The sequence below is a fragment of the Desulfobacterales bacterium genome, assembly GCA_030066985.1.
Taxonomy (GTDB): domain Bacteria; phylum Desulfobacterota; class Desulfobacteria; order Desulfobacterales; family JAHEIW01; genus JAHEIW01.
On sequence record JASJAN010000024.1, the window covers coordinates 1 to 57,671 of the forward strand.

Annotated in this window: 43 protein-coding genes (1 of these 43 running past the window's edge); 29 read left to right on the forward strand and 14 right to left on the reverse strand. The window is 49.6% G+C overall.

Going from position 1 to position 57,671, the window contains the following annotated elements; all coding sequences use genetic code 11:
• The 3 genes from QNJ26_13405 to QNJ26_13415 form a co-directional block, all read right to left on the reverse strand.
• Positions 1 to 729: FAD-dependent oxidoreductase (locus tag QNJ26_13405; GenBank protein ID MDJ0986532.1), on the reverse strand; the 729-nt coding region annotated here is incomplete at its 3' end.
• Positions 726 to 986 (reverse strand): sarcosine oxidase subunit delta, encoded by a 261-nt coding sequence (locus QNJ26_13410; protein MDJ0986533.1) that lies wholly within the window; start codon positions 984 to 986, stop codon positions 726 to 728. The genes QNJ26_13410 and QNJ26_13405, both read right to left, overlap by 4 nt.
• A 200-nt stretch (positions 987 to 1,186) precedes the next feature.
• A complete protein-coding gene (locus QNJ26_13415) occupies positions 1,187 to 2,410 on the reverse strand; it encodes an FAD-dependent oxidoreductase (GenBank protein ID MDJ0986534.1) in 1,224 nt (407 codons plus the stop codon).
• Positions 2,411 to 2,705: 295 nt separating this feature from the next.
• On the opposite strand from QNJ26_13415, the gene QNJ26_13420 reads away from it, so the two are divergent.
• The 12 genes from QNJ26_13420 (at position 2,706) to QNJ26_13475 (ending at position 18,987) form a co-directional block, all read left to right on the forward strand.
• Positions 2,706 to 3,593 (forward strand): MurR/RpiR family transcriptional regulator, encoded by an 888-nt coding sequence (locus QNJ26_13420; protein ID MDJ0986535.1) that lies wholly within the window; start codon positions 2,706 to 2,708, stop codon positions 3,591 to 3,593.
• Complete coding sequence (locus QNJ26_13425) at positions 3,590 to 5,092, forward strand: sigma 54-interacting transcriptional regulator (GenBank protein MDJ0986536.1); 1,503 nt, start codon at positions 3,590 to 3,592, stop codon at positions 5,090 to 5,092. Before QNJ26_13420 ends, QNJ26_13425 begins: the two co-directional genes overlap by 4 nt.
• A gap of 289 nt (positions 5,093 to 5,381) precedes the next feature.
• The gene (locus QNJ26_13430) at positions 5,382 to 6,803 is read left to right on the forward strand and encodes a trimethylamine methyltransferase family protein (protein ID MDJ0986537.1); all 1,422 of its coding nucleotides are present in this window, start codon (positions 5,382 to 5,384) and stop codon (positions 6,801 to 6,803) included.
• A gap of 353 nt (positions 6,804 to 7,156) precedes the next feature.
• The gene (locus QNJ26_13435) at positions 7,157 to 9,574 is read left to right on the forward strand and encodes an FAD-dependent oxidoreductase (protein ID MDJ0986538.1); all 2,418 of its coding nucleotides are present in this window, start codon (positions 7,157 to 7,159) and stop codon (positions 9,572 to 9,574) included.
• Between the two features lie 38 nt (positions 9,575 to 9,612).
• The gene (locus QNJ26_13440) at positions 9,613 to 10,386 is read left to right on the forward strand and encodes an electron transfer flavoprotein subunit beta/FixA family protein (protein ID MDJ0986539.1); all 774 of its coding nucleotides are present in this window, start codon (positions 9,613 to 9,615) and stop codon (positions 10,384 to 10,386) included.
• A 52-nt stretch (positions 10,387 to 10,438) separates the two neighbouring features.
• Positions 10,439 to 11,401, forward strand: coding sequence for an electron transfer flavoprotein subunit alpha/FixB family protein (locus QNJ26_13445; GenBank protein MDJ0986540.1), 963 nt, complete (start codon positions 10,439 to 10,441; stop codon positions 11,399 to 11,401).
• A 246-nt stretch (positions 11,402 to 11,647) separates the two neighbouring features.
• Entirely contained in the window at positions 11,648 to 13,651 is a 2,004-nt protein-coding gene (locus QNJ26_13450; GenBank protein MDJ0986541.1) for a (Fe-S)-binding protein, read from the forward strand.
• A gap of 193 nt (positions 13,652 to 13,844) precedes the next feature.
• Complete coding sequence (locus QNJ26_13455; protein ID MDJ0986542.1) at positions 13,845 to 14,642, forward strand: methyltetrahydrofolate cobalamin methyltransferase; 798 nt, start codon at positions 13,845 to 13,847, stop codon at positions 14,640 to 14,642.
• A 66-nt stretch (positions 14,643 to 14,708) separates the two neighbouring features.
• Positions 14,709 to 15,347, forward strand: coding sequence for a corrinoid protein (locus QNJ26_13460; GenBank protein ID MDJ0986543.1), 639 nt, complete (start codon positions 14,709 to 14,711; stop codon positions 15,345 to 15,347).
• Between the two features lie 332 nt (positions 15,348 to 15,679).
• Positions 15,680 to 16,918: an MFS transporter gene (locus tag QNJ26_13465; GenBank protein ID MDJ0986544.1), complete on the forward strand. Its 1,239-nt coding sequence runs from the start codon at positions 15,680 to 15,682 to the stop codon at positions 16,916 to 16,918.
• Positions 16,919 to 16,932: 14 nt separating this feature from the next.
• The gene (locus QNJ26_13470) at positions 16,933 to 18,369 is read left to right on the forward strand and encodes a trimethylamine methyltransferase family protein (GenBank protein ID MDJ0986545.1); all 1,437 of its coding nucleotides are present in this window, start codon (positions 16,933 to 16,935) and stop codon (positions 18,367 to 18,369) included.
• A gap of 51 nt (positions 18,370 to 18,420) precedes the next feature.
• Positions 18,421 to 18,987 (forward strand): flavodoxin family protein, encoded by a 567-nt coding sequence (locus QNJ26_13475; protein ID MDJ0986546.1) that lies wholly within the window; start codon positions 18,421 to 18,423, stop codon positions 18,985 to 18,987.
• Between the two features lie 176 nt (positions 18,988 to 19,163).
• Here QNJ26_13475 and QNJ26_13480 read toward each other — a convergent pair whose 3' ends face one another.
• The 4 genes from QNJ26_13480 to QNJ26_13495 form a co-directional block, all read right to left on the reverse strand.
• Positions 19,164 to 21,608, reverse strand: a complete 2,445-nt coding sequence (locus QNJ26_13480; GenBank protein ID MDJ0986547.1) for an FAD-dependent oxidoreductase — start codon at positions 21,606 to 21,608, stop codon at positions 19,164 to 19,166.
• A gap of 372 nt (positions 21,609 to 21,980) precedes the next feature.
• Positions 21,981 to 23,612 (reverse strand): AMP-binding protein, encoded by a 1,632-nt coding sequence (locus tag QNJ26_13485; protein ID MDJ0986548.1) that lies wholly within the window; start codon positions 23,610 to 23,612, stop codon positions 21,981 to 21,983.
• A gap of 21 nt (positions 23,613 to 23,633) precedes the next feature.
• Positions 23,634 to 24,416: an enoyl-CoA hydratase/isomerase family protein gene (locus tag QNJ26_13490; protein ID MDJ0986549.1), complete on the reverse strand. Its 783-nt coding sequence runs from the start codon at positions 24,414 to 24,416 to the stop codon at positions 23,634 to 23,636.
• 122 nt (positions 24,417 to 24,538) lie between these two features.
• Positions 24,539 to 25,528, reverse strand: a complete 990-nt coding sequence (locus QNJ26_13495) for a dipeptidase (protein ID MDJ0986550.1) — start codon at positions 25,526 to 25,528, stop codon at positions 24,539 to 24,541.
• Between the two features lie 135 nt (positions 25,529 to 25,663).
• Between QNJ26_13495 and QNJ26_13500 the strand changes: the two genes are divergently transcribed.
• Both QNJ26_13500 and QNJ26_13505 read left to right on the forward strand, forming a co-directional pair.
• A complete protein-coding gene (locus tag QNJ26_13500; GenBank protein MDJ0986551.1) occupies positions 25,664 to 26,260 on the forward strand; it encodes a flavodoxin family protein in 597 nt (198 codons plus the stop codon).
• A 28-nt stretch (positions 26,261 to 26,288) separates the two neighbouring features.
• Positions 26,289 to 27,770 (forward strand): trimethylamine methyltransferase family protein, encoded by a 1,482-nt coding sequence (locus QNJ26_13505; GenBank protein MDJ0986552.1) that lies wholly within the window; start codon positions 26,289 to 26,291, stop codon positions 27,768 to 27,770.
• Between the two features lie 180 nt (positions 27,771 to 27,950).
• Here the strand turns inward: QNJ26_13505 and QNJ26_13510 are convergent, their stop codons facing one another.
• A complete protein-coding gene (locus tag QNJ26_13510) occupies positions 27,951 to 29,135 on the reverse strand; it encodes a Xaa-Pro peptidase family protein (GenBank protein MDJ0986553.1) in 1,185 nt (394 codons plus the stop codon).
• A 266-nt stretch (positions 29,136 to 29,401) separates the two neighbouring features.
• Here QNJ26_13510 and QNJ26_13515 point away from each other — a divergent pair, with 266 nt between their 5' ends.
• Entirely contained in the window at positions 29,402 to 32,242 is a 2,841-nt protein-coding gene (locus tag QNJ26_13515; GenBank protein MDJ0986554.1) for a DUF1638 domain-containing protein, read from the forward strand.
• Between the two features lie 253 nt (positions 32,243 to 32,495).
• Here QNJ26_13515 and QNJ26_13520 read toward each other — a convergent pair whose 3' ends face one another.
• Positions 32,496 to 33,413 (reverse strand): DMT family transporter, encoded by a 918-nt coding sequence (locus tag QNJ26_13520; protein MDJ0986555.1) that lies wholly within the window; start codon positions 33,411 to 33,413, stop codon positions 32,496 to 32,498.
• Between the two features lie 365 nt (positions 33,414 to 33,778).
• On the opposite strand from QNJ26_13520, the gene QNJ26_13525 reads away from it, so the two are divergent.
• Together QNJ26_13525 and QNJ26_13530 are read left to right on the forward strand one after the other, a co-directional pair.
• Positions 33,779 to 35,536, forward strand: coding sequence for a sigma 54-interacting transcriptional regulator (locus QNJ26_13525; GenBank protein ID MDJ0986556.1), 1,758 nt, complete (start codon positions 33,779 to 33,781; stop codon positions 35,534 to 35,536).
• A gap of 45 nt (positions 35,537 to 35,581) precedes the next feature.
• Positions 35,582 to 36,496, forward strand: a complete 915-nt coding sequence (locus QNJ26_13530) for an alpha/beta hydrolase (GenBank protein ID MDJ0986557.1) — start codon at positions 35,582 to 35,584, stop codon at positions 36,494 to 36,496.
• A 1-nt stretch (position 36,497) separates the two neighbouring features.
• On the opposite strand, the gene QNJ26_13535 is transcribed toward QNJ26_13530, so the two are convergent.
• Both QNJ26_13535 and QNJ26_13540 read right to left on the reverse strand, forming a co-directional pair.
• Positions 36,498 to 37,448, reverse strand: coding sequence for a glycyl-radical enzyme activating protein (locus QNJ26_13535; protein ID MDJ0986558.1), 951 nt, complete (start codon positions 37,446 to 37,448; stop codon positions 36,498 to 36,500).
• 274 nt (positions 37,449 to 37,722) lie between these two features.
• Positions 37,723 to 40,152 (reverse strand): pyruvate formate lyase family protein, encoded by a 2,430-nt coding sequence (locus QNJ26_13540; protein ID MDJ0986559.1) that lies wholly within the window; start codon positions 40,150 to 40,152, stop codon positions 37,723 to 37,725.
• An 876-nt stretch (positions 40,153 to 41,028) separates the two neighbouring features.
• Here QNJ26_13540 and QNJ26_13545 point away from each other — a divergent pair.
• A complete protein-coding gene (locus QNJ26_13545) occupies positions 41,029 to 41,544 on the forward strand; it encodes a prepilin-type N-terminal cleavage/methylation domain-containing protein (GenBank protein ID MDJ0986560.1) in 516 nt (171 codons plus the stop codon).
• Positions 41,545 to 42,118: 574 nt separating this feature from the next.
• On the opposite strand, the gene QNJ26_13550 is transcribed toward QNJ26_13545, so the two are convergent.
• Positions 42,119 to 42,487, reverse strand: a complete 369-nt coding sequence (locus QNJ26_13550; protein MDJ0986561.1) for a hypothetical protein — start codon at positions 42,485 to 42,487, stop codon at positions 42,119 to 42,121.
• 65 nt (positions 42,488 to 42,552) lie between these two features.
• Positions 42,553 to 42,897 carry an FHA domain-containing protein gene (locus QNJ26_13555; protein ID MDJ0986562.1) on the reverse strand — a complete coding sequence of 115 codons (345 nt, stop codon included), beginning with the start codon at positions 42,895 to 42,897 and terminating at the stop codon, positions 42,553 to 42,555.
• 630 nt (positions 42,898 to 43,527) lie between these two features.
• Here QNJ26_13555 and QNJ26_13560 point away from each other — a divergent pair.
• The 11 genes from QNJ26_13560 (at position 43,528) to QNJ26_13610 (ending at position 56,564) form a co-directional block, all read left to right on the forward strand.
• A complete protein-coding gene (locus QNJ26_13560; protein ID MDJ0986563.1) occupies positions 43,528 to 44,940 on the forward strand; it encodes a flavocytochrome c in 1,413 nt (470 codons plus the stop codon).
• Positions 44,941 to 45,047: 107 nt separating this feature from the next.
• The gene (locus tag QNJ26_13565; protein ID MDJ0986564.1) at positions 45,048 to 45,698 is read left to right on the forward strand and encodes a DUF1847 domain-containing protein; all 651 of its coding nucleotides are present in this window, start codon (positions 45,048 to 45,050) and stop codon (positions 45,696 to 45,698) included.
• A 191-nt stretch (positions 45,699 to 45,889) separates the two neighbouring features.
• Positions 45,890 to 46,624, forward strand: coding sequence for an aspartate/glutamate racemase family protein (locus tag QNJ26_13570; GenBank protein MDJ0986565.1), 735 nt, complete (start codon positions 45,890 to 45,892; stop codon positions 46,622 to 46,624).
• 70 nt (positions 46,625 to 46,694) lie between these two features.
• Positions 46,695 to 48,161, forward strand: coding sequence for an aldehyde dehydrogenase family protein (locus QNJ26_13575; GenBank protein MDJ0986566.1), 1,467 nt, complete (start codon positions 46,695 to 46,697; stop codon positions 48,159 to 48,161).
• A 69-nt stretch (positions 48,162 to 48,230) separates the two neighbouring features.
• The gene (locus tag QNJ26_13580; protein MDJ0986567.1) at positions 48,231 to 50,204 is read left to right on the forward strand and encodes an aldehyde ferredoxin oxidoreductase N-terminal domain-containing protein; all 1,974 of its coding nucleotides are present in this window, start codon (positions 48,231 to 48,233) and stop codon (positions 50,202 to 50,204) included.
• Between the two features lie 6 nt (positions 50,205 to 50,210).
• Positions 50,211 to 50,939, forward strand: coding sequence for a hypothetical protein (locus QNJ26_13585; protein MDJ0986568.1), 729 nt, complete (start codon positions 50,211 to 50,213; stop codon positions 50,937 to 50,939).
• Positions 50,940 to 51,082: 143 nt separating this feature from the next.
• Complete coding sequence (locus QNJ26_13590; GenBank protein ID MDJ0986569.1) at positions 51,083 to 51,619, forward strand: 4Fe-4S dicluster domain-containing protein; 537 nt, start codon at positions 51,083 to 51,085, stop codon at positions 51,617 to 51,619.
• A gap of 279 nt (positions 51,620 to 51,898) precedes the next feature.
• Positions 51,899 to 53,557, forward strand: a complete 1,659-nt coding sequence (locus QNJ26_13595; protein MDJ0986570.1) for an AMP-binding protein — start codon at positions 51,899 to 51,901, stop codon at positions 53,555 to 53,557.
• An 11-nt stretch (positions 53,558 to 53,568) separates the two neighbouring features.
• On the forward strand, positions 53,569 to 54,393 hold the full coding sequence (locus tag QNJ26_13600; GenBank protein MDJ0986571.1) for an enoyl-CoA hydratase/isomerase family protein: 825 nt from the start codon (positions 53,569 to 53,571) through the stop codon (positions 54,391 to 54,393).
• Between the two features lie 214 nt (positions 54,394 to 54,607).
• The gene (locus QNJ26_13605; protein MDJ0986572.1) at positions 54,608 to 55,660 is read left to right on the forward strand and encodes a 4Fe-4S dicluster domain-containing protein; all 1,053 of its coding nucleotides are present in this window, start codon (positions 54,608 to 54,610) and stop codon (positions 55,658 to 55,660) included.
• A gap of 253 nt (positions 55,661 to 55,913) precedes the next feature.
• Positions 55,914 to 56,564 carry a GntR family transcriptional regulator gene (locus QNJ26_13610; GenBank protein ID MDJ0986573.1) on the forward strand — a complete coding sequence of 217 codons (651 nt, stop codon included), beginning with the start codon at positions 55,914 to 55,916 and terminating at the stop codon, positions 56,562 to 56,564.
• Positions 56,565 to 56,573: 9 nt separating this feature from the next.
• On the opposite strand, the gene QNJ26_13615 is transcribed toward QNJ26_13610, so the two are convergent.
• Positions 56,574 to 57,671 carry the 3' portion of an aldehyde ferredoxin oxidoreductase family protein gene (locus QNJ26_13615; protein ID MDJ0986574.1) on the reverse strand. 801 nt of this gene lie beyond the right edge of the window, so the window shows 1,098 of its 1,899 coding nt (coding positions 802-1,899); its start codon lies beyond the right edge, outside the window; its stop codon occupies positions 56,574 to 56,576.

Consider the following 57,671-nt stretch of genomic DNA (forward strand, 5'->3'; position numbering starts at 1 on the left):
ACCCACCACAGTGGTATGCGTAAATACGCGGATACGATCGTTTTGTTCAACCTGTTGGGCCACCTGCCGCGCGCGTTGCGCCAGAGACGTGCCGTTGCCGCTGTCGGTGGTGCGGTAGTCAAAAAATCCGCCCAGCCACGGTCGGGTTTCCAGCAGAATCACCCGCAGTCCCTGCTCGGCCGCTGCCAGGGCTGCCGACATACCCGCCGGGCCTCCGCCAATAACACACACATCCGCTGCGGGATAAATTTCATCATAGCGACCAGGCATTTGAAAGTCGGGCGTAATTTTGCCCAGCCCGGCAGCCTTGCGAACCTGTTTGAGCGCAATCGGCCAGATACGGGCCGGTTTGTGCATGGTGCGGTAATAAAAGCCCGCCGGCATGGCCCAGTCCAAACTGTCCAAAAAGCCTTTCATATCCCATTCAGGTGAGCCCGAGACATTCTGGGGTTCAAGCTGCATACCGTCTGCCAGCAGCGTGGTCTCCGTGCAGACATTGGGGGTGCCGTCAACCTGCATGCAGGTGTTGCTGCTTTCACCATCCAGGCTGTAAAGCCCGCGCGGGCGATGATATTTTAGACTGCGCGAAAAGATGCGGATGCCGTTGGCATACAGGGCCGAGGCCACCGTATCTCCGCTCAACCCTTTAAGCTTTTTTTTGCGGTACCTAAATTCCAGGGTTTTTTCTGGATGAATTCGCAGGGTGGGCAGGTTTTCCAGCCTTTTCATGATTGCGCCTCCGGTTCGTCCACCTCAAGGTTACAGGTTGTATCACGGTAAGTGGTAAACCATACACCACAACCATCTTTATGGCACCACCACTCTTTTTGGATGCCGGCCACACATTTGTTCATGTGCACATATTCGCACCAGGCCTGCGGCGTTAGATCCGCTTCATCGGGCCGAGGTCCCTTTTCCTCTCCGCCATAGCGGAATTCATATCCGTTACGTTTGCCGCACACGGGGCAGGTCAGGGTTAATGCCATCTTGTCTTCTCCTTAAGTGAGCTAAAGTTAGAGAGCTATCTTACTACTTGAAACCTGAATTTGTATGAAAATAGATGAGAAATAAAAATGACTCTCATCCGATTTAGTATATAAACAAAAATTATCGTTCTCCATTTTAGTTTGAAGCTATCGTAATCAAATAAATAAGATTCTCATCTATTTTCATACAAATTCAGGTTTTAGTTATCTGGTGTATAGTTTACCAGCGCTGCCGTTTCCCCCATTAGCCGATTTTGTTCGAATCGGTTCAGGCTGAAAGGTTTGAGCCTCTCAGGGCAATTCCCGCTGGCCATGAATTGCGCCATATATTTCCCGGTGGCCGCACAGGATTTGAAACCGAAATATCCCCAGCCACAATCCATATAATAGCCTTCGATCAGGTTGTTGCCATCCATGATCGGCGCCATATCCGGGGTCATGTCCGCCAGCCCGCCCCAGTGGCGCATAAACTTGACCCCGCGCAGACAGGGCAGCATCTCTGAGAGGGCTTCGGCCTGATGCTTGATGTAATAGGCAGTGGTCTGGGTGGTGTAATTAGGCCAGGCGTCCATGTGGGCGCCGGTGGCGATTTCACCTTTCAGCGTTTGATTGGCGTAGCAATGATAGGTGCCGGATGACACCACATGGTCTAAAATCGGCTTCAGCGGCTGGGTGACCATGGCCTGAATGGTCAGGACACTGATCGGCAGCTTGATGCCCAGCATCTGATAGGACAGCGCCGCAGAATATCCGCCGGCGGCATTTAACACCCGCGGCGTTTTAATGCGGCCTTTGTCGGTTTCAACAGAAACTATTTTTTCGTTTTCAACGCCGATACCGGTCACTTCGGTTTGCTGGTGAATATGAACGCCGTGTTTGGCGGCCCCTTTTGCCAAGCCCCACACAATGGCATCATGGCGTAAAATGCCGCCCGGCGGATGGTACATGGCACCGAAAATTGGATAGGTGATGTCCTTTGAAATATTCAGGGCCGGTACCAGCTCCTTGCACTGTTTGGCATCGACCAGATGGCTCTCAACTCCGTGGAACTGTGCGGTGGCCACGTTCATGCGCGCCGAATTCATGGCGGCTTCGCTGTGCATAAGGTTCAGATTGCCACAGTTAAAAAACATCAAATTGTAATCAAGCTCTTTGGTGAGAATCGGCCACAGTTCAAGGGCTTCTTTGTACAGCGGGACATTTTGCTGGGTCCGTTGGTTGGCGCGCACAATGGCCGTATTGCGCCCTGAGCCGCCAAAACCCAGAAAGCGCTTTTCAATGACGGCCACATCCTTAATACCATGATCCCGGGCCAGGAAGTAAGCCGCGGCCAGGCCATGCAGCCCACCGCCGATGATCACGGCATCATAGCTTGACTTAAGCGCAGCCTGATCTCCCCAAAGGCGTTTGGATTTTCGCAACATAGCAGTTCAGTCCTCATATTAAATTTGATGAAATGGTGGTTGTCCAATGATAGTTTTGGAAGGTATGACAATGAAACAAAAGATGTCAAGTAAAAAAATGCCATCAAAACACATTTTTTACAAAAATCCTTGACAAAAGCAATGATACACTTGATATTACATGATATTTAGAGCTTCTTATTTTTTGGAGTCTTAACTTTTATAAATCCTTTGTGAAATTTTTCTTTCATTTTAAATGTTTCTTTCATCATTTAGCAAATAATGTGTGACCCTTTAAAGGGCAAGGACCAACAAAATGCCAGACCCGGCCAATCGACTGACCATGAAAAGCATTGTTGAGCAGCACCCTTCTCTGACGCCCAAAGCGCGCATTCTGGGTGAATATATTGTCAATCATCCGCGTAAGGCGGTCTTTATGACCACCAAAGAATTGGCCAATACCTGCCAGGTCAGCGAGGCCACCGTTGTTCGCTTTGTAAGCCAGCTGGGCTATGAAGGGTACGGTGCCTTTCAGCAGGCGCTGCGGGATTTTGTCGACCGGGAATTGACCATGCTCGAACGCGCTGATCTGGCAGCAACTGCCGGCGAAGGCATGGACCGCCTTCGGCAGGTCGTGTCTGAAGAAATGGATAATCTTAAGCAATTTTTCGAGACTGTTGATTTGACCACCCTACAAAAAGCGATCGATTATCTCAGCCAAAGCCCGGCCGTGTATATCATCGGCTCACGTGTCTCTTATACTTTTGCCTACTATCTGGGCTGGTCGCTGACAAAAGTCAGGTCCGGGGTCCACATTTTAAAGGGCAGCGACAGCACCGCAATTGACTGGTTGACCATTTCCGAACCCGACAGTTTGGTGGTCATTATCGCCACCTCCCGCTATCCCAACGAACTGATTCGATTGGGCCGAACGGCACGCCATCTGGATCGAAAGCTGCTGGTGATTACCGACAGCTCCCTTTGCCCGCTGACCCAATTTGCCCATCTGAGCCTTGTGGCGCCGGCTAAAAACATCCCTTTCATTGGCAGTCCGACCACCATTGCCTGTATCATCAACTATCTGGTGCTCGAAATGGCCTCCCAGGACGGCAATCGACTCAAAGAGCATCAAGGAAAACTCGAACAGGCTTACCGCGAAAATGATGTCTTGTTCAACCTTCGCCGAGATGAAATATTGCCATGACGGATCGTACTGCAAAAAACACAAGGCCACAACCGCTGCAGCTGGAGGATGTCGATTATTTAAAAGTTTTTACAGATTTCGATGAGGGCGTCATCATGGCCGATACCGCCGGTGTGATCGTTTACTACAATGACGCCATGGCTAAAATCGACGATCTGGATCCGAGCTATCCGGTGGGTAAAAAAATCACCGAGGTTTACGATTTAACCGAGGAAACCTCTGTGATCATGGAGTGCCTCAAAACCAGTCATCCGATCATCAATCGCCATTTCTTCTACCGCACCCGTATGGGAAAGGTGGCCAATACCATTCACCGTGCCTTTCCGCTTTTCAGAGAAGGACGTCTGACCGGCGCTATCTGCCTGGTAAAAGACTATAACGTGCTGGAGGAAACCCTTTCCTCGGTGGCGATTCCCGAAAAGGAATCCAATCTCAAAAATGGCACCAACTATACCTTTGGCGACATTATCGGTGAAAACCCGACTTTTCTTAGAGCAGTCAATACCGCTGTGATGGCGGCCAACTCCCCATCGCCGGTCATGCTGTATGGTGAAACCGGAACCGGCAAAGAACTACTGGCCCAATCTATCCATAACCATAGCGCCCGCAACGAACGACGGTATATTCCGGTTAATTGTGCAGCCATTCCGGAAAACCTGCTCGAAGGCATTTTGTTCGGAACATCCAAAGGTGCCTTTACCGGGGCCATGAACAAGCCAGGTCTTTTTGAGCGCGCCAGCGGCGGCACCCTTTTTCTGGATGAAGTCAATGCCATGTCCATTAACCTGCAAGCCAAAATCCTGAGGGTTCTGCAGGAAAAAAGAGTTCGTCGAGTGGGCGCATTAAAAGAAGTCGATATTGATCTGAAGATTATCAGTTCGGTCAATCAGGAGCCCCACCGCGCCATCGAAGCCGGTACTTTGCGACCAGACCTATTTTACCGGCTTGGCGTGGTCTTCATTGCCATTCCGCCCCTGCGAGAAAAGCGTGATGATATTGAAAAGCTGATTCGACATTTTTTAGATAAACACAGCCGCGCATTGGGCAAAGGCATCCCCCGTATATCTCCCGAGGTACTGGCGCTTTTCGATCGCTACCCCTGGCCCGGCAATGTGCGTGAGCTGGAGCACGTCATAGAAAGTGCGATGAACATGGTCCAACCCAATGAAGTCATATCCTTTAATCATCTCCACGGGCATTTCAGCGCTCAATTTGAAAATTGGCCTTCTGAGGGGCGTGCACCGGCAATCCCGCTAACAGAGATTTCCGGCCACCCAGCCGCAGATTCCAAAAGGATCCCTGCCCAACAACTTGCCTCCAGCGTTGCCTCAAAAAGCCTTATGGAGATCCGGTCAGAAGGCGAAAAAACTGCGATTATCAATGCGCTGATCAACGCCAATGGCAATGTTTCCAAGGCCGCCGGTAGCATTGGCATTTCCAGACAACTGCTGCATTATAAAATGAAAAAATACCATCTGAATCGAGCCGATTTCTGTTAGCCGGAAGGTCTTGGCTCGCGCGGTGATGTTTCAGATTGGTACGCTATTTGCTGTGAATACGAGTGAAGATATCCACTGCGGGCCTTTTCAATTAAAGTCCGCCTGCCTCGAGGGGGGGCAAGTTCCAGCGCATTCGTCTTTTATCAAATTTCCCGTTTGATGTTTCGTCCGAACCGCTAGCGACGATGTCGCCAAACCTGCATTTCAGCGCTTTGATGAGCCGCCATCGAACCACCCTGAGAGGTTCAATCCCAATAGTTGGATCAGCCCACAAATAGGAGGAAAGACCATGTATGATCGCATGCCGACCTTAACCCAGGAGCAAATGACCAAAATCCATGATGCTGCCATCAATATCCTTTCCAGTGTCGGGGTGGCTTTTAATGAATCAGAATCCTTAGATATCTTTGCGAAAGCCAATTTTAAAGTTGATGGTAAGACGGTCTTTTTTTCAGAAAACGATGTGGCCCGGGCGTTGGAATCGGCGCCGCAGCACTTTAGCATTACGGCCCGCAATCCGGCCAAAAGCATCGCGGTGGGAGACGATGATTTTGCTTTCGCACCCGGCTATGGGGCGCCGTTTATCATCACACCTGAAGGCCAGAAACGAGAGTCCACCATGGAAGATTATGACAATTTCTGCAAACTGGTACAGACGTCCAAATACATTGATATGAACGGGTTCATGATGGTGGAACCGTCTGATATCCCCCCAGAGACGGCTCATCTGGATATGCTATTATCCAGCATTGTTCTATGTGATAAACCGTTTATGGGTAGCCCGGTCTCCAAGAAAGGCGCCCGGGATGCCATCGAAATGGCCGGTCTGGTGTGGGGCGGTAAAGATCAGATTAAGGACACGCCGGTTATGGTTTCATTGATCAACTCCTTATCTCCGCTGCAGTTCTCGGAAGAAATGGCCGGTTCGCTGATCGAACTGGCGCGCTACGGACAGCCATGTGTTCTGGCCTCACTGGCCATGGCCGGGGCCTCCGGCCCTGTTGAGCTGGCGGGTATTCTGGCCATGCAAAATGCTGAAATCTTGGCCGGTTTGATATTGGCCCAGCTGGTCAGACCGGGTGCCCCCATCATCTACGGCTCCACCTCGTCACCCATGGATATGCGCACGGGCGGGTTATCTATTGGCGCTCCGGAACTGTCGATGCTGGTGTCCTGTACCGCGCAGATGGCACGCTTTTACAACCTGCCCAGTCGCAGCGGCGGGGGGCTGACGGATGCCAACTTTCCTGATGCCCAGGCCGGCGTTCAATCCGCAATGGCGCTGATCACCGCAGCGCGCAACGGTATCAATTTTGTCCTGCACGCCTGCGGAATTTTAAGCGCTTATGTCGCCATGAGCTATGAGAAATTTATCATCGATGAAGAACTTTGCGGAACGGTAAAAAAACTCATCCAATCCATTGACATTAATGATGAATCCATTGACCTGGAAACCATCAAAGAAGTCGGCATCGGTGGCAATTATTTGACCCAGCCCAAAACCTTTGAACTATGCCGCACGGCCTTTTTTCTGCCCGAATTGATGACCGTGCAGGATTATGACAGTTGGCAGGGCGCCGGCGGCAAACGCGCCGATGAGCGCGCCTCGGATGTGTTACATAAACGCTTGGCCAATTACGAAAAACCGGATATCGATTCGGCTATCGAGTCGGAATTATCCGAGTATGTGACGCGCCGCAAAGCCGGCTAAAGATCATTCATCGATCGGAAAAAAGAAAACTATTTTTACAAATTGACAAAAGATTTTTCTATTTGTCAAAAAATTTTAACATTTATGACAATCAATCCTGGCATGTGACGGTGTTTTAAATGTGGGCGTCAGGTGGCGGCAAAACCGATTTGGCTAGCGGATATTGTTCTGATATTATTATATAAAATTATTCTTGCCAAACATCATTATTCATGCTTTAAAAACGATCGGTAACCTATTTAAATACTAAATATAATTCATTTTTTTTGGTATGTTTGTTGCTCTTGTAACACGATGGGGGGTTCTTTAATACCTACCGGTAAGAACATTTACACCAAAGGAGATAAAATCCCATGAAAACACAGGCGAGAGTTGTTGTGATCGGTGGTGGTGCCATCGGTACCAGCGTTCTGTATCATTTGGCCAAATACGGTTGGCAGGATGTTGTACTGGTGGAGAAGCATGAATTGACTTCCGGTTCAACCTGGTTGGCCGCTGGTAATTGCTCTTTTTATCATTCCAGTTATTATTGCACCCTGGTCAACATGAAAAGCATTGAGCTTTATCAAGAGCTGGAAGAAGAGACCGGTCAAACCACCGGCTGGCACACCACTGGATCCATTCGCACCGCGGATAACCCGGATCGCATGGATGAATTGGGCTATTATTACAGCATGAACCGCTGTCTGGGGCTGGACGTGCAGAAAGTCAGTCCGCAAGAGATTGCCGAACTGCATCCGTTGATGCACGTGGAAGGTCTGCTGGGGGGGCTTTACTGGCCTGACGATGGTGACGTGGATCCCAGCGGCATGTGTCAGGCGATGGCGATCGGCGCCAAAAAGAACGGGGCTGAAATTTACACCCATACCCAGGTGACCGGTATCAGCCAAAAGCCCAACGACGAGTGGGTCGTCCATACCGACAAGGGGGATATCACCTGTGAAGCCGTGGTTAATGCCGGGGGCTTATGGGCACCGGAAGTGTCGGCCATGGTGGGTGTCGAGATTCCCTCCATTGCCATTGAGCATACCCATGTTCTTTTTGAGGCCATTGGTGCCGTCGAAGAACGGGAGCGCATGCTGCCTCTGGTGCGCGATCCGGACCGCTCGATTTACATACGCCAGGAAATGGACAGCCTGATCCTCGGTATGTATGAGAAAGTTGGAAAGCAGTGGTTTCCGGAAGGCGTTCCCTGGGATTATGCTCAAACCGAGCTGCCCGAGGATATCGAAAATGTGGCCGAAAACATTGAACACGGCATCTTTCGCTTTCCGATTTTAGGAGAAACCGGCTTTAAGCACGTCACCGTCGGCCCCATTACTTACACACCCAACGGCGACCCTTTGGTAGGGCCAGCCTATCCGTTGAAAAACTTTTTCCAGGCCTGTGGTTACAGCTTCGGCATTACACAGGCTGGCGGTATCGGTCACTACCTGGCCGGCTGGATCATGGAAGGCGAGCCCGAGATCGACATGTGGCACGTCGACAGCCGCCGTTTCGGTTCTTACGCCAACTGGGCCTATAACCATGAAAAAATCGCCGATACCTATCCGCGCCTGTACAGCATATTTTTCCCAAACGAATGGCGCGATGCCGCCCGACCCAACCGCACCAGCCCTATTTACGAATATCAGAAAGACGCCGGCGCTGTCTTTGGTGACTATTACGGCTGGGAGTGCCCCAATTATTTTACCAGCGATGAAGCCGACAACTACGAAACCCCCAGCTGGCGACGATCCAATGCCTTCAAGCATGTGGCTGAGGAGTGCCAGCATGTAATGAAACATGTCGGCCTGTTGGATCTCACCCGTTTTGCCAAAACCAAAATCAGCGGACCTGGCGCCGAAGACTGGCTCAACCGCTTGACTTGCCAGCGAGTGCCCACCCAGGATGGCCGTATCGCGCTGGCCCCGGTGCTGGACAAAAATGGCGCTTTTAAGACCGATATGACCATCACCAGAATCAAAGAAGGCCAATATTTTTGTGTGACCGCCAGCTTAGGCAAACGCCACGACCAGCACTGGTTGATATTGAATTTGCCCGAAGACGGTTCGGTCCAGATGAACGACCTCACCTACAAGCTGGGCTGTTTTGTTATCGCCGGCCCCCAGAGTCGCAACCTCCTAACAAAAATTTCTCATGGCGATATCACCAACGAGGCCATGCCCTTTGTCACCAGCAAAGAAATTTTTGTGGGTCGGGTTAAGTGCCGCGTGAATCGCATGAACTACGTCGGCGAACTGGGGTATGAAATTTTCCATCCCATCGAAAGCCAGATTGCCGTGTTCCAGACCTTGATGGAAGCCGGAGCGGAATTTGAGTTGAAAATGTTTGGCATGCATGCCATGGACTCCATGCGCCTGGAAAAAGGCTATATGGCCTGGAAATCAGAAATGAACGTTCATCACTCGCCGCTGGAAACCAACCTGGCCTGGGCGGTTAAATGGGACAAGGATTTTATCGGCAAAGCGGCGCTGGAAAAAATCAAAGCTGAAGGGGTCAAACAACAGCTAGTGTGTATGGTGGTGGATGCTGAAGATTCCGATCCATGGGGCTACAATCCCATTTTTAATGGTCAGGAGCAGGTCGGCATGACCTCATCCGGCGGCTATGGTCACCGGGTGGAAAAAAGCATTGCTTTCGGTTATGTGCCACCCGACTTAACCGCGCCCGGCACTCAGCTGACGGTTGAAATATTGGGTGATCAGCGGCCGGCCGAAGTTGTGGCCATGCCGCTATATGATCCCACCAACGAGAAAATGAAGGCCTGATACACTATTGTTAACCGCATTAACAAAAGGATGAGATAATGCAGATCTATGTGTGTGTAAAACATGTTCCGGATACCGCGGCGACCATCACTGTCGTCGATGAGGCCGGTTATAACGACACGGCCTGCAAGTTCATTATCAACCCGTATGATGAATACGCCGTGGAGGAGGCCGTTCAAAGGGTCGAAAAAGCCGGCAGCGGTGAAGTGGTTGTGGTCACCGTGGGTCCTGAAGCGGCAGTTTCAACTATGCGAGCGGCCATGGCCATGGGAGCCCATCGGGGTATCCACGTCAAGATACAAAGTCAGTTTTTAGACAGCACACTGACAAGTCTGGCGCTTAAAGCCGCTATCGAGCAGGACGGAACGCCGAATATGATCTTTACCGGTCGAAACGCCGTGGACACTGAAGGTTTCCAAACCCAGTATCGCCTGGCGGCAGCCATGAACCTGCCGGTGGTTAGCGAAGTCGTCAACCTTGATATCAATGACGGTCAGGCGACCGTCGAACGCGAGGTCGGCGGCGGAACTCGGGAAAAAATGGAGATGAAGCTGCCCTGCATTATCGGTGCCACCAAGGGTCTAAACGAACCGCGCTATCCAAAGTTTCCGGATATTATGAAAGCCAAAAAAAAAGAGATCAAAGAAGTGGAATTTGATCAACTGGGCTTGGATACATCCTTTGACCAAACCGAGCTGCTAAAGCTCGAAGCGGTCCCTGAAAGATCCAGCGCTCAGGTCATGCAGGGCTCAGTACGCGAGCAGGTGATCGAACTGGTTCGGATTCTTAAAGAGGATGACAAAGTCCTTTGAATCAGGAGAATATTTTCTGTTTAAGGGAAGTTAAATATAGGAGACAATTCAGATGGCCAAAATAGGTGTGTTCATCGAAACGGACAAAGATGAAATCAAAAAGACAAATTTCGGTCCCATCACTGCTGCGCGAGACGGCGGCAAAAATGAGGTGGTGGCATTACTATTGGGTGTCGATGCCGACTCGGTAAAAGATATCCTGGCTGAATATGGCGCCCAGAAAATTGTGCAGGTAACCGTCGACGGAGCGGACCTCTCATCCAGCCCGGATTTGCAGGCACGTGCCCTGGCGGATGTCATTCAGCATTTTGCCCTGGACGGACTGATCGGTTTGGCCAGCGCTAAGGGACGCGACGTGTTTGCGCGCTTAAGCGCCCTGTTAAACGTTACTCTGGCATCAGATTGTGTGGGCATCAATTTTGAGGACAAGACCGTCCGCAAGTCCCACTTCTCGGGCAAAACCATCGCCACCATTAAACTCAAATCGGATCTGTTGCTATGCGCCCTGCGGCCAAATGTAATTGAAGCCGAAAAAGCCCCCACAGATGCGCAAGTCGAAAACTACGCCGCCAACGCGCAGGATCCGGGTTTGGTCAATTTATTGGAGGTCACAAAAGGGGACACTTCCAAAATGGACCTCACCGAGGCCGACGTCATCATCACCGGCGGCCGTCCTATCGATGCGGCCGAGAACTACAAAATGCTTGAAGAATGTGCCGAACTGTTGGGTGCTGCCGTGGGCGCCTCCCGCGCGGCCGTGGATGCTGGGTTTGCACCGCACTCCATGCAGGTGGGCCAGACAGGAAAAACTGTCAGCCCGAGACTGTATATCGGCTGCGGCCTGTCGGGCTCAGTTCAGCATTTTGCCGGCATGAAAACGTCAAAAGTTATTGTGGCGATCAATACCGACAAAGATGCCCCTATTTTTCAAAAATGTGATTACGGTATTATTGCAGACATGTTCGAAGTGGTGCCGGTGCTCACGGAAGTTTTACGGGAGCAAGGCGGCAAATAAAAAAGGTTTCAGGTGTCAGGTTTCGGGTGTCAGGGAACATACGACTGAAATCAGAAAGCAAAGCAAGCATGTGGTCATTATGGCCACTAAGTAACAAAAGCGCGAAACGGGACACCGAAGACCTGACACCTGACACCTGAAACCCGCTTTTGAGGGACACCCGACACCTGTGTTCCTTAAAAAGAAGAAATGAAAGACGCAAATCCAGTAAAACTTTCGGTCTGAAGAATTATCGAGGAACAATAGATGCAAACATATGTGACCATTAAATCCATTGTCATCGCGCTGGCCCTGATCGGCGCATTTGGCTATTTCTTTGTACTTGCAGCACGTTTGTATCGCCTGATGCGATCGGTTGAGGGACAAACGGACTTTACGATTGATCGGATCGGTGAGCGGGTTAAGGTTTTTTTTACCGATGTACTGGGTCAATCCAACGTTCGCCGCAAGCCGCTGATCGGCACAGCGCATATGCTGATATTTTTTGGGTTTTTAGCTATCCAACCCCATTCACTGATGCTCATGATCCAGGGGGTCTTTCCCGCTTTTGAGCCGGGCCATGCCATCCCGACCATTTACCGCGTGTATTTGTTTGTGGCCGATATCCTGGCCGCTCTGGTTCTGGTGGGATTTGCCTATGCCCTCTATCGGCGGGTAGTCGTGCGTCCCAGCTATCTATCCATGGGCTCGGATGCCAATCTGATCATCCTGTTTACCTGCGTTATCGTGATCACATTTCATTTGATTAATGCTTTTTTAAGCCTTATGCCGGCAGCGGGATCCTTCAGTTATGCTGGCGCGTTTCCGGTATCTGAAAGGCTGGTGCCGCTGTTTAATCTGCAAAGCCTCTCACCGGCAGGTCTTCAAACCGGTTATGAGATCAGTTACTGGATCCACATCGCCACGATTCTGGGCTTTCTGATTTACATCCCCGGTTCCAAACATCTGCATTTGCTGGCAGCCGTCCCCAATGTCTTTTTAAAACGCCTGGATCTGCCCAAAGCAATGGTTAAAACAGATATTGAAGATGAGGAGGCGGAAACCTTTGGGCTGGGTAAAGTGAGCGAACTGAATTGGAAAAACGTCCTCAATCTTTACGCCTGCACTGAATGCGGACGCTGTGAAGAGCAATGTCCTGCCAGCTGCACCGACAAACCGCTTTCGCCCAAAAATGTGATCCATGATTTTAAAGTTGATTTATTGGCCCAGGCAGATGCCATCATGGCCCAAAACTTCGAAAAAATTGAACCGATTGTGCGGGAGGGGTCCCCTATTACCGGAGACGTCATCTGGTCGTGCACCACCTGTCGCGGCTGTGAAGATATCTGTCCGGTAAACATCGAACAGCTTGATTTTATCCTTGAAACGCGCAAGCACCGCGTGCTCATGGAGGCGGATTTCCCACCGGAAATGCAGGAAACCTTCACCAACCTTGAAAACCAATTCAACCCGTGGGGCTTCAGCAGCGACAGCCGCGCCGATTGGTCTAAAGGCATGGATGTACCCCTGATGGCGGACAAGCCGGACGCCGAATTGCTTTGGTTTGTCGGCTGTTCCGGATCCTTTGACGACCGTGGCAAAAAAATTGCCCAGGCCATGGCCCGGGTGCTGCAAAAAGCCGGTGTCAACTTTGCCATTCTGGGGCCGGAGGAGGCCTGCAACGGGGATGTGGCCCGCCGGGCCGGCAATGAATATATCGCTCAGATGCTGATGATGCAGAATGTCGAGGTGCTTAATCAGTACAAACCGAAAAAGATTCTGACCGGCTGCCCTCACTGTTACAACATGATTAAAAACGAATACCCCCAATTCGATGCCAACTATGCCGTGGTACACCATACCGAGTTGCTGCTGGAACTGTTTCAACAGGACCGTTTAAAGGTATCCAACGGTCACCTGGCGGAGCTGGCCTATCACGACTCGTGTTATCTGGGACGCTGGAATGGCATTTATCAGGCGCCCCGGGATTTACTGTCTTCCATAAACGGCGGTGCAAAACCAATAGAAATGCCTCGATCCGGGTCTAAAGGATTTTGCTGTGGCGCCGGCGGCGCTCGAATGTTTATGGAAGAAACCATCGGCAAACGCATCAATGAAGAGCGGGCCGAAGAAATAATCGCCACCGGCGCAAAAACCGTTGCAGTGGCCTGTCCGTTTTGTACCACCATGCTCAGAGACGGCATCCTGGAAAAAGAATCGGAGGTGCAGGTCAAGGACGTCGTCGAAATGATTGACGAGGCTACTTCCTGAGTAGAAATGACATTGTAAATAGGTCAAAAGTTTTGTACAAGCCACTAATGTTGCGTCCCGGAAATCGTTAATAAATTAAGCGCGCGTTGCCGGTCATGTAGTTTTCTGAGAAACCACGCTAACCGCCATCACATTGGTGCTAAATCAATAAGGTAGAGATTAAATCCCGTTCGCCGGGAGCAAAGGGGGACACATGATTATCGTGGGGGAGTTGATAAACGCCAGCCGTAAGCAAATTGCCGCGGCCATCGAGAACCAGGATACGGCCACCATTCAAACCATTGCCAAAGATCAGCATGAAAATGGAGCAGATTACATAGATGTCAATGCAGGTGTTTTTGTTGGCAAGGAATCCGAATATTTACAATGGCTCACTGAAACCGTGCAGGCGGCTATAGAGACACCATGCTGCATCGACAGCCCTGACCCCAAGGCAATTGAGGCCGCACTGACTGTCCACAAAGGCACCCCCATGATCAATTCTATCTCACTGGAAAAGGAGCGATATGAAGCGCTGTTGCCGATTGTCGCCGGTACGGATTTTAAGGTTGTGGCGCTTTGTATGAGCGATAAAGGCATGCCACAAACGACCGATGAGCGTATGGAGATCGCAAACGAGTTGGTCAATAACCTGGTTAAAAATAATGTGCCTGTGGAAAATATCTACGTTGATCCCCTGGTCCAACCGCTTTCCACGAATAACACCTTTGGGGTTGAATTTTTAAATTCGATTGAAAGCATTATAAAAACATTTCCCGGGATTCACACGGTTTGTGGACTTTCGAATATCTCTTTCGGATTGCCCGAACGCAAATTTTTAAACCAGACGTTTATGGTAATGGCCATTACCAAGGGATTAGACGGGGCCATCGTCAATCCTTTGGACCAAAAAATGATGGCCAACATCATTGCAGCTGAGGCATTGGCCGGCAACGACGAATGGTGTTCCGCTTACCTGGAGGCATACCGAGCCCAAAAGTTTGAATATTAGGATTCACGTTATCTATTTCTGCTGTTAATTAAATAAAAGCGCTTTCAAAAAAAGGAGGCACAAATCATGAGTGAACTGCTTGGGAAAATGGCTGAGTCTTTGATTGCCGGTAACATCGATGACGTGGTGAACATGACCAAAGAAGCCCTGGATGCGGGAACAGCACCGGCAGATATATTGGATCAGGGGCTTTTGGCAGGCATGGATGTTGTGGGACAGCGCTTTAAGGCCGAAGAAATGTTCATTCCCGAAGTATTGCGGTGTGCCAAGTGCATGCACGGTGCCATGGAAATTTTGCGCCCCTTACTGGCAGAGACCGGGGCAGAGTCCATTGGTACGCTGATCATCGGCACGGTAAAAGGCGACCTGCATGACATCGGCAAGAATCTGGTGGGGATGATGTTTGAGGGAGCCGGCTTTAATGTTGTGGACCTGGGCATCGATAAAGAACCACAGGTGTTTGTGGATGCCATCAAAGAACACGATGCCAGACTCATCGGGATGTCGGCCCTGTTGACCACCACCATGCCGAAGATGGGCGAAACCATCAATGCGATCAAAGAAGCGGGGGTGCGTGATCAAGTCAAAATCTTAATCGGCGGCGCTCCGATAACTGCTGCATTTGCCGAAGAAATTGGTGCCGATGGCTATGCGTCAAACGCAGCCAGCGCAGTTGAAAAGGGAAAAGAGTTGATCGGTCTATAGTTTGCCGCCGGTTATCGAGATCCAAATAAAAGAGTTTTCGGTCGAATTTCTACCGGCAATCAAGATGAGCGGTGCAATTCAGAACGAGAACAAACAGATCACGTGTCTCATCAGACCAACGGATCTGTGCAATCCGATGTCGACGAGCCGGCCGGATCAAAACACTGATCTGGTCGGCTCTCATTTTAGGTTGAGCCCGTTTGTCCGGTTGGGCCCGTTGAGTCCGCCCCCGGCGGATTAGGCCCGTTAACAAGGGATATCTATCTTACTTTGATTGCCGGCTAACGGGACAACGGGCAAACGGGCTTAACCGATGACGGAGGACGTCTGGCTTGAAAAAAAAGGGATGGTGGTCACCAGCCGGTTTGGTACTTTTTCTGACATGGCTTTTCTTCGGATTGTACTATATGAACCGGTTCAATTTCTCCCCCATGATTCCCCTCCTGAAAGCGGATCTCAATATATCAAATGCCCAAGCCGGCTGGTTAATGGCGCTATTTTTTATCACCTATACCATTTTTCAACTGCCGGCAGGCTATCTGGCTGATCGTTTCGGTCCACGCAAAATTATATCAGGTGGTGCGCTGATCTCGATCATCGGCAACCTGATTTTCAGCCAAGGGTCGACTTTCCTGGTCCTTTCCATAGGGCAGTGTGTCAACGGCTTTGGTCAGGCTATGGGTTGGACGTCGGCTCTTAAATTGATTGTCAGCTGGTTCCCACGGTCAAAACGCGGCACCGCCATCGGGTTATTTGCCACCTGTGTTACTGGAGGCAGCAGTGCCGGCATTCGGCTTTCCGGATACCTGGGTGATCATTTCGGCTGGCAGAGCGCTTTTATCGTGCCACCGGCATTGATGGCCGCGGCTCTTCTGGTCTTTTGGATATTCGTCAGAGACCATCCCGCTGAAAAAGGGTTAGCTGGTTTTGATGACGAGATTGAGCTCGAGCAAAGGATTGATAATGACCCCAGGTCGCGCTTGATGGTGGTTTTAAGCAATCGTATGCTCTGGGTGATTGCTCTGGTTTATTTTTGTTTTGTCTATGTGCAGTTCGGCTGCCTGGTCTGGATTCCGGCTTTTTTGCAGGAAAGCTACGCCATGACGGTTGACCGCGCGAGCACAATTGCCGCTCTGGTTCTGCTACCAGGCGTTTTTGCTTCGCCGCTCGCCGGTTTTCTATCAGACCATTATTTTGGGGGAAGGCGCAAACCGCTGCTCCTTTTGGGCATGGCGCTGTTAACAGGCGCGACATTTTTGCTGTCTCTGGGGGTTAGTCTCATTTTGGCGACAAGTCTGCTGGCAGTGGTCGGGTTAATGATTATCATGCCGGACATTCTGTTGGCCGCCTTTCCTTCGGATATTTTGTCGCGTAAATTAGCGGCCACGGGTATGGGTTTTTTGACAACCTTCACGAGCATGGCGGGGATCATCACCACCCCGCTTTCCGGTAAGATCGTGGATGTCTTTCAATCGTACGGAGCGGTTTTTCTCTCATTTGCCATTGCCGCTCTGGCGGGAACCATTTTGACCTTATTTATTCGGGAGAAAAAATTTCACCCCAACACATAAAAGGAGGCAAGCAAATGCATCTCCAGCGACCCGAGTTATATTTTAAACCCAAAATGCAGGTAATCAATGATGCTCAAATCAAACAAATTCACATGGCCACCCTCGAGGTCTTGGAACGCACCGGTATTAAAATGACCCATCCCCGCGGCCTGGAACTGCTGGACGGCGCCGGGGCCAAGGTGGACGGCGACCGCGTGCGGATCCCCGCCTGGCTGGTCGAAGATGCCATCCGCAAGGCGCCCTCCCGGGTGGTGCTCGGCAAACGCAATGGGGAACGTTCCGTCATTCTGGAAGGCGATAAATCCTGGTTTGGACCCAGCCTCGATTGCCTGGACTACCTGGACCCCCTGACCGATGAACGCACGCAATTTACCAGCGAGCATTGCCGCATCACCGCTACTTTAGCCGACGCCCTGCCGAATTTTCAGTGGTCCATGACCATCGGCATGGCCGCCGATCAGCCGGCCGAGATCGCCGATAAGGTCATTGCACGGCAAGCGCTGACCTATTGTGAAAAACCGCTGGTGTTTTGCTGCAATGATGCCGAAAGCGAGCGTGCCATTTATGAAATGGCCCTTCTGATTTGCGGCGGAAAAGAAAATTTTGACAAAGCGCCGACCATTGTTCAATACTCCGAGCCCATTTCACCGCTGGAGTATTATGATCCTGCGGTTGAAAAGATGCTTTTTACGGTTGAGAACGGCATCCCGTTGATCAATTTCCCGGCGCCTCAGGCCTGCGGTTCAGGTCCGGCGACCTTCGCCGGTACGGTGGTTCAGGGCAGTGCCGAATCCCTGAGCGGACTGGTTCTGGCGCAAGCTGCCCGCCCTGGCGCCCCTTTTATTTACGGTGCGTTTGCCACCATCATGGACATGCAAACAACGATTTTTTCCTATGGCGCCCCGGAATTGAGCATAATGGTCGGTGCGCTGGCGCAGATGGCACAGTATTACGAGCTGCCCTTCTTCGGCACCGCCGGTTGTTCAGATGCTAAATTCCCTGACGCCCAGGCCGCCACCGAAGCTGCACTGCAGATTTTCAGCTCCGCGGCCATCGGATCCAGCCTGGTCCATGACTGCAGCAGCTGGCTGGACCACGGATCACTCGTATCGCCCGCCTTTATGGTACTGGTCAACGAAATATTGCATAATGTCAATCAGTTCATGAAGGGGCTGCCGGTCACCGACGAAACCCTGGCCCTGGATGTGATTGATCGGGTGGGCCCCGGTGGCCACTACCTGCAAGATGACCATACCTTAAGCCATTTCAAGGATGTGCGCTACTCGAAGCTCTTTGAGCGCATGGTCTATGACCAGTGGAAAGAGGCAGGTGCGAAACGCTTTGAAGACCGGCTGCGCGAATTGACCCAAAAAGCCATGGAGCACCAGCCGGCACCGTTGGCGCCGGAAGTGGTCAAAGAGATCGATCAAATGCAAAAATCCTGGAAGTAGATAGGTGTAAAACTCAGATTGTAAAAGTTTTGCATGAAAGGAGAACCGGCAATGCAAATCAACGCGCTTTTAGGCAGCGCCAGGAAGAAAGGGAATACCGCAACTGTTCTGGGATGGGTAGAGGAAGAACTCAAATCACTGGGCCACGAGGTGGAACGAATCTACCTCAATAACAAGTCTATCGGGGGCTGTTTGGGATGTAACAAATGTCTGGAGAAACCCGATGGGATTGGTTGTGTGCAAAAGGACGATGCGATCGACATTATGGAACGAATGATCACTTCCGAAGCAGTCCTGTATGCTTCTCCGATCTATTTTTGGGGCTTTTCGGCCCAAATGAAAGCGCTTATCGACCGGGGCTACGCTATGGTTACCAACTACCGCAAACCGGGATGGACTTCTTTATTGAAAGGGAAACGCATCGGCCTACTGGTTACAGGGGAGGTCCAATACGAGCAGAACGCCGAAGGTATGTTTATGGCTTTCGATCGGCTTGTGGGCTATTATTTAGCCAAAAAATCGGGTGAATTGTATGTCGGTGGGTGCGGCATACACCCAGGGTTACCGGAAGGGGTCAAGGATAAAGCCATAGAACTGGCTCGATCTCTGGTAAGCTGAACCATTCCATCAGATTTCTTAAAAGAAAGCGTGGATTTCTGGCTTCCACGCTTTTTATTTATATGATTAGAAAACATGTTGTGGAGATGGAATGATGCATGGGTTGGCATCCGCCTGCGGCAGACTAATAATTTATTTAGCTGTCGTCCAATTCAATTTGATCGATCACCGCCAGGCTACATTCGCACCCGTTCGCTTTTGGGGTCATAGGGGGGCTCCAGATGAATTTTAATGGGATACATCTGGCCTTCGATATTGATTTCATACTTGCCGGAGGTTATCCATTCATCCGAAATGCCACCTGTTTTTTTTAGGTAGCACATGCCGATGGCACCATTGAGCACGTGCGAATATGATCCGTGGGTGTTTTCACTGACCAGCTCTCCGTTGCGGTAAATCGGCTCATCATGATAAATCAGCGGCTCGGGGTCTTCCAGCGTAAATATGACCAGCTTGCGCTCCAGCGGGGCTTTAAGCTGCTTTGCCAGTGCATCACGGCCGATGAAATTTTCTTTGTCCATTTTGACGCAAAATCCCAACCCCGCTTCAAAAGGGCTGTCGTCCGATGTAATGTCGGCGCCCCAGTGCTTGTAGCCCTTCTCCAGGCGCAGCGAGTCGAGCGCATGCAGTCCCACCAGTTTCAGGTCGAATTTCTCGCCGGCTTCTACCAAGGCATCAAACACATTGGTTGAAAATTCGGTCGGGATGTAAAGCTCCCATCCCAACTCACCAACAAATGACATTCGCACCGCCAGCGGTCGCGCATCAGCCAAGTCGATTTCCCGGGCGGTGGCAAAAGGAAAGGCCTCGTTGGATAGATCGGCATCGGTCAACTCTGCCAACAAGTCTCTGGCTTTCGGCCCCATAACCGCCAGCATGGTGAAACCGGAGGTCACATCGGTCAAAACCGCGTGAGTATCCTCATGGATGTGGCGCTGGATCCGGTCAAAATCCCGCGGCCCGGTTGCCCCCGGTGAGACGATAAAATATTTATCCGGCGCCAGACGGGTCAACGTGATATCGGCTTCGATGCCGCCCCTTTCATTTAGCATCTGGGTATAGACGACTTTGCCGACCGGCACATCCACCTCATTGGCACACAGGGTCTGCACCACCTGCATCGCATCGCGACCCTGAAGCAAAAAGTTGGCCATCGACGACAGGTCGTAAACACCGACATTTTCACGGATGGCCATGTGCTCGGCAGCCGAATATTCGAACCAGTTCTGTCGTCCCCAGGCATATTCATATTCAGCTTTGACGCCTTCAGGTGCAAACCAGTTGGCCCGCTCCCAGCCGGCCACAACCCCAAAGCAGGCGCCACGGGCTGCCAGGCGGTCGTGAAACGGTGTACAGCGAACATTGCGAGAGGTTTTGGGCTGTTTATACGGCCAGTGATCGGCATAAAGATTGCCGACCGCCTCGATGGTGCGGTTATACAGATAGCGGTGATTGGACTGCCAGGAATAAAAGCGCCGAATATCAACCGACGACAAATCTTCCTCCGGATAGCCCTGAACGATCCACTGCGCCAACGCGCGTCCGGCACCGCCGGCACTGGTGATTCCCACTGAATTCATTCCGGCGGCCACAAAAAAGTTTTTCACCCCGGGGGCCTCTCCGAGCATATAGGCGGTATCGGGTGTAAAGCTTTCGGGAACGGTGGTTAAGCTGATGATTTCGGCATCTTCAAAGGCGGGCACGCGCTTGATGGCATTGTTCATAAAAATCTCGCACTGGTCCCAGTCCTCCTGCAGCTGGGTATAGGCAAAATCTTCCGGTATTCCCTCCATGCCCCAGGGTTTGGCCACTGGCTCGAATCCGCCCATGAGCAAACCGCCCATTTCTTCTTTGATATAGATATAGCCGTCCATATCCCGCAAATAGGGCATGCCTTTGTAAGTGCCTTCAATCGGATTGGTGGCAAGGTGCATATGCTCAGCCGCAAGTAGTGGAATGCTGACACCCACTATCTTGCCGACCTCTCGCGCCCACATACCTGCACAATTGACCAGATATTCACAGGCGATGTCCCCCTGATCGGTGCTGACACCGGCAATGGCACCTTTTTTAAGATGGATGTCGGTTACCTTGACCTGTTCAATCAGCTTGGCCCCACCCATGCGGGCACCCTTGGCCAGTGCCTGGGTTGTGTCTTCCGGATTGGCGAAGCCGTCATTGGGCTGAAACCAGGCCGCCACAAGATCATCAGTGTGGAGAAGCGGAAACAGTTTTTTAGTCTCTTCCAGACTGATTTCTTCCATCTCGATGCCAAATGCGTGCGCCATGGCCATCGAACGCGAAAATTCACTTTTACGTGCTTCGGTCTGCGCCACACGAATGGATCCTGGACGCTGGTAGCCGGTGGGCTGCCCCGTCTCTTCTTCCAGACTCGAATATAGATCCGCTCCGTAAACCGCCAGCTTGGTCAAGGCGCTGGTCGACCACAGCTGCCCCATAAGACCGGCTGCCGCCCAGGAGGTACCGGATGCAATCGTTTTACGCTCTAGCAGCACCACGTCTTTCCAGCCAAGTTTACAGAGATGGTAGGCAACACTGCAGCCAACAATACCGCCACCGATGATAACGACTTGAGCTTGGGTGGGTATTTTTGCGGGCATATTTTCCTCCACGTTGTTGTTTGTCTAGTAAGGTGTTCTCTATATAATTATAAAATCCGGATCAACATTATTCGCCGTCTTATTTAAAACACCAACAAATTAAATTCCAAATTCCAAGCACCAAATTGCAAATAAAACTCAAATCTCAATTATTAAATGACCAAAACAGGTTTGAAATTTTGAATTTCGGTCATTGGGATTTGTTTGATATTTGGGTTTTTGGGATTTGGGTTTTAAGAATTTTGGCGTTTAGAACTTCCTCAATCATGAAAACCCTTCAGCTTAGAGATCGATTAACTCCATTAATGCGACAGAATAGTAGAATATGATTAACATCCAAAATTAATCTTGCCAACATCTAATGATGTGGCCTCAGATTTTCTTTTTTGTGTGCATTTTGCGCAGCTCGTTTTTGAGGATCTTGCCGGTTTTGGTCATCGGCATCTGCCGGATGAACTCAACCTCGCGGGGATATGCATGGGCCTCCAGTTGAGATTTGACATGCTGCTGAATGCTTTCCTGTAGGACCGTATCCGGCTCGAACCCCTTTTTAAGAACGATATAGGCTTTAACGATCTCTCCTCTGATGTCATCGGGAACGCCGATGACACCCACCAGTTTTACAGCCGCATGTTTCATCAGGCAATCTTCGACCTCACCGGGCCCAATGCGGTAGCCGCCACTTTCAATCAGTTCATCCTGCCGGCCCGTAAACCAGAAATGCCCGTTTTCATCCCTGACGCCGTAATCACCGGTGCGCATCCATTCACCACTAAATTTTTTGCGGGTGGCCTGGGGGTCGCCCCAATATTCGAGAAACATGACCGGATCCGGACATCGAACGGCAATTTCACCGAGTTCGCCTGCTTTGGCGACATCACCGTTAGCGGTTAAAATGTCAACCTGATGCCCGGGGACTGCTTTGCCGATGGCCCCCGGAACGACCTCCATCACTTCTGAACAAAACCCGATGACATAATCGCATTCGGTTTGACCATATTGCTCGTTTAATTCAACTCCCAGCGCCCTGCGGCTCCATTGATAAAGCTCCGCCCCTAAGGTTTCCCCACCGGCGGTGATGGATCGCAAACGAAGATCATATTTTTCTCTGGGATTTTCAACAGCGTGCATCATGAGTCGCAGAACCGTGGGAACTGCCATCATATTTCTGACACCGTATTTCGCCATCAGGGAAAAGGCTTCGTCAGGATCAAATTTCCGGGCTCTAAATGCCAGGACCGGATAACCGTGGTGCAGGGTCGGAAACAGGGTATCGTATGAGCCACCGATATAAGCCCAATCGAGCGGCGTCCATACCAGATCGCCTTTTTGAGGAAAAAGATTATGATAGAATTCAAAACCGGGAAGAATCCCCAACAGAATACGATGTGCATGCAGCGTGCCCTTGGGAGGACCTGTCGTACCGGAAGTGTAAATGATCAGGGCCGGATCATCAGCGCGCGTTTGAACAGGCTTGAAATGCGGGCGGCCTTTTTGGACACACTCCCAGAAATCCAAAATCCCGGGCAGTCCGGCAGAATCGACCACCAGAATGAGCATCAGCGCAGGCAAGCGCTCCTTGATTTCCAGAATCTTTGCTAAATTGGCGCTATCTGTGATCACTGCTTTGGCAGCACTGTTATCCAATCGATATTCGATTGCCAGGGATCCGAAAAGGGTTAGCAACGGTAAGGCGATGCCGCCAAGTTTATAAATGGCGATATGAGAGATTAACGTTTCCGGACATTGCGGCAACAGGATGCCGACCCGATCCCCTTTTTCAATGCCATGAGCCCTGAGTGCATTCGCCAATTGATTCGAGCGCGTTTTCAAATCCCTAAACGAGTACCGCTGCTCTTTTCCGCCCGGTGCTAAATAGATAAGGGCCAAACGGTCCTTTTTATCTGCCCATTTATCGCAGACATCCACTCCCACATTATAGAACTCGGGAATGTGCCAGGAAAACTGATCATAAATTTGAGCATAGGTCTTGCCCGTCAGCATCGCTACCTCTCCAATCTATCATTATCGCGTGTCTGACTTCTTTTTCATTTTGGCCAATTTCTGGGCCACAAATTTTTCTTGGTTGCCAGATGTGACACAGGTCAACAAATGCTGTGCCTCAAGCGCCAAAATTTGCTCGAAACTGGCATGCAGTCCCTCATCTAGGGCGATACGCGAAAGTTTAAGGGACATCGGTGAGTTCTGGCCGATGCGTTCACACATGTTCATGGCTGTTTCCTGAAGTTGGGTGTCGGTAACAACCTGGTTGACCAGACCGATCTGCAAGGCCTGTTGCGCATCGATAATGTCACCGGTAAAGACCAACTCCTTTGCTTTGCCCAATCCCACCAGTTGCGAAATGAGTTTTGTGCCGGCACCGGTAATCGTAAGCCCCACACCGGTTTCAGGGAAGCCAAATTTGGCATCTTGGGCGGCGATCCGAATGTCGCAGCTCAAAGCAAACTCCAGCCCACCGCCAACCGCGTATCCCCTGATGGCCGCGATCAACGGTTTGCCCAACTGCAGGATGACCCGTTGGACTTCCTGGAGAGCATTTATTTCTTTTTCCCATTGGGATGGGCTTTTGCCTGCCTTTGTTTCTTTGAGGTCTTCACCAGCACAAAAGGACTTGCCGGCACCGCCTAAAATGACTGCGACAACGTTTTCATCTTCGCGGGCCACATGCAACTGGCGGATCAAACGCTTCAGCAAATCCGGGTTGATGGCATTCAGCCGCTCGGGCCGGTTAAGGGTTATAATGCCAACGTTTTGTTCTCGGCGAAATAGTACCGCTTCTTCTTTCACTTTTCATTCTCCTTTTAATCTAAACTGAGCACCTGCCCTTAGTATCTGGTAGAACTGGTCCATATGGCTAACGGCGCCATATATAAGTAAAGCCTGCGGTTATCGACCAGGCAATGGTAATGTCATTCATTCCAGGCCGCCTTAAAAAGGCGAACCAAATTCTCACCTAAGATCTTTTGGGTGTCTGATTCAGTAAATCTCCTGGCCAGCAGGGCCTCGGTCAGGTTGGGAAAGTCAGACGAGTTTTGAATGCCTTGCGGGTTGCGAATGGGAAAATCCAATTCCATGGCTGGACCCCGTTTGGATTTGCCCGACAAAAGCCAGTCAAAGAATTCCCTCGGTTGGCCTTCGGTGAAGTCGGTTCCAATGGCAACATGGTCGATGCCCACCATTTCAACCAGGTACTCAATGACATCGATAAAATCCGCAATAGTGGAAGCGTTGCCAGCCGGAAGAAACGGTGGAAACACCGTTGTACCGATAACACCGCCCTTTTTAGCAAGGGCTTTTATGGCATCATCAGGCTTGTTGCGCGGGTGAGGGCGCAGGCTGTAAGGATTGGCATGCGTGAATACCACTGGTTTAGCAGATGCGTCGATGGCATCCATAGTGGTTCGATAACCCACATGCGACAGATCTATAAGGATGCCCAAGCGATTCATCTCCTCGATGACTTCCAATCCGAATCGGGTCAACCCGGCGTCAATACGCTCCAGACAGCCTTGGCCGACAAGATTGGCCTCCATATAGGTTAACTGAATAACCTTAACACCCAGTGTGTGAAAAATGGTTAGCAGACCGATGTCGTCTTCAATCGCCGTTGTATTTTGAAATCCGTAGATAATACCCGTTTTGCTGGCTTTTTTGGCCGCCTGGATATCCGCAGTGTTACCGACCGGCATAATGAGGTCGGCATATTGGCTTAACAGTCGATCCCATTCGATGATATTGGCAATGGTCTGGCGGAAGTTCTCTAGAATCGACACCGTACAGTTAACGGCGGTCAACCCGCCCTGCCGCATGTTCTGAAAAACAGCTTCACACCAGTTGCTGATTTGCAGCGCATCGATAATAATGGCTGCATCATGGACTGTTCGACTTCCGCTGTGCATACCAATTGACTCCTTTACTTAAATAGCTTACAAAAACGTACCCGGTTGTATGTTTAAAATAGGATAAACAGTTATGCAACGTTTTTTGACGGATGGGTGATGTTCAAAAGACAAAGTAGAGGGGTAATCCTTTAAATGAAGAAGATCCGAATCACTGGCATCGTCGGCAGCCCGCGGCTTAAGAAAAACACGGACGCTCTTGTTCGACAGACATTGGAGGGATGCCGCAGCGAAGGCGCCTCGGTTGATACGATCTATCTCAACCGGCTAGATATCAAACCTTGCCAGGCCCACAAAGTCCAGGATGGTAAGGGCTGTATTGTAAGAGATGATATGGATGCTGTCTATGAGATCTTCGAAGCCTCAGACGGACTCGTCTTGGGTACACCTGTTTACTACAATTCGGTTTCGAGCCAGATGAAATTGATGATCGATCGATCCTATTGCCTCGCCAAGGCGGTGCCGCTGGGCCCGGGTAAGCGCACATATGTCACGGCGGTTAAAAAGGCCAAAAAAGGGGTCGTCATCTCAGTGGGCGGTAGTGGAACTAAACCAGACTGCGTTCTGCCGATATTCGATATCTGGTCAAAAGAAGTCAATTTGGATATCATTGATACGCTGTGTGTGAGCGAAGCTCAACTGGGAAGACTGCCGATGGACAGCGACCAAACGGCAAAGGCGGCATTTGAAAAAGGCAAAAACCTGATGAGCCTTTTGCTGAATAATCCGTAGGCAATCATATAAGGAAAGGAATCCTACCATGCCAAGACAATTTAAAGCCGGTTTTCATAACATCTCAGGTTTTAGATTAAAGTCGCTGACTGACAGCGAAGTGGATTTCATTCATCAGGCAACACTGCAGGTATTTCAGCATACCGGCCTCAAGGTTTATAGCGACGAGGCCATAGATATATTTCATGGTTCCGGAGCTGCCGTGGAAAAATTTGAGGACCATGCGGTCGTAAAAATTCCGCCGGTTATTGTCGAAGACTGTATCCGACAGGCGCCCCGCACGTTCGGGTGCTATGGAAGGGATCGCGAGGACGACTTTATCCTCGAACCGTCACTGGTCAGTTTAAGTTGTGCCGGGGGCTGTGTCAACGTTATCGATCCATATACGCTGGAGCACCGGCCGGCCATGAAAAAGGACTGTGGTAACATTGCCCGGATTTGTGATTCCCTGGATGAAATCGGTGTGCTGCTGAGGCCCTGTATTCCCAATGATGTGCCCGCAGATATATATCCGCTCCATGCTCTGGAAGCGATTCTGACGAATACTTCGAAACACACCTTGATCGGTCCGGATAATGTTAAAAATCTACGTAGAATGATGCAACTCGGAGCGGCCTGTGCCGGTGACATGAAAACATTTAAAGAGCGGCCCATTTTTAGTGCTACCGTCTGCCCCACGAGTCCGCTTGTGCTGACGAAAAATGCTTGTGAAATGATTGTAGAGGCTGCCCGACAGGGAGTCGGGCTTTTGGTCGTTCCAATGGCTCTGGCCGGTGCAATTTCTCCGGCAACCGTTGCAGGCACTCTGGTAACAACGAATGCTGAGATATTGGGCAGTATCATTCTGGCTCAGCTGACGGCCAGGGGAGCGTCATGCATCTATGGAAATCTGAGCACAATTATGGACATGAAAACGGGGAATGCTGCGGTGGGTGCGCCTGAATTAGCACGGGTGGCTGCGGGGACAACCCGATTGGCCAAATATTACGGTCTTCCCTGCTTGGCAGGTGCAGCCATGTCCGACAGCAAAATCCCGGATGCCCAGGCCGCCTATGAATCTGCTCTTAGTATAATGCTAACCAGTTTGGCCGGCGCAAACATTATATTCGGTATGGGCGCACTTGATCATTTATTGACGATTGATTGTGCTAAATTGATTATGGACGCTGAATTGGAAAGAATGGTGATGAATATCCTTGGCGGCATTGATGTCTCGGAAGATTCGGTCGCCCTGGATGTCATTCACCGGGTCGGGCCGGCCGGAGAATTCATGACCCAAGAGCATACCTATGATCACATGCGCGATTTTTCTCAAAATAAATTATATGACCGGCGCTCACGCGATGTCTGGCTCGAGAAGGGCGCCAGAGACCTGACCGAATGCGCATACGAAAAAGCCCGCTATGTCATTGAAAACCACAATCCCAAACCACTTCCCGAGGGGGCTTCCGCAGCCATGCAGGCAATTACGGCGGAACATGAGGCCGAGCTTGGTATCCGCCAGGTTTAATCAGGTTGAGCCCGTTAGCCCGTATAATTAAAATTAGACATTTTCCTTTTTTAACCGGCTCAACGGGCTAACCTGAAAAGGTGATCTACTGATTTGAAAATGGCTTCAAGTTTTATAAATTTTATATGTTCACAAAAGAATGAGATGACAAAAACCTGCGTTGATATAGATGTGCTGTTTTTATATGATGATGAGCTCAGTTGTTGCAGTGGACAGCACTTCAGGGCCGGCTTCCGTCACCAGAACATTGGATTCAATATTAAAATGCCCGTAGTGTGTGGCAACGGTGGGCTCAATCGTCACAACCATACCGGCCTGCAGCTCGGTATCATCAAAGAGCGCAATATGGGGAGGCTCGGTGGTGGCCATTCCGATTCCATGGCCAACCCGCCCGGCCTGGTTTGACTGGGCCGAAGAGCAGTCGCCCTCACCCCAGAAATCCTTCAATCCGGCTTTTTCAAATTCCTGATTGCATAATCGGGAAAGATCGGAGGCCCTGATACCGGGGCGGATGGCCGCCACCACGGTATTGCTGATGCCATTTACACTGTCATACATCTTCTTTTGCTCGGATGAAGGCTCACCAATGGCGGCAATCCGCGAGAAATCGGAAGAATATCCATTAACTTTGCAACCGGTGTCAATCCAGAGCAAGTTACCGGCTTCCAGAATATGCTCGCTGGGATTGGGTAAAAATCCACTTTCATAATTATGCGGCCCGGAATTGCTCAGGGTCCATACGGCCGTGCCACCCAATTCGACGGCGGTGTCATATACAAGCGTAGCGGCATCTTTTTCCGTCATTCCCGGTTTGACGCTACGAAAACATTTCTCAAAGGCCTGGCTGCTGATCGAACAGGCTTTACGCATGCATTCCACTTCCGCCTCTGATTTGACCATCCGCACGCCCCATAAAAGATCGGATGCATCGAGAAAATCGGCTCCGGGGAGCTCTTGGGTAATTCTGACAAAATCATTGTAAGGCAACCCCAGGCGCTGTTCGTTCCCCAGTTCGGCACCAATTCGTCCGGCATTCAAGCCCAGCCCCTCAAAGACATCCTTTAGTATGTCAAACGGTATGGCGCCAAAAGATGCATACGTCCGTATATCATCCACCCAGGACTCGCGCCGCTGAGAGTGTTCGAAAAAATCGTGCACGATCAATACCGGATCACCTTTTTGCGGCAGCACCATAATCGTCGGTCTGGAAAAAGAAAAATCTCCGTGACCGCCGCTAAAATAGGTAAAGTTGCTGGCTTCAGTGATGAACAGAGCATCCAGACCTTCCGCCGCCATTATATTTCGGGCCCTTTCCCACCGGTTATCATACTCTGTTTTGGCAAAACGCTTATATTCTAAACTCATGAGCAAAGCCTCCTTTGCTGAATGTCACCATTTCGTTAATTGAAAAATATTGTATAAAACAAGATCAATACACCACCTGTCTTATCGAAATGCAAGATGTTTTGATCTTGCGTTTTTATCTCGCTGAATCAGACATTCAGCTCAATGGCGCCAACCAGCAATGCCACGGGATTTGCGGTTGAAATACGTGCAAAAGTTCATTAGTATACACCTGATTATTGCATGAAAATGAATAAGTAATCCAGCTTACAGCAAAGGCGCAATCCTTGAAAGATAAAACCCCATTCGTCATCGCGTGCGCTGTCCTGGCACTTGATATCAAATACGCAGCTGAGCAATTGGGCACGAACATCGGCACCAAGTTTCTGCAAGGCGGCCTTCACAATCGTCCCAACCGGTTGCGTGAAAAACTGCAGGCCGCAATCGACGAAATTTCAGCCAGTGACCGGTGTGACCGTATCATCATCGGATACGGTATCTGCGGCCGCGGAACCGTCGGCATCCAGAGCCGGGATATCCCCCTGGTGCTGCCGAAGGTCCATGACTGCATTGCACTTTTCTTAGGAGGGGATGCGGCCTATCGACAAGAATTCAAAAAATACCCGGGCACCTATTATATATCAGCCGGCTGGCATGAAGAAAAAACCGAGCCCATTTCCCAACAAAAACAGTCGGCCTATTATGGCAGCGAAAAACTGAATTATAAAGAATTGGCTGAAAAATATGGTGCGCACGATGCTGAGGAAACCATCAGATTTCTGAGCACCTGGCAAAAAAATTATCAAAGAGCCGCTTTCATCGAAACCGGGGCAAAGCTTTCACCCAAGTATGAAAAGTACGCCCGGGAAATGGCAAAAGAATACGGCTGGAGATACGAAAAACTCGTCGGTGACCAGATGCTGATCAAAGCGCTTTTGACCGCCGATGAGACCACCGAAGAAATCTTGTTGGTGCCCCCCAACCACGTCATCGACTTCGATGCCATGCAATCCACCCTTGCCGCCAACCCGATATGGCTACCGGATGAAAGTCGGCCGGCGCAAACCGAAGTTACGGTAATGGATAAAGGTCACCATCATGCCGACGAACCACCGTATCTGGAAATCGGGTTGGGAATCGATGCTGGCGGCACTTATACCGATACGGTTATCTACGACTTTCACCGGGATCGGACCGTTAGCAAAAGCAAGGCACTGACCACCAAATGGGATTTCACCGTGGGTATTAACAATGCCCTGGCAACCCTGGATCAAGAAAAGCTGCAGAATGTGGAAATGGTGTCCTTATCCACCACCCTGGCAACCAATGCGATTGTTGAAGACGAAGGTCAAAGAGTCGGTATGATTATCATGCCGGCCTATGGCCGTTTCGATCCCGACGATATCCCGTATAAGCCCAAGGCCGTAATTTCGGGACAGCTGGAAATCACGGGAAAGGAAATCTGTCCGGTGGATGAAAAAGAGGTCCAACAGGTTGTGCGCCGCATGGTGGCAAAAGACAGGGTCAAAGCCTTTGCGGTCTCCGGCTACGCGGGCGCCATCAATCCGGCCCATGAACTGAAGGTCAAACAAATCATCCGACAGGAGACCGGGCTGTTTGTCACCTGTGGCCATGAACTATCACAGATTCTGAACTTTCAGACGCGCGCACATACAGCGATGCTGAACGCCCGCATCATCCCCAAACTGACCCAATTACTGCTGGATTTGGAGAAGGTGCTCGCAGAGCAAAACATTGCAGCGCCCATTGTGGTTGTGAAAGGGGATGGCACCCTGATGAGCGCAGCCATGGCCAAAGAACGACCCGTTGAGACGATTCTGTCAGGTCCAGCGGCAAGTGTGGCCGGCGCCCGGCATTTAACGGGCTTAAAAAACGCATTGGTGGTGGATATGGGTGGCACCACAACAGATACGGCAGCCCTGGTGGATGACGCCGTCAGTATCTGTGAAACCGGATCCAACGTCGGCGGCCACAAGACCCATGTAAAAGCGCTGGAGATCCGTACGGTCGGTCTGGGCGGTGACAGCCTGATTCAATACGAAAGAGGAGAGTTTCACCTCGGACCCCGTCGGGTAGCGCCCATCGCCTGGCTGGGGGCCATGTACCCCGGAACGGAAAAGGCACTGGATTTTCTTAACCTGCACCTGGATCGCTACACCCTGTCCACCCAGGACATGCAAATTCTGGCCCTGACCGGCTCGGCAGACCATCTGGACCTGACACCTTTAGAGCAAAAAATCCTGACGCTCGTTCAATCAAGACCGTATTCGATTGACGAGCTTCTCAAACGAACCGACTCATTGGTGGAAATGAGCTTAAATCTCGACCGTCTGGAAAAGCTCTTTATTGTTCAACGCTGTGGTTTAACCCTCACTGATCTTTTACATGTGACCGACAGGTTTAAGCGCTGGGATAAAAAGGCAGCCGAACGTTTCTGTCAGATGTTCTCCCGGCTGACCAAAATGGACATCCCCCAAATGGCAGACCACCTTGTGAACATGGGCGTTACACGTCTTACGCTGGAATTGTTAAAACGACAGCTGGATGATGAGGTCAATCCTGATGCCCTTCACACCTGCCCGGTCTGCCAGACCCTGGTAAAACATTTACTCATGGGCGGAAGCCATCCGTATAAGGTTCGAATTGATCTGAATCGGCCGGTGGTCGGTATTGGCGCTCCGATCCACTTTTTTTTACCCCTGGCCGCAAAAGCCCTGGGCACTGAAGCGGTGTTACCTCAAGACGCAGATGTCGCCAATGCCATCGGCGCAATCACCAGCAATGTAGTGGTCAAACGCCAGCTGCGTGTCATTCCGGATGAAGAAGGGGGGTTCTTGATCGAGGGCTTGGCCGGCAAGCGACATTTTAAAAAATTCGAAGATGCCGATGCTTTTGCGCGCGAAAAGTTGCTGCAGAGGGTCCGGGAACTGGCGCGCGCCGCCGGCACCAGCGCTCAGGCAGTCACACTCAAAATCGAAGACAAGATTCCTAAGACCGCGGACGGAAAACAAATCTTTTTGGGCCGAACCATTCATGCGAATCTGACCGGCCGCCCGGATATTGTTGTTAAGGCGAATCTGCAGGGTAAAACAGTCCCCGCCAATTAGTTTCATGTTCCTCAAAGATGTTACCCGCGTAAGGGGGAATATTTGAGTCCATTTTTTTCTTGAATTGAGAAAATCCCAAGCACCAATTTACAAAAAACAAATAAATCACAATGACCAAAATTCAAAATCGCAAAAGTTTTGATCATTGCAAAATTGAGATTTGGGATTTGTTTGTAATTTGGTGCTCGGAGCTTGGAATTTTATTTTCTGAAATTTGGGGTGGTCAGCTATAATAAAAAAGCACATTTCGATATTAATTACTTCCTTTTGTAGTCTCACGGGTAATTAAGATGATGCCCGTAATGACAAGTGCGGCACCTATCAATTGGGTAAGTGAAAGCCGTTCGCCCAATAATATGGCAGCCAGGAAGATTGTTAAAATTGGCTCTGTGTTTAGCAACATTGATGTTTTGACCGGCCCAATAATTTCAAGACCAATCAGTAATGTGATGTAGCCAACGGTCAACGCCAAGCTAGCGACACCCAGCTTGAGCCAACCCACCGCGGCAATCGATGCTCCCGTTCCGCCGCTGATGAGCATGAAAGCCACAAATAGGATTGTGCCGATCGTCAGGCAATGCACATTGACTGCCTGTGGATCGACGTTGCGTATCGTCAGGCTGCTGACGGCAACAAATGAGGCCGCACCTAGCGCTGCTAAAAAAGCAAACGCAAAGCCGCGCCAGTTGTGGCCCGCCAAAGACTGAATTTCCAGAGCAAAGGCAAGACCGATGAATGCGATCGTGATCGCTATCATTCGAAGAGCAGTGATGGGTTCTTTTTCAGTAAATCGAGCGATTAACGCAACCAGGAACGGAGAGGTATAAAAAATCAGAACGGCCAAACTAACCGGGATATACTGGGTTGCGCTCAGATATCCAAAGCCCATCATAAATACCGATATACCCAGGGCCAGGCCGGCATAGCGTTCCCGCGGCGGCAATACTAATTTTTTGCCACGGATCTTAAGAAACAGAATCAGAAGAGTGATTGTCACCGAATGGCGCACGGCATTAATTGTTGGCACATCGATGCCATCCCGATAGGCCATATTGGAGATTACAATATTAATCGTAAACCCGGTGGCGGATAATAAAATCAGGCCGACACCGATCCACTTTGCGGCGCCGCTCGGGATTGTCTCAAATGAATTCGCTGGTCTGGGTCTCATATGGGCTTATGATCTTAATCGTTTCAAATTACCTTATTAAGTAAAATATTCTCATCTCATGTAAAATAGTAATCAGTCAAGGATGCCATCACGTATAAAAAAATATCAATAGCTTGAATTTTGACATGAATGATCGCAGTTGAAATCATCGCTTGTTTTAAAATCGAAACATTAGCGATTCCGTCACATAAACCGATACGCTCATCGGTTGCAAAAAATTCTAAAATTCCATATGTTGACGCAGTGACCCGTACATCAATACATTATGCTGGCACCGAAGAGCAGATTGATCGGTTCTGCCCCCACCTTTCCCGATCGCAGAACCTGTCTTTGATCTGAAGATTTCAGAGTCAAAGGAGTTCAACATGCCAAAAGCCCCCAATTACGAACAATTTTTGCAATTCAGCAACCATGGTGTCATTGCTACGGATAAGGACGGCCGCATCCTGTTTGTGAACAAGCGGGCCAGAGAAATCCTTAAATTTATAAAAACCAAGATGATCGGGGTTAACATCGCAAAACTATTGCCGAAAACCAGTGAATTGGTGGCCCAATGCCTGGCAACCGGCAAACCCCAGTTGGAAAGCCAAATCCAGGGAAGACGAGTCAATCTCATTGTCAACATCAATTCCATAAGAGAGGGCAAAACCGTTACCGGTTGTGTTTGTAACTTCCTGCGTCTGGATGAATTTGAATCAACGGCCTGGAAACTGGAGTCCTTTGATTTAGTGGATCGACAATTTAAGACTGTTTTCGAATCTTCTTCAGACGGGATTTGGATCTGTGACAAAAACGGACGGGTGGTTCTGATCAATCGGGCTTCAGAGCGGCTGGGGGGCATTAAAAGAGAGGACATTGTCGGAACAAAGGTTTCAGATCTGGTTAAAAAAAAGAGGCTATACAGCAATTATGTCACCGATGAAGTCATTGAAACCAAACGTGTGGTCAGCCAGCTGCAACATGTAAGAAACACGAAAAAAACGGTGCTTTGCACGGGCATACCCGTTTTCGATCGAAACGATAAATTGTCAATGGTGGTAATCAATGAAAGGGACATCACCCAATTAGAAGCGCTCAAAGTACAGTTAGAGGAGACGCGTAAAGAAAAAGACCGCTATAAAACAGAGCTGACCGAACTGAGCATGCTCGAATTGAAAAGACAAAAAATTGTCGCCGAAAGCGACCAAATGCGCGACATTTTAAAGACCGCAATAAAACTGGCGCACCTGGAGGTCACTGATATCCTGCTTTTAGGAGAATCGGGCACCGGCAAAGGGCTTTTGGCCAAATTCATTCACAACAACAGCCAACGAAAAAAGAAACCGTTTATTCAAATTAATTGTGCGGCCTTACCCGAAAACCTCCTGGAAGCGGAGCTGTTCGGTTATGAAAAAGGCGCCTTCTCAGGTGCCGACGAACAAGGTAAACCCGGGCTGTTCGAGCTGGCCCATGAAGGTACGCTATTCTTGGATGAAATCGGCGAGCTGCCCTTCTCGGTGCAGGCCAAGCTGCTGAAATACCTGGACGATCATAAGGTCCAGCGTTTAGGGGGCATCAAAGCCAAACCCATTGACTGCATCATTATTGCAGCCACCAACCAGGATATCGAAAAATTTGTACGGCAAAAAAAGTTCCGCAAGGACTTGTTTTATCGGCTTAACATTTTAACCATTAAAATTCCGCCCCTGCGCGAGCGCCCGGAGGATATCTTCGAATTGGCCAACAGCTTTTTGCACCATTATAACCGGAAGTATAAGCAAAAGAAAAAACTCAACCCCCTGGCATTATCCTTATTACAAGGCTATTCTTTTGCCGGAAATGTCCGCGAACTCAAAAATATTATTAAAAAAGCGGTGGTCATGAGTGAAGGGGATGTGATCGATACGGTCATACTGAGCAGTATCGGCAAAGAGGTGATAGAAGACCGCTGGGAAGTGAGGGGCGCGGATAAAAAAATTAACAATCTGGTGGACATGCTTGCGGCGCTCGAAAAGGAGATGCTTAAAAATGCCATGCGGCACTGCAAATCAACGCGCGAGATGGCCCAGTTTCTCAATATCAGCCAGCCAACGGTCGTGCGTAAACTGAAGAAGCACAGTCTGCCGCCGCCAATCCACCAATAATCGTAACCCAGAATATGCGTACAAATAGATGGAGCATCTTTTTAAGTGCTTGACGGATTCAAAACCGAAAAACGCAAGGTGGCAACCGGGATTCAGATCGCCTTCCGTGTTGGCGGCGCTGGTCCACCGCTTTTGCTGTTGCACGGTTATCCACAAACCCATCTGATGTGGGCCAAGATCGCACCACGCCTGGCAGCGCATTTTACGGTGGTTATGAGCGATTTGCGGGGTTATGGAGACAGTGACAAACCGCAAAGCGATCCGCGGCATGCGACTTACAGCTTTCGGGCCATGGCTCAAGATCAGGTCGGTCTCATGGAAACCCTTGGCCACCAACAATTTGCGGTCGCCGGTCATGACCGCGGTGCCAGGGTAACGCATCGAATGTGCCTGGACTATGCGGATCGAGTGACAAAAGCGGCTGTGCTGGATATTGCACCGACCCTGACCCTGTATGAGCAAACGGACATGTCTTTTGCAATGGGATATTACGAATGGTTTATATTGCCCCAACCAGAGCCGTTTCCGGAGAGACTTATTGGTGCCGATCCGAAATTCTATCTTCAATATGAGTTGCTGGGCTGGTCGCAGAACAAAGAATCGGACATCGCGAGCATATTCAATCCTGAATGCCTGGCGGAATACGAGCGCTGCTTTTGTGACGCCCAAACGATTCACGCCACCTGCGAAGACTATCGTGCGGCAGCCTCTATTGATCTGGAACACGACCGCCAAGACCTTCAAGCGGGCAGGAAAATTCAGTGCCCTCTCCTGGTCCTTTGGGGCGATGCCAACCGCATACTGCGCAAATTCGATCTGCTGGACTGCTGGCGTGAGGCTTCTGACAACACTGTGGAAGGTCGAGGTTTGCCCTGCGGCCATTATTTACCGGAAGAAGCACCGCAGGAAGTCTTCGAGGCGTTTGAATCATTTTTTAAAAATGAGGTATTTCCAGTTTGACCTAACCGACCACTGTCAGCTTCGGTGGGAGGGGCTGGGGGGCGTAGCCGCTGTCGGCGGTGATGCAGGATACCCCTTCGGCGGTTATCAGGTCCCGCAACATCTCCATGGTGTCGTCATCCGGAGGCTGGATATGAGGCAGCTGGTAATCCAGTCCCAGTGCATCATATTTGGAGAGGCCCAGCCTGTGATACGGCAGCAATTCAATGCCTAAAACACCGGGCAGCTTATCACGAGCAAATTTGGCGGTGGCCATGATGTTCTCTTGGCTGTCATTAATCGACGGTATGACCGGAATCCTGATCACCATGGGAATATCGAGCTGCGCAATTTTTTTTGCATTTTCTAGAATGGATTTGTTGGATACGCCGGTGATCTCTTTATGTTTTTTGGCATCCATGTGCTTGATGTCGAATAAGAAAAAATCAGCCCGCCGGACGGTATCTTCAACAGATCCCCAGCGAAAGAACCCACAGGTTTCTATGGCTGTGTGAATGCCTAATTTTTGACATTCTTCGATAACCGCCTTTAAAAAATCCGGCTGGGTTAGCGGTTCGCCACCACTGAAGGTAACGCCTCCAGAGGACCTCCGATAAAAAACCATATCCCTTTTGATGACCTGCATGAGCTCAGTCGCTGACATTTCCTTACCCAGCCAATCGCGCGCGCTCGAATGGCAGACCTTGATACATTCGCCGCACTGGACACAGATACCATCAGAATAAGCACCGTCTTTGGCAGGAATCGCAACGCCTTCCGGGCACTCCCGTTCGCAAGCATGGCAGGCGACACACCGCAAGGGAAAGATCCCGATTTGCGGCAGGCGATTCTGCGATTCGGGATTGGCGCACCAAGGACAATGCAGGGGGCAGCCTTTCAGAAAGACCACTGTCCGGGTACCGGGCCCGTCCGACACCGACCAGCGCTGAATTTCAATCACGATATTCTTCATTATTAGCAATTACCTGAATTTTGCACGAGTTGGAGGCTTTCATATGCAAGGCACTTAAGGGTGAGGCTATAGTGAACTATGCCTCACCCTTAATAATCCGCCTGAGGCGGACCGATGGAAGCCTCCGGCTCGCCCATAGGGTGAAAATTAATGAGATAGAATGTTATTCATACCTTATACTTTACGTATATTATGGTTTACGTCGCTGTGTCGTTTAACCTAATGGTATAAGAAACGATTAAAGTTTCTTATTAATTTTCATGCAAGATTCAGGTTAAAGGGTTTCATGCGTTGTCCGGCGTATAATCTCATTCTGTACCTGTTCGGAAAGATCATTAAAAAGCGCACAATAGCCAGCGACACGAATCACCATGTCCCGATAGTTATCCGGATTTTTTTGGGCATCCCGCAGGGTTTCAGGACTGATGACGTTGAACTGACAGTGATAGCCGCCGAGTTCAAAATAGGACCGAATCAGATTGGCCATGCCGGCCAGACCGCGCTGGCCCTCGATGGCAGAGGGCAGCAGCTTGAGGTTGAGCAGGGTGCCACCGGGATGTAGCTCATGGTTGACTTTGGCTTCAGAGCGCATAGCGGCGGTGGGGCCGCTGGTATCCGTTCCCGGATGCGGCGAGCAACCCTCGGCCAGGGGCTGAGTTGCTTTCCTTCCGCAGGGCAACGCACCCACCACCGAGCCGGTGGGGATGTTATAGGTCAGCCCCATAATGGCGCTGTGGAAGGGATTGCCTAAAGTATCTTTGTAACGGCTCAGCCCTTTGTCATTATAGTCCGTCATCTCCACCTGCAGACGATCGACATAATCATCATCATTGCCGAACTTGGGAGAGTTCTTGAGCAGCTCTTGGATTTCCTCATGGCCGACAAAGTTGTCATCCAGGGCCTTAATCAGCTGATCCATAGTGATGTTTTTTTCTTCAAAAACATTCTTTTTGATGGCCGCCAGGCCGTTGGCACAGTCGGCGGCACCCACGACAATCCAACCGGGACCGACATTATAACGCGCACCGCCGTCTACCAGGTCTTTGCCGCTTTCCATACAGCCTTCCACCAGCAGCGAAAGGTAGGGGCGGTGGACCATTTTACGATGCAGACGGTGCTCAATGACGGTTGAGACCGCACAGTGCTTCATAATGTGATCGACCTGATTAAAAAAGGTTTCTTTCAGTTCTTCAAAAGACGTAAACTCACGCGGATCTTTGGTAGGCAAACCCATCTGCTCATCGGTGAGGCGGCTGCGCCCCTGATTAAGCGTCCATTCCAGGGCAGCGGCCATATTGTAACCACCGGCATCGGTCCATTCGTAGACCTTGCGATGATGGGGTACGACACAGCCCAGCAAGGTCCACTCGCGGGCATCATCGGGCCGCAGCCCGGCATACATCATCATCTGGGTGCCCACCCGATCGTTGTGAAAGGCCGGAAAGCCGATGCCTTTACGGGACAAGGCGCAGCAGGCCAGTAAAAATTCTTCCGGTGTATCCGGATGAATGATGACGCTCAAAGAGGGTTGCGGCAGCGCCACCTGCGCAGTGGCTTCGACGGCCATAAAGCTGATATCATTGACGGCATCACTGCCATCGATGTTGCGGCCCCCGACACTCAGATTGGTAAATCCACTGTAACCGGCGTAATAACGGCTGCCGTTTTTGGGTAACAGCCAGATGAGCTCGGCAATTTTGATCCAGACGCAGTTAATGATTTCCTGGGCAAATTTCTGATTGATCGCGCCGGATTTTAGGTCTGCCTGATAAAACGGATTCATATACATGTCAAAGCGCCCGATATTGAAAGCCGGACAATTTTCAGACAGAAAACAACCCAGCATCACAAACCAGAGCATTTGAGCGGCTTCCCAAAAATTGCGCGGCGAAAATTCCGGTACCCGGCGGCAGTTGGCGGCGATGGCTTCCAGCTCCTTTTTGCGAACAGGATCCTTTTCTTTTAGGGCCAATTCCTCTGCATGCAGGGCATAACGTTGGCCCAGCGTTATGATCCCCTCACAGGCCTCAATAGCCGCCTGGTAATAATCGATTTTATCCAGATCATCGACATTGGTATAATCCAGGGTTGCTAGTTTTTCTTTGGCCTCATCACAGATGGCCCGGAATCCTTTGGGGAAAATGATATCTTGAAAATCAGGCGTAATCTCTCCCACATGGCTGCGCCATTTCATTTCGGTGTCCAAAATATCAGTATTGACACCGATTTTGAGGGTATCTTCAGGAAACTGCGCCAAAGCGTTCTCTTCAATCGATTTGCCTTTCCAGTAGGGAATAATTTCTTCGACAAACAGGCGCTCCTGTTCCGGATCAATATAATAGGGATCGCGCGGTCGGGTTTGAATGCTGTCCAGCTCCTTGCCCAGCCACTGCCAGGAAATTTCAGGGACCAGGGCACCCATTCGGCGCCCCGAGCCATGGGTTCCCACGATCAATTCGTCCTCAAAGATGTTTAGCGTGATGGTTTCACAGGCCAGCCGAAAGGCTTTGGCCAGACGCACAGGCGTAGCCTGGCCTTCGGTTTTTTTGTAGGATCGGGTAAACGCCAGGGCGCGCTCCATACAGATGGTCGGCTTTGAATCCAAATAGGCATTTTTCAACCGCTGGGTTCGCGTTTCCCCCTTTAAACCACGAGCCGATTCACGTGCATCATTCGTTAAATCAATGGCTTCCTGTGCTGGCATGACTGACCTCCTTTATATGGCAATGTGGGTCTATTTTTATACTTGTATACAAGAATACAGGTTGGCTTGTCAAGCCATTTTTGGCACAAATTAGCTGGCTTAATACCGATAAAAAAATGGCGAATATCTCTATCCGCCACGTACAGATTTATACTAAAAATAGAAAAAATTAACTTAATTTGGGCATTACCTCTAAAATTACGGTTATCACCTATGACCATCATCACAATCATTTATACTTTTCATCAGCACACCTAACAAATTTTTATGCATCCCAAATTTCACACTTAGCACGTAGTCCACAATTTAAGTTAGGTCTAAATTTGTTTTATTAGATGATGAAATTTAAAATATAGGTCTATTACAAAGATACAATTAAGTGGGGTACTGAACCGTGCAACAAGAGAAATAATTACTTGGTGATGCACTTTGAGATAATTTTCTTCAAGATTTTATTAAATTTCGAATACTTAAGTGATGAACGCAACTAACTTCTGTTCAAATTTCGCCTACCTCTTATTTTTTTAATATCTCTATTAAAAAAATTAATACTTAGCTACCTGGCATCCATTTATTCCAAAATAAAGAATGACATAATTTATATTAATTACAATAGTTTATGATAGGACAGATACCAAATAAAATTGCGTGGCTGCTGGCATAAAGATTGCTAACTTCTTAAGCAGGGATTTTAAAGGATGCGAAATAATTTGGATTTTTCGCCTTTGAACTATTCGTAACAATAGCAATTTAGGGATTGCAGGCATTATTTATAAAATTATTAGGAGAAAGATTGACCAGTGGGATGTCAAATAGGACCGTCTGTTTATTTTATCAGCTCTGTAATTCCAATTAATGTGGAAATCATATAATCTCATGGATGTTTTAGTTGCAAAAGGCGCGTTTCTTCTTCTGACAATATACGCACTAGTTTTTGTTTTGAATATCTTAAAGGATTTGGTGAAGAAGAGATTTAAGGCCGAAAAAATTGAGACACGAAAAATTCTAATGAAAGAAAGACTGTCTTTGAGAAATCAAAAGGGATTCACTCTAATCGAGTTAACTTCTGTTATGATCATAATGGGTGTAATGAGCTCGGTGGCTATAAAAAAAGTTGATTTTATAACAGATACTGCGAGTTCACAAGCTTTGGCTATATCTGTGAAGGAACTTAATGTTAGGGAAAGTATGGCTTGGTCTAACATGAAAATATCAAATGATGGGTATACAACAGATGCGGATGTCTTTGCCGCTTTAGACAAGGATCTGGGTGCAAAATTTAAATGGAATCCAGGACCGACAATCGATGGTGGAACGCTTCACTGTGAATCGGAATCGATTGTTCTTAATCGAATCCATTCTACAACCTCAGCTGCAGGTAAATGGGAATAATTTTCCGTTATTCGTATATTTGGTTACTCAATCCACACCTTGGCTGAATTTTAGACTGACGTTATTTGATAAATATTATAAAGGCCAATATTGTTTATATTAGCGAAAGAAACCACTCAAAAAAGGCGATACTTCAAGACCGGCTTCAGGTTTTAATATTTTTTGATGCCGGTTTTTTATTAGTTAAATTCAAGATCCAATCTGGAAACTTAAGAATTGCCAAATGAAATATGAAAAAAAATTAGCGGAATTACAATGACTCGATTCAGGCACGAAATCTATATTTCGAAAAGGTTTGAAAAATTGAATATTTGTGGTTGAAAATTAAAATGGAAAAAACTGCCATTGAGAAGGTTCTATAACACTATCAAAGCCATTTTAGCTCTGCGCCGAAATAAACATCAATTTGACCGAATTTCGCTTTTGCTAATTTTTCCATCCTTTTTTTGATTGATCGTATAAGCTATCTCTATTGTGATTGCATTTAATGTTTCTTTACCTCATTGAAAGAAAAAATTCGTAGAACTTTCAGATGATATAGCAAAAGCGTTGTCACGCATCAAAATGATCTGTTTTACAAAGACAACAACTGATTCAAACAATATTTTATGTGCTTTTGAGCGATATCTATCTCGTCGATCCATCCTTGATCTGGAGTTGAATTTGGATCCACTGAAATACGCTTTGAAGCTTCAAATATTGCTGGTAAATAAAATTCTTGTTCAACATTACCGATTTGTTTTTGACCTGCTCTTATGGAACTTTGTTTTAAATCTGAATGAAGGCGCTTTTTCAAATCCTTTAAAATTGACTGGGCTTTTTTTTCGTCAGTACTGCGAAGCGGTAGATTTCCCTCAACCAATAATAGTATCTGTTCCATCATATCACTGTATAATCGCAATCTATTTAAACATTCATATTTATTAAAGCCTATCTTTTTCATAGCATGTCAGTTACTTTCAGAGTTTGACGAGACAACACCCACTAATGAATAAGTATACGTCCAAATTAAGTTTTCATTTTAACAGTTTTATCTCCAAAATCATGCGTCTTCCTACTGCTCTCTTTATTATAATGAATTACTAAAGTATGCTTTCCCACGGTTATAATATCATTATGGTTTAAATTAGCTCTCGAAATCTTTTCATCATTGAGGAATGTGCCGTTTGTACTGTTTAGATCCTCGAGAGCATATTGATCTTTTTGCTCTATAAGCCTTGCATGCTGTTTAGAAACCGTAAGGTTATCGATTTGAATATCAGTATTAGGGCTTCGACCAATAATTATTTCAGGCTTTTCTGTTTCGATTTTTTTTAGGACTCTATCTTTAAAACTTAATTCTAATTTTATCATTGCGAACTTCTATACCCATAAAAAATTAGTGCATCTTTTGCTGGATCAACCCATCAGTGCAAATTGTATTTTGTCACGCCAATCGTAAATCTTCCTTTATAGGTAATTTATCATGTTTTGTCGTGATTTGCGAGTTTGAATAACCATACCATCTTTGTGTTTGCCGGGTACCCGATTTTTTAAATTGTACATTCGGTGCAATTATTTAAACATTGGACTTTGCAATCCACATTTTTGCTGAATTGTAGCGGCTATGAAGTGACAACTGCTAATTATTGCATATATCTTTTAAAAACCTTGAATATTTTCAAATATCAAACTGCAGCTTTCTATAACACTTTTAAACTTTAAGAGATTTCTGGAAAAGTGCGAAAATCATATCGTCAATGGAATTCTAACTTGCTTCGCAATTCGCCGAATTCAAATGGGGACGATGTCATTAATGTGACTTAATCCTAAGGCGATTTTACTTGACTGCCACATTCATTTGATTCATATCTGAATCACTTTTCCCTTCCCGCTTTGACGGTCTTCCAATTAAGCGATTGAAATAAAATAACTTTATTATTTCTTTAATTGTTGGTTCAAATTTTGCTCTTCCTTTTCTTGAACAAACAAAAAGGAATTCAAATGACAGATTGGGACGAAAAAACAGATATCATCGTTATTGGCAGCGGTTTAGCCGGGCTGGCTGCCGCCATTGAAGCCGCTCAGACCGGCGCTGCGGTTATCGTCATTGAAAAAATGAAAGTGATCGGCGGCAACACACGCATCTCTGACGGGGGTTTAGCGGCACCTGGCAACTACCTGCAAAAGGAACACGGAATAGCGGATTCAGCGGAATTGTTTTATGATGACATGCTGCGCGCGGGTTTGGGCCTGAATCATCCGCACCTCGTCAGAATCGTGGCTGAACGAGCGGCAGAAACCATCGAGTGGACCCGCCAGAAGCTGGGTGTCCAATACCTGGACCGACTCGACCGCTTCGGGGGACATTCTGCGGCCCGCTGCCTGACCACGAAGGGTCATGTGGGAGCGGACATTATCAAAGCCCAAACAGCCAAACTAAAGGAACTGGGTGTCGACATCCGCACCCGCTGCCTGCTGAAAAACTTCATTGTCGATCGTGACGGAACAACCGTATGCGGTATTAACATCCAGGCCAATTACCAGTTTCCCGATGAAAACAGCGGAACTGCAAAAAATATGGGTGCCAATCGCGCCATCATTTTGGCCACGGGTGGGTTTGGCAACGATTTGTCATTTTGCCGGCTCCAGCAACCGGGGTTGGACGAAACGATTCAATCAACCAACCACCGGGGAGCGTCCTCAGAAGGAATGGTGGCCGCTTTGCGTATCGGGGCCCTTCCGGTACATCTGTCCTGGATCCAAATGGGGCCATGGGGGTGCCCGGATGAAAAGGGATACGGCAAAGGGGCCCGTTTTGCTTCTTACAGCGTTTTCCCGGCGGGTATTCTGATCGATCCGGCCACCGGCAGCCGTTTTGTCAATGAATGGGGCGATCGCCGCCACCGGACTGAAGCCATGTTGCGCGCCGGTCATGCCTGTATTGGCATCGTTGACAGCAACGGCGCTGAAAAGGATCCGGCAAGCCTCAGGGATTGTCTCAAACGCGGCAAGGTCAAGGGCTTTGAGAATTTAGCGGACCTTTCGGACGCCTTTGGGATGCCATCTGCGCCATTGAGCAAAACGTTCAATGATTACAACAATGCGATTGCAGCCGGCCAACCGGACGTGTTCGGCAAGCCCCTGGGCCCGGATACCCCGCCATTGGAAAAACCGCCCTTTTATGCCATGCGGCTGTGGCCGAAACTGCATTACACACCGGGCGGCATCGGCATTAATTCCAAGGCCCAGGTAATTAATCTTAAGGGCCAGCCGATTCCGCGGCTGTTTGCCGCCGGCGAAGTCAGCGGTGGCATTCACGGCGCCAGTCGTTTGGGTAGCTGCTCCCTGACCGAATGCCTCGTATTTGGGCGAATTGCGGGCCAATCGGCCGCTGCTACCAAACAACGGACTTAAAGACGCCCTTTACAGAGGCCAAAACGAGTTGGTGTACATCAAATTTAGAATAGCGAGTCGATTAAACCACCTGAGAGATTATTGGTATTGGAGGATTTGAGGTCATCATGAAAGAAAAAGCAAAAACAGCATGTTTATGCAAAAAAATGGGATGCTGGCGCGGCGATGACAAAGGGATTCCATCCTATTGTCAGGCCAACCATTATCTTAAAGAAATCGAAAGGGCCGATAAAGCCTATGCGGCGCCGGAGGTGGTCGATATTTACAGCGCCGCATGCGTTGTCGGCAAAAAAAATGACGGTTACCGGCCGCGAATCGAGGAGGCGCTGGATTTCGTCAAGGAAATGAAGTTTTCAAAAGTGGGATTCGCTGCCTGTGTTGCTTTTGGCGCGGAGCTGGCTTTAATCCGGCGGCTGTTTGAGAAAGACGGCATTGAGGTTTTTAGTGCCGGTTGCCAGATCGGCCGGAGCTCTGCCACCGATCGGGGATTGCCGCATTTAGAAGCATATCCGGACAACTCAACCTGCCATCCCATTGCCCAGGCCGAAATTCTGAACAAAGTAAAAACCCAAATAAACTTTATTATCGGGCTATGCATGGGACACGACATTTTATTCACCCGCTATTCCAAGGCGCCGGTATCCACATTGATTGTTAAGGATCGACTGCTGGGGAACAACCCGGCTGCAGCGATCTACGGCTGGCATGCACGCAGGTCGCTGTTTAAAATCCGTCGCAGTGATGATGAAATCGTTTGACAGATGAGTCGCTGCGATGCGTTTGCTTGATTCATATCTGCATCGCTGCCCGTCCAGCTCTATCCAATATTTTATATAACTATATGAAATCTCATCTTTTTATTTTTATACCGATTGTTGGCTCAAATTTTGCTCTTCATTCTTTTTTGGCAGATCGATTCGTATCATCATAAATTCGGAGGAGGATTTTTATGATTTACAAAGCCAATAAGGGACAAACCAGTTACGGAGAGGCGATCGGCATCATTCTGATGGAAAGCTTCATGCCGTTTCCACCCGGCTGCCCTGGAAATGCCACAACCTTTTCTTTTCCGGTCAGATATGCCAACGTCAAAGGCGCCAATATGGAAAAATTGGTCTATCAAGGTGACCCGGAACTGCTGCAGCCGTTCATCGATGCCGGTTGGGATCTGGTCAACGAAGGTGTCAAGGCGATTACCGGTAACTGCGGATTTATGATTCTCTATCATGACGTGATGGCCAGGGAATTTCCGGTTCCGGTGTTTATGTCCAGTCTATTGCAGCTGCCGTTTATCTCTCGCATGCTCAAGCCCGGTGAGAAGATTGGCATCATTACCGCCAGCGCTAAAACCTTAACGCCCAAACATTTGCAGATCGCCACCAACGGTGCTGATATCCCGCTGGCCATCGCCGGTATGGAAGAACAAAAGCATTTTTATGATGCAATTCATGCCGAAGCCGGCGAACTCGACTTTGATGCCGTTGAAGCGGAAGTCGTTCAGGTGACCCAAAACCTGATCGAAAAGGAAGACAACATCAAAGCCATATTACTTGAATGTACCGATCTTCCGCCCTACGCGGCTGCCACTCAGGAAGCGGTGGGTCTGCCCGTTTTTGATTTTACGACCATGATCAATTATGTATATTCGGGCCTCGTCCGCAGGAGGTTCGAAGGATACTGCTAAGCTAATACCTGTAAAAAAACATCAAACCTATAAGGTCTTCAAAAAAGCAAACCGTGTAAAGGAGGACTCCATGTCTGACAAAGTCTACCAAAAAAAAGCATTCATCGGGGGTGAATGGGTCGAATCGGAAAGCGGCGAGCGTTTCGAAGTCCACTATCCAGGCGATGGCAGCGTGATCGGTACAGTACCGGCCTGCACCCGCAACGACGCCCAGAAAGCCATCGATGCGGCCATTGAAGGGCAAAAAGCCCTGGCAAAACTATCACTGGTCAAACGAATCGAACTGCTGCACAAAGCCACCGAGTTGGCCAAGAAGAGAGATGAAGAATCATCCCGTCTCACCTGTCTGGAATCCGGCAAGCCCATTCAGCAGGCCGTCTGGGAGGGAAGCACCATTGATGGGTATAGCTGGAGCAACTTTCATGTGGCGGCCGCCAATATTAAATCGCACCGCGGCAAGACCCTGCCCAATGTGACTGAAGATTCCAACAATAAACGTCTAATCCATATTTTCGAACCGGTGGGGGTGGTAGTCAATATTTCAACCTTCAGCTATCCGTCTGAAATGCCCAATTGTACCATTCCCTATGCCCTGGCGGTGGGCAATAGTGTGATTGTAAAACCGTCGTCCGGATCGCCATTCAGCAGTATTATTATTGCAGAGGTTCTTGAAGAAGCCGGCTTTCCCCCGGGCAGCATCAACGTGTTGACCGGCGCCGGCGAAGAAGTCGGCGTCGAACTGTGCTCAAATTCCGGCACCCAGGCCATCGGCCTGTTCGGCCAGGAGCCCACCGGCGAAAAAGTGGCAAAGACTGCGGCTATGAAAAAGCTGTTGTTTGCCATCGTGTCCAATAACCCGTTGATCGTCATGGATGATGCCAACATCGAAGCCGCTGTGGAAGCCGCCGTGGGGGGATGCTATGCGCATAACGGACAGTCGCCGATATCCACCCGCAGAATATTGCTCCACAAAGATGTCCATCAGGATTTTGTCAACCGCTTTGTCGAAAGGACCCAGGCGCTCAATTTGGCGGACCCGCTGGATGAAAAAGCGGATGTCGGGCCCGTACACAACAGCAAGGTGCTTGAAGTCGCCCTGGCCCACCTGGAGGATGCCCGTCAAAAAGGCGGCAAGTTCTTAACCGGTGGCAACAATCCCAAAGGGCTGTATCTGGAGCCCACCATTATTGACGAGGCCACCGGCGACATGCTCGTCACCCAGGAACCCACACCGGGACCGATCGCGCCGATCATGACGTTTGACAACATCGATCAGGCCGTGGAGCTGGCCAATTCAACCCGGTTCGGATTTCAGATCGGCGCGTTTACCAGCGGTCTGGCAAATGCCTATCATCTGGCCGAAAACATCCAGGCTGGAAGCGTGTATATCAACGAAGCCACCAATTGCTGGGATGAAATGGCGCCTTTCGGGGGGGTTAAGAAAAGCGGCATCGGCCGCATGCTGTCGGATTGGACCTTCGATGAATTGAGCCAGATCAAAATGATTTTATTTGATCTGGGTAAAGTAAAACAATAACCCCAGGTCTTTATCAAAAAAGGCGTCAATATTAGGCAACCGCAATGGTTTTGTACAAAGGAGATGTCAATGGGTTACATGCGTGGTGGAACCATTTTACGAATCGACCTGAGCTCGGGCTCAATCGCCAGAGAACCAACCGCTGAGTACGAACGCTTGTGGATCGGCGCACGAGGATTAAATTCCCGAATTCTGTATAACGAAACCGGCCCGGAGGTCGATCCGCTGGATCCGGCGAATGTGCTGATGTTGAGCCTTGGCCCATTCACCGGCACCATGGTGCCCGGCTCCGGCCGGGTGGAGGTCGCTGCAAAATCGCCTGTCAACGGTATTCAGGGCATGGGCAACATGGGCGGCTACTGGGGGCCTGAATTAAAATATGCGGGCTATGACAGCATCGTTCTAAACGGCAAAGCGCAGCGTCCGGTTTACATTGCCATTCATAATGATGAGGTCACAATAAAAGACGCCACACATCTTTGGGGCATGGACACCTATCAAACCCAGGACGCCATCCGACAGGAACTGGGTGATCCCGAGGTTGAAGTCGTTTGTATCGGGCCGGCCGGCGAACGGATGATCCCTTATGCCTCCATTCATAATCGCCTTGGCAATGCCGCCGGGCGGACCGGCATGGGGTGTGTCATGGGCTCTAAAAATCTGAAGGCCATTGCCGTGCGGGGAACCAAGGGCGTGGCCATCGCAGAGCCCGAGCGATTTTTTGAACTGTGCCTGGAGGCCTTACAGGTCCAAAAACCCCAGCTGGGAATGGCCAAAACCATCGATCTGGCCGACAACGATCCTCCGTCGTGGGGGCTGACGCTGGGAAACTATGAGGCTACCGAATGGGAAAAACAAAAGGAACTCAAAGACGGACATAAACCTTTCTGGGAAAATCATAAAAACCGCCAGGGAGAAGGCATCACCGGATGCTTCAACTGCCAGGTGCGCTGCATGGATTACTATGAGCTTCCTGAATGGGGCCCGCTGGTGGCCAGCTGCAACCTGTATGCATCAACCACCTGGGTCATGAAAGATCCGGATATGAAGTCCTGGTATGGGTTTGTGTCCAAATGTCAGCGCCAGGGAATCGATTCCACCTCGGTTTCGCGCATGATTGCCTGGGCCATGGAGCTCTACGAACAGGGCAAGATTACCGCAAAAGATACGGATGGCATTCAGCTTAACTGGGGAGATCAGGATGCCATCAGCCAGATGGTCGACAAGATCATCAAGCAAGAAGGCTTTGGTGAGGTGCTGGCCAGCAATCCGGCCGAAGCCGCCCAAAAAATCGGCGGTGACGTGGAAGAAGCCTTGCAGATAAAGGGCCTGCCGCTGGGGGGCACCAACGTGATGAATTTCCGAGCCCGCACAATCGGTGCGGTGGTCAATCCCAGAGGCGGCGATGAATATCGCGCCCGGGTCGGGTCCTTCGACAATCTCGGCAGCGGTAAAGACGCCGGCATGACCGGCATGTCCAACCCGGACAGCTGGGAGGCCAAATCCGCCATGGCCATCATCGACGCGGCCCTGGAAAAAAAGAAACAGGCCGGGGAAGAACCGGTGATTGGCCAGTTTGATTATGAAGCCCGGGGGGCGCTGGCCGCATTGGGCCAAAAAATCTCAACCATCAGCGATACCCTGGGGCAGTGCAAGTGGAACACCATATTTCTGAATATCGGCATCAGCATCGAATTCCAGGCCAATGCCCTTTCGGCCGGAGAAGGCCGGGAGACCAACATCGAAGAGCTCCTGGAAGCAGCAGCGCGCATTTCCTGCCAGGAAAGGGCCTATGCCGTGCGCGAGGGGATGACCAAAGATGCGGACACTCTGCCTAAAAAATTGCTCAATTATTCGATGGCAGGCACCTATCCGGAAGACCAGGTCACGCCAGAAGATCTGGAACAAATGAAAAAGGATTATTATCAGGCCATGGGCTGGGATGTTAAAACCGGTATTCCAACCCTTGCGACCCTGCGGGCACTCAACTTGGAAGATGTGGCATCTGATTTGATCAAGCAAGGGAAACTGAAGTCTGAATAAATGTAGATGGAACTAAAAACTGAAATTAAGCAAACAGCCAAAGAAGCTGGATTTCAATTCTGCGGCGTTTCAGACCTTAAGAAAGTGGAAAAGGTCGATTTTCCTCCCGGCCGGGGGCTCAAAAAGCCATCGGCAGTGATGCCGCAGGCCAGGTCTTTGATTGTGCTGGGATATGTCGTCTGGGATGAATCTTTAAATGTTGAAGCTGTCAAGGACAATTCCTCCGAATATATCTGCCTTTACTATGAAATAATGGAGTCGCGTGCCTGGCGCTTCATTCAGCGGCTAAGAGAGAAGAAAAATTTTAATGCGCTGCCGACACAGTCCATTCACATAAAACCGGCCGCCATGCTGGCAGGTCTTGGCTTCATCGGCCACAACACCCAGGTCATCACACCGGAATACGGTGGACGGGCGCGCTGGATCGGGGTTCTCACGGATATTGAGATTGAGCCGGATGAACCTTTCAAGCGTGATCTTTGCGCCGAGCAGCCGCTTTGCCAGAAAAGGTCCCGCTGCGTGCTGGCCTGCCCGTACAAGGCGATCATACCCGGTCCGTCACAGGGTGTTCCACCGGGCGAAAAGGTCAAATACGATCGCTGTGTCGTAACGCATAAGCGCGATGAGGTTCTTGATCAAAAGTGGGAAAAATTTATCCGGCGCATCTCAGACAATGGGTTTATGGCCTGCACCCGATGTAATCTGGCTTGTCCGTATGGTAAAACTGTTGAATAAAAATAGGATCACAAGAGGATTCAAAGTCAGTTCAGATAAATTTTAATTCAAACCTGTCTCAAAAATAGTAGATCAAGCTCAAGGGTCCGCCTCCGGCTGATTAGATGCATTTTTGAGATAGGTTTTAGAATGGAGACAGATAAATGGGAAACGTAATCGTTATCTACCCCGAAAAGTGCAGCGGATGCCAGATGTGCGAGGTCAGCTGCTCTCTGAGAAATATGAAAGAATGCAATCCGGAACGATCGCGGATTCGGGCCATCAAATCCGAAGAAAACGGACAATATCAGTTCATCCCGTCCACCTGCATGCAGTGTGAAACAGCGATGTGCGAGCTGGTCTGCCCGGTAAATGCCATCAGCCGCGACCCGCAAACAGGCGCCCGCATCATCAGTGAAAAAAAATGTATCGGCTGCAGCTCCTGCAGCTATGCCTGCCCTTTCGGGGCCTGTTTCGTCGACCGCAATCTAGGCAAATCCATTGTCTGCAACCAGTGCGATGGCGACCCGACCTGTGTCAAGGTATGCCCGTCCGGTGCGCTTGAATATGTCAATACCGAGCAGGTCAATATCAGTCTCAAACGCGCTGCGGCCCAGCGTATTTTATACGCCAGAGAATTGATTCAAGAATTACCCGTACCGCAGCAGCAGCAGGACCTTCCGGGCAAGGAGCTGTGCTAGGCTTATATTTCACAATAATGTTATTAAAGTTGGGTAGCCCATTTGAGTTGAGCTTTCTAAGGTGTCAGGGAACTTAGGACTAAAAGCTGAAAGCAACCAAAATATATGGCCGTTATGCCGACTGAGTAGCAAAGGCTCGACATTGGCCACCGAAGACCTGACACCTGACACCCGAAACCTGAACACTTATGGTGAACCCAGAACCCTGCTCGCCGCGGCGAAGCTTGCTAAAGCGAAGCCGGGAACCTCTGAACCTTATCTGGAAATAAGGAGGCAGCTATGGTCTGGCAGGGAGATACCTACGAAGACATATGCCGGAATTTCAAATGGGAGTTTCCGGAATTTTTCAACATTGGTGTCGATATCTGTGACAAATGGGCTGATGATAAAAACCGCGTAGCACTTATCTATCTCGATGAAAATGACGTCGAGCACAAAATCACCTACTGGGAATTAAAAAACGCCTCCAATCGACTCGCCAATGCACTGCGGGTATGGGGTGTCGAGCGCGAGGATCGCATCGGCATACTGATGGCGCCCGCCCCGGAGACGTTGATTTCCCATATTGCCGTTTACAAACTGGGCGCCATCCTGGTGCCCATGATTCAACTATTCGGCCCCCTCGCCATCGAATACCGTCTTAAAAACAGCGGCGCCAGAGGCGTGATTGTTGACCGCAAAAATCTGCCGAAGATATTAGAGATTAAAGATCGTCTTCCAGATCTGAAACTGATTGTCGCCGTGGATGCGCAAAAGGATAAAGATAAGGATATCTTAGACTTTGAGGAAACCTTAGAAAAGGGCAGCCGCTATTTTACACCGGTAGCCACCAAACCGGATGATCCGGCTTTAATTATTTATACTTCAGGAACCACAGGCCCGCCCAAAGGCGCACTTCACGGCCATCGGCTGATGATTGCCGAAGCCACCAATACCGGTTTTTCTCTGGACTTGTTTCCCCAGAAAGGTGATTTGCTGTGGACCCATTGTGACTGGGCTTATATCGCAGGGTCGTTTACCGCCCTGTATCCAACCATGCATTACGGGCATGCCATCGTAGAATACGCCAAAACTGGCAGATTTGACGCCGAAAAGGCTTTTACCGTCATTTCTAAATATGGCGTCACGGCCATATTTGCCATTGCCACAGCCTTTCGCATAATGATGCATGCGGTCAAAAACCCCAAAGAGCGTTTTGATCTGGATGAACTCAGATCCATCACTGTGGGCGGTGAGAACATGGGCAAAGATCTGTATGAATGGGGCCAAAAGGCACTTGGGGTTAAATTCAACGAAAATTACGGCATGACCGAATGCGATTTTATGGTTGCCAATTGTTCAAGAATAATGGACGTCCACCCGGGTTCCATGGGCCGCGCTATTCCCGGCCATATTGTCGAAGTCATCGATGAGCAGGGCAATGTCCAGCCACCCGACACGTACGGTGAATTTGCGATCAAGCGACCGGATCCGAGCATCTTTCTCGGATACTGGGGCGATCCGGAAGCCACCGAGAATCGATTTATCGGTGATTGGTTCCGCACCGGAGATTACGGCACCAAAGATGAAAGCGGTTATTTTTGGTTTACCGGCCGCAAGGATTACGTCATTGAAAGCGGCGGCTACCGCATCGGACCCGGCGAAGTCGAGGATGCGCTGGTCAAGCATGCGGCCGTCAAACTTGCCTCCGTTATCGGGGTGCCGGATGAAATCCGGGGTGAAATCGTAAAAGCCTTTATTGTGCCCGAGCCGGATGTGACGATAGACAAAGCGCTCGAGGAAGACATCAAACAGCACGTCAAAGGCCGGTTGGAGGCCCACGCCTATCCGCGCGAAATCGAATTTCTGGCGGAGATGCCGATGACCGACACCGGCAAGATCATGAAAAATGAGCTGTTGAAACTGGATGAGAAACGTCGGGCCAAGGCAAAGGCATAAGGAGGGTGGTAATGAAGACACAATTAATCCAAAGTCACGTTGAAGATTGTATCGGGTGGATCGCGCTCAACAACACCCGACGCAAAAATGCCCTTCATAACACCATGTATGAAGCGATACTGCAACTGCTCGACGACTATGAAAAAGATGAACAGGTCAGAACTATTGTGATTAAAGGCAATGAGGGTAATTTTTCAGCGGGCTATGATCTGACCCAGGGATTACCGGATCCGTATCGCGATTTTGTCAAAGATCTTTCCAGCGCCACAGCCAAACGACTCTGGTATTGCAAGAAGCCAACCATATCCATGGTCGAAGGCTACTGCCTGGGGGGCGGTTTTGAACTGGCGATGGGGTCTGATCTGGTCTACGCGGCCGAGGATGCGGCCCTGGGGGAGCCGGAAATCGACTTTTTTTTTACACCCGATTACAACAGCATTCCCTGTCTGTCGTTGGCCAGAAAAGCCAAAGAGATGATCCTGCTGGGCAGCGTCATCAGCGGCACGGAGGCGGCGGCCGTCGGGTTGGTGAACAAGGCGTTTCCAGATGAGCAACTGCAATCAGAAGTGGTAAAAACCTGCCATCGGATTGCGAGTCTGCCGTCAGAGACGGTAGCAGTGGCCAAAGTCGGTCTGAACGGTGCTTTAGATGCGCAGGGATTTAAAAATGCCATTGAGTATGGCGAGGAGATTTCGATTTACAACGGATTGCTGAGTAAAACCAATCCCAATTGCCAATTGTTTTACAAAACGGCAAAGGAAAAGGGCCTTAAAGAAGCCATCAAATTGGTCCGGGATTATACCCAATCAGGGCAAAAAGATTGGAAAAAGGAGTAAAGCAGTTTCAAAATTACCTTGCCTCTAAATTGCGGCTTTTGTAAAGCGCTAAGCTTGTTCCGCGAAATCTTGAAAACTCGGGCTTATGCCCTCAAACAGTTCAAGATTTAACGCTCCACCTCACTAAGCGCTTTTTGACAAAAGTCCGCAATACTGGCGACAAAGTAATTTTGAAACTGCTTTATTTGAAGAGAGAAAATGAGGAAAATGCGGCGTGATTGGTGAATTTTTAGCTTTTGCGGAAGGCCCCCTGCTGTGGATTGTGTTTATTCTGTTCGGTATGGGTCTAATTTTGAGAACGGTTTTTTTTGTGCTCAGCATCTTGCGCCCACACCGATCTTTAGAGCGGCGCCCTATCTTTGATGCGCGCCCTTTTCTAATTGCTCGCCTGTTGCTCCCGTTCCACAATGCCTTTGTGAAAAAGCCATTGTATACCCTGCTGCGCTACGGTTTTCACCTCTGTCTTTTCGTTATACCCATCTGGCTGGCCGGCCATGTCAGCCTCTGGGAGGAGTCCCGCTTCGAATGGTATTGGGCGCCGCTGCCCGACAACTGGGCCGATGGACTGACATTGTTCGTATTGGCGGCCTGCAGCTATTTTCTGGTGCGCCGAATCATTCTGGGCATCAAGCGCAAAAACGCCTCCACTAAAGATGTTCTGTTTATCATCTTGACGGCCCTGCCCTTTTTAACCGGCTATTTTTACACCCACGGCAATTTAGACCATATCCCGTTTTTCGAAACCTACATGTGGTATTTTCATGTCTTGAGCGCTGAGGCCATGTTGCTGATGATCGTTATCCTGTTCTTGCGAACCCGCTTAACGGCCGATCGATGCACCGGATGCGCGGCCTGTGAACTCAATTGCCCCACCGGAACACTGGAAGCAGCAGACAGCCATCAACAGCGGGTGTTCAGCTATTCTCACTACCAATGCATTGCTTGCGGGACCTGTGTGGAGGTCTGCCCGGAGAATGCCGCCGAATTGCGGCATGAAATCAATTTCGCTCACCTATATCGAATTTTTGCCAAACGCCCGATCCGGTCTGTTGAGCTGTCAACCTGCGAAAGCTGCGGTGTCCTAATCGCACCCCAGCCGCAGATGCAGAAACTGCAGGATGTGGCGGCCGCCTATGAGATTGAAGGCGAAATGCTAAATTGCTGCAGCCGCTGCAAAAAAATCGCAGCTCAACAAAGCCATCTATTCCCCCAGAGCTGGCAGCTGCCGGTTGATCGTCAACCGCAAGACAGCCAGCCGGTTAAATGATTTAACGTCATTTCAACCCCTCCTTTCTACCGGTGTACGGTGTTTTTGAAGCGCTCATTTTGCAATAGTGACTACAAAGCGGTTTTTTGATTAGCCTTCGTCTATGGCCACAGCGGGATGAGTCAACGACCACGCGCACAGCGGGTGGCTTGGTTGACTTTTGTTAAGACCTTGTTTATGTTCAGCATCGAATCGGTTCTGTTTCGGTTTTCATGATGACAAACACTTTGCTGCGCGCAGATGCACAATTCTTATGAAAATACCCCTGCAAGAATTTGCCTATCAAAAATGCCAGGAGCTCATCGGATCCGGTGAACTCATTCCGGGTAAGCTCTATAGTGAATCGGCAATGTCCAAGCAGTTGGGCATTTCCAGAACGCCGTTGAGAACGGCTCTGCAGCAACTTGAAAAAGAAGGGTTGATCATCAGGCTCCCGCAGCGGGGTTTTTATGTCTATGAATTTAAGGAAAAAGATATTGAGGAGCTATTTGCCATCCGCAAAGCCATAGAAGGCTACGCCGTTGAGCACATCGCCAAGACCCGGGCCGAGGCGGATTTAAAAAAGGCCAGGCAACATCTGTCCGCGCAAGAAGACGCCCGCCAATCCGATGATTATTCGATCTTTATTCGGGAGGATCGAAAATTTCATGAAAACCTGGTCAAGGCTTTAGATAACAAGCGCCTGGTCATGATCTATTCCGACTTGCGGCAGTCCATTGAGTTGATCGGCTTGAAGCGCTTCAAGATGAACAGCCAGCGCAATCAATCTATTAGCGAGCATAAAGCCATCATGAAGGCCATCGAAAACGGCGATCCTTTAACCGCCCGCGAAGCAGTGTACAATCATCTGGACATGGCAATGATATCGCTGAAGAAGTATCTCAAATCCATTGACCAGCTTTAAAGCCTCTTCTTAAAGGCATTCATTTAATCCCAGGCTCTTTAGTTTGTCGGGGCTGGGAATACCATTGGAACCCCATCCGCGAATGTCATAGTATTCAGCCAACATGGTATCCAACTGGGGTATGTTCTTGCCTGCCGGCCCCGCACCCCGCGTCGTCTTCAGGAAGCGGTCAGGCAAGGTATCATCTTTGGCGCTGATGCCTAAGCGCACGCCGATCATGCGCTGCAAGTTAAAAATGCGCTCCCCCGTCTGATAAAATTCAGCCAGCTCCACATCCCAACCGGTGGCAATGTTTAGGAAATCCAGATATGAAGGCGGCTGCAGCGGCGGGCGCCCAAAACAGTCGGTGCTGTTGGTGAACAAACACAGGGTTAGTGAATTCAGCAGACAAATAAAATCCTGTGCTTTGGCCGTCAATTTACCCTGCCCCTCCACTTGATAGGGGCTAAGGCGTTCGGTGGCCACCCAGTGGGAAATATCGGCTCCATCCAGGTCTTCTTTGACGGAGTAATCGTAATAGATCGACGTAAACCCGGACATGTGGCTGGCACCGAAGGTGGAGGTCGCATTCTCAAGGGCAGCGCCGTTGTAGGCCCGGGGGTCATGCGCGGCAATTTCAAGCCCCTTGCCCTGCATTGCAAAGCGCTCTGCGCCGGCACCGATGGTTTTGGCCGCCTGGCGGGTTCCTTCCGCCAGGATGTCGGCCAACTGCCCGTCGCGGAAAGCGATCTTTTTGACCAGCGCCAGCATGGCTTCGGCATTACCCCAGCTCAGATCAAGACCTTCCAGCATTTCGGCTTTGATGAGCCCGGCCTCAGCGCATTCGATGGCAAAGGCCAGGGTTGCCCCCAGCGAAATAGAGTCAAGGCCGTACTGATTGCAGTAATCATAGGCCAGATGAACAGCGTCATAGTCTGCAATCAGACATTGGGTGCCGATGGGACATAACGCTTCCCAGACCGTATGCCGTTTGCCTTGCGGGTTCAGCCGGGACTCCACGCAACTGGTGCGGCACCCGAAACAAAAATCATATTTAGCGCTTTCCGACAGTACGTCGACAATGGTGTCATCGACTTCTTTGAACTCCCCGGCGGCCCAGTTTTTAAT

What these genes read in the sequence shown, in the direction of transcription:
- QNJ26_13410 (MDJ0986533.1), bottom strand. Translation starts at nt 986, where the DNA reads ATGGCATTAACCCTGACCTGCCCCGTGTGCGGCAAACGTAACGGATAT.
- QNJ26_13415 (MDJ0986534.1), bottom strand. Translation starts at nt 2,410, where the DNA reads ATGTTGCGAAAATCCAAACGCCTTTGGGGAGATCAGGCTGCGCTTAAG.
- QNJ26_13420 (MDJ0986535.1), top strand. Translation starts at nt 2,706, where the DNA reads ATGCCAGACCCGGCCAATCGACTGACCATGAAAAGCATTGTTGAGCAG.
- QNJ26_13425 (MDJ0986536.1), top strand. Translation starts at nt 3,590, where the DNA reads ATGACGGATCGTACTGCAAAAAACACAAGGCCACAACCGCTGCAGCTG.
- QNJ26_13430 (MDJ0986537.1), top strand. Translation starts at nt 5,382, where the DNA reads ATGTATGATCGCATGCCGACCTTAACCCAGGAGCAAATGACCAAAATC.
- QNJ26_13435 (MDJ0986538.1), top strand. Translation starts at nt 7,157, where the DNA reads ATGAAAACACAGGCGAGAGTTGTTGTGATCGGTGGTGGTGCCATCGGT.
- QNJ26_13440 (MDJ0986539.1), top strand. Translation starts at nt 9,613, where the DNA reads ATGCAGATCTATGTGTGTGTAAAACATGTTCCGGATACCGCGGCGACC.
- QNJ26_13445 (MDJ0986540.1), top strand. Translation starts at nt 10,439, where the DNA reads ATGGCCAAAATAGGTGTGTTCATCGAAACGGACAAAGATGAAATCAAA.
- QNJ26_13450 (MDJ0986541.1), top strand. Translation starts at nt 11,648, where the DNA reads ATGCAAACATATGTGACCATTAAATCCATTGTCATCGCGCTGGCCCTG.
- QNJ26_13455 (MDJ0986542.1), top strand. Translation starts at nt 13,845, where the DNA reads ATGATTATCGTGGGGGAGTTGATAAACGCCAGCCGTAAGCAAATTGCC.
- QNJ26_13460 (MDJ0986543.1), top strand. Translation starts at nt 14,709, where the DNA reads ATGAGTGAACTGCTTGGGAAAATGGCTGAGTCTTTGATTGCCGGTAAC.
- QNJ26_13470 (MDJ0986545.1), top strand. Translation starts at nt 16,933, where the DNA reads ATGCATCTCCAGCGACCCGAGTTATATTTTAAACCCAAAATGCAGGTA.
- QNJ26_13475 (MDJ0986546.1), top strand. Translation starts at nt 18,421, where the DNA reads ATGCAAATCAACGCGCTTTTAGGCAGCGCCAGGAAGAAAGGGAATACC.
- QNJ26_13480 (MDJ0986547.1), bottom strand. Translation starts at nt 21,608, where the DNA reads ATGCCCGCAAAAATACCCACCCAAGCTCAAGTCGTTATCATCGGTGGC.
- QNJ26_13485 (MDJ0986548.1), bottom strand. Translation starts at nt 23,612, where the DNA reads ATGCTGACGGGCAAGACCTATGCTCAAATTTATGATCAGTTTTCCTGG.
- QNJ26_13495 (MDJ0986550.1), bottom strand. Translation starts at nt 25,528, where the DNA reads ATGCACAGCGGAAGTCGAACAGTCCATGATGCAGCCATTATTATCGAT.
- QNJ26_13500 (MDJ0986551.1), top strand. Translation starts at nt 25,664, where the DNA reads ATGAAGAAGATCCGAATCACTGGCATCGTCGGCAGCCCGCGGCTTAAG.
- QNJ26_13505 (MDJ0986552.1), top strand. Translation starts at nt 26,289, where the DNA reads ATGCCAAGACAATTTAAAGCCGGTTTTCATAACATCTCAGGTTTTAGA.
- QNJ26_13510 (MDJ0986553.1), bottom strand. Translation starts at nt 29,135, where the DNA reads ATGAGTTTAGAATATAAGCGTTTTGCCAAAACAGAGTATGATAACCGG.
- QNJ26_13520 (MDJ0986555.1), bottom strand. Translation starts at nt 33,413, where the DNA reads ATGAGACCCAGACCAGCGAATTCATTTGAGACAATCCCGAGCGGCGCC.
- QNJ26_13525 (MDJ0986556.1), top strand. Translation starts at nt 33,779, where the DNA reads ATGCCAAAAGCCCCCAATTACGAACAATTTTTGCAATTCAGCAACCAT.
- QNJ26_13535 (MDJ0986558.1), bottom strand. Translation starts at nt 37,448, where the DNA reads ATGAAGAATATCGTGATTGAAATTCAGCGCTGGTCGGTGTCGGACGGG.
- QNJ26_13540 (MDJ0986559.1), bottom strand. Translation starts at nt 40,152, where the DNA reads ATGCCAGCACAGGAAGCCATTGATTTAACGAATGATGCACGTGAATCG.
- QNJ26_13545 (MDJ0986560.1), top strand. Translation starts at nt 41,029, where the DNA reads ATGGATGTTTTAGTTGCAAAAGGCGCGTTTCTTCTTCTGACAATATAC.
- QNJ26_13550 (MDJ0986561.1), bottom strand. Translation starts at nt 42,487, where the DNA reads ATGAAAAAGATAGGCTTTAATAAATATGAATGTTTAAATAGATTGCGA.
- QNJ26_13555 (MDJ0986562.1), bottom strand. Translation starts at nt 42,897, where the DNA reads ATGATAAAATTAGAATTAAGTTTTAAAGATAGAGTCCTAAAAAAAATC.
- QNJ26_13560 (MDJ0986563.1), top strand. Translation starts at nt 43,528, where the DNA reads ATGACAGATTGGGACGAAAAAACAGATATCATCGTTATTGGCAGCGGT.
- QNJ26_13565 (MDJ0986564.1), top strand. Translation starts at nt 45,048, where the DNA reads ATGAAAGAAAAAGCAAAAACAGCATGTTTATGCAAAAAAATGGGATGC.
- QNJ26_13570 (MDJ0986565.1), top strand. Translation starts at nt 45,890, where the DNA reads ATGATTTACAAAGCCAATAAGGGACAAACCAGTTACGGAGAGGCGATC.
- QNJ26_13575 (MDJ0986566.1), top strand. Translation starts at nt 46,695, where the DNA reads ATGTCTGACAAAGTCTACCAAAAAAAAGCATTCATCGGGGGTGAATGG.
- QNJ26_13580 (MDJ0986567.1), top strand. Translation starts at nt 48,231, where the DNA reads ATGGGTTACATGCGTGGTGGAACCATTTTACGAATCGACCTGAGCTCG.
- QNJ26_13585 (MDJ0986568.1), top strand. Translation starts at nt 50,211, where the DNA reads ATGGAACTAAAAACTGAAATTAAGCAAACAGCCAAAGAAGCTGGATTT.
- QNJ26_13590 (MDJ0986569.1), top strand. Translation starts at nt 51,083, where the DNA reads ATGGGAAACGTAATCGTTATCTACCCCGAAAAGTGCAGCGGATGCCAG.
- QNJ26_13595 (MDJ0986570.1), top strand. Translation starts at nt 51,899, where the DNA reads ATGGTCTGGCAGGGAGATACCTACGAAGACATATGCCGGAATTTCAAA.
- QNJ26_13600 (MDJ0986571.1), top strand. Translation starts at nt 53,569, where the DNA reads ATGAAGACACAATTAATCCAAAGTCACGTTGAAGATTGTATCGGGTGG.
- QNJ26_13610 (MDJ0986573.1), top strand. Translation starts at nt 55,914, where the DNA reads ATGAAAATACCCCTGCAAGAATTTGCCTATCAAAAATGCCAGGAGCTC.